Below are 56861 nucleotides of genomic sequence, written 5' to 3' on the forward strand. Positions count from 1 at the left end.
ACAAAAAGCGGGTATTCCGGCGACAGACTGCGCGCAGGCAGTGGCCGGACCAGGGGATGTTGTTATGAAGGGCGCACACTCTGAAGCACAGACCGACAGAAGTCAAAAGCGTCTGCGCCGCGGCCCTTTGTAGGAAATAGACGAAAGTCGCAGGATTTAATTGAACGTTTGAATAAAGAAAAATCCGAGCACGCCGACACAGTCGGCAGCATCAAACCTATTACAAGGGATTTTCCCCATGCCTTTGCTGCGACAACTCTCCATCCAATGGAAGATCACCCTGCTGGCGGGCCTGTGCCTGGCGGCCATCGTCACCCTCCTCGTCGGCCTTTCGCTGTACCGCATGGACCACAGTTCGGACCTGGTCAAAGCCAGCAGCATGCGCATGCTCTCCGACTCGGCACAGTCGCGCATCGAGTCCCAGGGCGAAGTCCAGGCCCTGAACATCCGCCGTCAGTTCATGGACGCCTACCAGTACGGCGCCGGTTTCGCCCGTCAGGTGTTGTTCCTGCGCGAACAGGCCGAAAAACGCTTCCTCGACGCCTACGACCTGCGCCAGGACATGACCGCCCAGGTGCGTGCCGCGCTGCAGGCCAACCCCGACCTGCTCGGTCTGTCGCTGGTGTTCGAACCGGGCGCGCTGGATGGCAAGGACAAGCTGTTCGCCGGCCAGAGCGAACTGGGTAGCAACGAGACCGGGCGCTTCGCCCTGTACTGGTCGCAGCCGCGGGTCGGCCAGCTGACCTCGATGGCGCTGCCCGAACACGACATGGCCAACACCGAGATCGGCCCCAGTGGCCAGCCGGCCAACACCTGGTGGGTGTGCCCGCGCAGCACCGGCACAGTGTGCGTGGTCGAGCCGTACTTCTATGACATCGACGGCCAGCGCGTGCTGATGACCAGCATCGTCTTCCCGCTCAAGGCCGGCGACAAGGTCATCGCCACCCTGTCCATCGACATCAACCTCAATAGCCTGCAGGCGTTGAGCCAGACCGCCAGCCGCAGCCTCTACGAGGGCCAGACCACGGTCGGCATCCTCAGCCCCGTGGGCCTGCTGGCCGGCTACAGCGCCGATGCCGGCAAGCTGGCCCAGCGCTTCGACCAGGTCGACCGGACCCAGGGCGCGGAACTGGTGCGCAAGCTCGCCGAAGGCAAACTGCAGATCCTCCACGATCAGCAGCGCCTGAAAGTGCTGGCTGCGTTCGAACCGATCCCAGGCGGCAAGCCCTGGGGCGTGCTGCTGGACGTGCCGGAAAGTGCCCTGACCGGGCCGGCCGAGGCGCTCAAGGTAGAACTCGACGCCCTCAACACCAGCGGCACCCTGCTCGAACTGGGCCTGGGCCTGGCCGCCGCCATCGCCGGCCTGCTGCTGGTGTGGCTGATGGCCCGCGGCGTGACCCGGCCGATTCTTGGCGTGGCCGCCATGCTCAAGGACATCGCCAGCGGCGAAGGCGACCTGACCCGCCGCCTGCAATACGACAAGCAGGACGAGCTAGGCGAGTTGGCCGGCTGGTTCAACCGCTTCCTCGACAAGCTGCAGCCGACCATCGCCGAGGTCAAGCGCTCGGTCCAGGCCGCCCGCGGCACCGCCGACCAGTCTGCGGCCATCGCCGCCGAAACCAGCGCCGGCATGGAGCAGCAATACCGCCAGGTCGACCAGGTGGCCACCGCCTCCCACGAGATGAGCGCCACCGCCCAGGATGTCGCCCGCAGCGCGGCCCAGGCCGCCCAGGCCGCGCGTGAAGCCGACCAGGCCACCCGCGAAGGCCTGGCGGTGATCGACCGCACCACCACCAGCATTGACACCCTGGCCGCCGACATGAGCGGCGCCATGGCCCAGGTCGAGGGCCTGGCGCGCAACAGCGAGAAGATCGGTTCGGTGCTCGAGGTAATCCGCTCGATCGCCGAGCAGACCAACCTGCTGGCGCTCAACGCCGCGATCGAGGCGGCCCGTGCCGGCGAGGCTGGCCGCGGCTTCGCCGTGGTCGCCGACGAAGTGCGCAACCTGGCGCGCCGCACCCAGGAGTCGGTGGAGGAAACCCGCCAGGTGATCGAGGCCCTGCAGGCCGGCACCCAGGAAGTGGTCGGCGCCATGGACAGCAGCCATCGCCAGGCCCAGGGCGGCGTTGAACAGGTCGGCCAGGCCGTTACCGCGCTGCAGCGCATCGGCCAGGCGGTGACCGTGATCACCGACATGAACCTGCAGATCGCCAGCGCCGCCGAGGAACAGAGCGCGGTGGCCGAGGAGATCAACAGCAACGTCGCCACCATCCGTGACGTGACCGAGTCGCTGAGCGGCCAGGCCAACGAATCGGCGCGGGTCAGCCAGTCGCTCAACAGCCTGGCCAACCAGCAGCAGGGGTTGATGGATCAGTTCCGCGTTTAACTGCCAAGCGCCGGGGCCGCCTGCAGGTGGTCTCGGCTGAAAAGCCTCGTCGTCTACACTTTTGCCGGAACCCACGGACCGGCACCGACGAGGCCCCGATGAAGAAAGTTCCTACCCTGCTGGCCAGCCTGCTCCTTGCCTTCGGCCTGGCCAGCACCGACTCCGCCGCTGCGGCCGAGCAACCCATCCACTTCGGCGCCATCGGCTGGGAAAGCGGCGCACTGACCACCGAGATCCTGCGCCTGATCGTCGAACATGGCTACGGCTACCCCACCGACACCCTGCCCGGCAGCACCGTGAGCATGGAAGTGGCCCTGGCGCGCAACGACCTGCAAGTGATCGCCGAGGAATGGGCCGGGCGCAGCCCCGCCTGGGTCAAGGCCGAGCAGGCCGGCCAGGTGTTTGCCCTGGGCGACACGGTAAAGAACGCGGAGGAAGGCTGGTGGGTACCGGCCTACGTCATCAAGGGCGACCCGGCACGCCACCTCGGACCCCTTGCGCCGGACCTGCGCAGCGTCGACGACCTCAAGCGCTACCCCCAGGTATTCGACGACCCCGAGGCGCCCGGCAAGGGCCGCTTCCTCAACAGCCCCAGCGGCTGGACTTCCGAGACCGTCAACAGCCAGAAGCTCAAGGCCTATGGCCTGAACGAGCTGTACAACAACTTCCGCAGCGGCACCGGCGCGGCCCTCGACGCCGAGATCGCCGCCAAGATCAAGCTCGGCAAGCCCGTGCTGTTCTACTACTGGAGCCCTACCCCGCTGATGGGCCGCTACGACCTGGTACGCCTTGAAGAACCCCCGTTCGATGCTGCGGCCTGGGCCACCCTCACAGATCCCGCCAATCCCGCTCCCAAAGGCAGCCGTTCGTTGCCGGCCAAGCTCTCGATCGGGGTGTCGAAAGCGTTTCGTGACGCCCACCCGGAACTGGTCGCCGTATTCGAGAAAGTCGACCTGCCCATCGACACCCTGAACAAGACACTCGCCCACATGAGCGAAACCCGGCAGAAACCCCGCGACGCGGCGATCGCCTTCCTGCGTGACAACCCTGCGGTGTGGAAGGCCTGGCTGCCCGCCGAAAACGCCGCCAAGGTCGAGGCCGGCCTGTGAGTGGTGGTTTTCCCGAAGCCCTGCAATTCTCATTCGCCGCTTGGGTCAACCGCTTGGTCGACTGGCTGGTCCTGCACTATGGCGATCATCTGCGCACCGTCTCCGACCAGTTGCTGCAACTGCTGCTAGGCCTGGAAAATCTGCTGCGGCTGCTGCCCTGGTGGCTGCTGCTGGTGCTGGTCGGCCTGCTGGCCTGGCATGCCAGCCGCAGTCTGGCCCGGGCGTTGATGCTGCCACTGCTGCTGGCCCTGATCGGCATGCTCGGGCTGTGGGACAAGCTGCTGCAGACCCTCGCTCTGGTGCTGGTCAGCACCGGCCTGTGCGTGCTGATCGGGGTGCCGCTGGGCATCCTGCTGGCCACCCGCCCGCTGGCCCGGCGCCTGATCCTGCCGGTACTCGACGTGATGCAGACCCTGCCGGCCTTCGTCTACCTGATTCCGGTGCTGATGCTGTTCGGCCTGGGCAAGGTGCCGGCGGTGTTCGCCACGCTGATCTACGCCCTGCCGCCGCTGGTGCGCCTGACCGAGCTGGGCCTGGCGCAGATCGACCCGTCGCTGCTGCAGGCCGCCCACGGCCTGGGCGCCAGCCGCTGGCAACGGCTGCGGCGCATCGCCCTGCCGCTGGCCCTGCCGAGCATCATGGCCGGGCTCAACCAGTCGGTGATGATGGCCCTGTCGATGGTGGTGGTCGCGTCGATGATCGGCGCCCGCGGGCTGGGCGAGGACGTGCTGGCCGGTATCCAGACCCTGAACGTTGGCCAGGGAGTCGAGGCGGGCCTGGCGATCGTCGCGCTGGCGATGGTGATCGACCGCATCAGCCAGGCATACGGACGCCCCGGGCGTTGAGACGCGCATTCGCGTATCGTACCCAGGCCCTTGCGCCCTAGCCTGCCACGTCATGAACTGGAGCCCCGCGTGTCCCTCAAAGCCCTGCGCACCTTGGTCACCATCGCCCGCCATGGCACCTTCGCCCGCGCCGCCGACCTGCTGAGCCTGACCCCTTCGGCGGTGAGCCTGCACATCAAGACCTTGGAAGACGAGCTGCAGGTCGCCCTGTTCGACCGCAGCCGCCGCCAGGTGATGCTGACCGAGGCCGGGCAGCTGGCGGTGGCCCGCGCCGAAGGCATCCTGGCTGCCTACGACGAACTGGCCGACACCCTGGCCAGCGGCCCGAGCCTGCGCGGTCGCCTGCGTATCGGGGCGATCCACACCGTGCTCGCCCGGCGCCTGCCCAGGGCACTGGTGTGGATCAAGGCGCACCACCCCGAGCTGCATGTCAGCGTGGTGTCGGGCATGTCTGCGGAACTCGCCCGGCGGGTCGAAGATGGCGAGCTGGACGCGGCGATCACCACCGAACCGGTCAGCCCCTACCCGCAAAGCCTGCAGTACACGCCGCTGTTCGAGGACCGCTTCTGGGCCATCGCCAGCCCGGATCTGGCGGGCCAGAGCTTGCCGGCGCTGCTCGCCAGCCAGCCGTTCCTGCGCTTCGACAAACGCGCCTGGGCCGGCCGCCAGATCGAACAGGAACTGCGCCGTCAGCGCCTGCAGGTCAACGAGCAGATGGAGCTGGACAGCCAGGAAGCCCTGGCGCGCATGGCGGCCATGGGGCTCGGGGTGGCGGTGATCCCCATGAGCGACGACGACCTCGAACGGCTGCCAGCCGCCACCGTGATGCCGTTCGGTGAACCGCAGCTGACCCGGCGCATGGTGCTGCTGGAACATGAAAAGAGCCAGCGGCGGCACCTGAGTGCGGTATTGAAGACCGCACTCGAGGCATGAACGCAGGCGAAAGCGTTGCGCAGCAGCCCTGGACAATGCATTTTTTCTCAACAGTCACTCAAGAAAACACCGTTTTTTCTGCTCACTCAACTCCGCTAGTCTGTGCCCGTACCCGGCCACGGACCACCCGCCATGCTCCATCTGCTGCTCACTACTCTCGTCCCGATCATCCTGCTCATCGCCCTGGGCACCTGGCTGCGGGTCCGTGGCTTTGTCGCCGAAACCTTCTGGCCCGGCGCCGAACGCCTGAGCTATTACGTGCTGCTGCCTTCGTTGTTCCTGCACGGCCTGGCCACCGCCAACCTCGACGGCGTGCCGGTGCTGGGCATGGTCGGCGTGCTGATGCTCTCGACCCTGCTCGGCGCCCTGCTGCTGGTGCTCTACCAGGGCGTCGCCAGCCATGACGGCGGCGACTTCACCTCGGTGTTCCAGGGTGGCGTGCGCTTCAACAACTATATCGGCGCCACCCTGGCCGCCGGCCTCTACGGCACTGCCGGCATCGCCCTCGCGGCGGTGGCCAACGCCGCTATCGTGCCGCTGGTCAATCTGCTCTGCGTACTGGTGTTCGCCCGCTTCAGCGCACGCCACAGCTCACCGACCACAGTGCTCAAGGCGATCTTCGCCAACCCGTTGATCATCGGCTGCGCGGCGGGCCTGTTGCTGCGGGTAACCGGCCTCGGCCTGCCGGCCGGCTTGGAGCCCACGGTCAAGGCCCTGGGCCAGGCGGCGCTGCCGCTGGGCCTGCTGTGCGTCGGCGCGGCGCTCGGCGGGGCTCGGCTGGGGCAGCAGGTCAGGCCGGTGCTGGCCGCGTCGCTGTTCAAGTTCCTGGTCATGCCGGTGACCACCTGGGGCCTGTGCCGGTTGCTCGGGCTGGGCGGCCAGGCCGCAGTGGTGGCGGTGCTGTTCCAGGCCCTGCCCACCGCGTCGTCGTCCTATGTGATGGCCCGGCAGATGGGCGGCAACGCCCCGTTGATGGCCACCATCATCGCCCTGCAGACCATCGCCGCCGCCGCGACCCTGCCCCTGGTGCTGAGCCTGACACTGAATTGAAACCGAACGGCTAGACTGTGGACAGCCCTCTCGCGGAGTCTCGATCATGCGCCTTGCGTGGATGCTGTTCGGTCTGTCCCTGACCCTGCTTGCAGGCCCCCTCCCCGCCGCCGACAGCCAGCAGGCCGCGGTTGCCGAAGACAAGGCGCAAGTGCTCGAGGAGAAGGTGGCCGAGGATGCCCCACCGCCCAAAAAACAGGAAACCCTGACCCCCGGTGAAGTCCAGGCCGTCGACCCGGCAGGCCAGGCGCCGATGGACGACAGCATCACCTGCCTGGCCCGCACCATCTACTGGGAAGCCAAGGGCGCCGACGCCGAGGACATGAGCGCGGTGGCCAGCGTGGTGCTCAATCGCCTTGGCCACGAAGGCTTCCCCGACAGCATCTGCGGCGTGGTCAAGCAGGGGGTAGAGAGCAAGAGTTGCCAGTTCTCCTGGTGGTGCGACGGGCGCTCCGACCAGGTGGAAGAAGCGGAGCGTTACGCGGTGGCCAAGGAAATCGCCCGCAAGGCACTCAATCAGCAGCTCAAGGACCCCACCGGCGGCGCCCTGTATTTCCATGACCGCAGCGTCCGCCCCGACTGGGCCAAGGCCTATCGCAAGACGGCCCAGACCACGCATTTCCTGTTCTACAAGCCGAACCAGGCCCTGGCACGATAAGCCGAGATCAAAAACCGACCGTCGCCGATACCAGCCAGGTCCGCCCAGGCGTCGCTGGAGCCAGCCGTATCAACCTCAATGCACTGGCCAATAGTATCGGCCCTGACGGGGCATGCAGTTGTGTTCGTCGTAGATCAGCGCCATTTCACCGGCTGCCTACCCCGCTCTACATCAATCGAATTCAATAGGAGGTTGACAGTTACCGGCAGAAGTTCGAGCAGTGCCGTCCGGGCATACGCCCGATCCAATGTCGCCGATGAAGGCGGCGGCAACCTGCAGCGTCTTTTCCGCACTGCTGCTTTGGAAGAACGGTGAAGCGTCCTTGGCAGAGCTCGCCGGCTCATTGCCATAGGCAATCTGGGTCAAGCTTGCAGATGCCAGCAACGCGGCCAGTACAACCTTTTTCATACAGTGTCCTTTCAGTGATTCCTGGTTTCATTTGCGCAGGCAAAGCGTTTTCTCCTGCAGCCCGACAGACTCTATCCGTCATCCATGCCAGGCAACGTTAGGAAAAGACCGCTTCGCCACCTAGAAGCGCTCCTTTGACTTGTAGGAAGTCGTGCTTGAGGACGTGATGGCGCCAAGGTACGGGGCCAGCAGCCGTGAGGCGAAGCACCACGGGGGCTGCGCTCGGCCTCATGGGTACTGCACCTCTACCGCCCGCCCCCCAGCATCCCGCGCTCGACAATGAAATCGATCACTGCCTGCAGCCCCTCGCCCTTCTTCAGGTTGCTGAAGGTCCACGGTCGCTCCGGGCGCATGCGCCGGGTGTCACGTTCCATCACCTCCAGCGACGCCCCCACATAGGGCGCGAGGTCGGTCTTGTTGATCACCAGGAAGTCCGACTTGGTGATGCCCGGCCCACCCTTGCGCGGGATCTTCTCGCCCTCGGCGACATCGATCACATAGATGGTGAGGTCGGCCAGCTCCGGGCTGAAGGTGGCGCTGAGGTTGTCACCGCCGCTCTCGACGAAGATCACCTCGAGGTTACCGAACTGGCGCGCCAGCGCTTCGACGGCGGCCAGGTTCATCGAGGCGTCCTCGCGGATCGCCGTGTGCGGGCAGCCGCCGGTCTCGACGCCAACGATACGCTCTGGCTCCAAGGCCCCCGCTTCGGTGAGGATGCGCTGGTCTTCCTTGGTGTAGATGTCGTTGGTCACCACGGCGATCTGGTAGTGATCACGCATGGCCTTGCACAGGGCTTCGAGCAGCGCGGTCTTGCCGGAGCCGACCGGGCCGCCGACGCCGACACGCAGGGGTTGCTGGTAGTTTTGCATCGTGGCAGTCCTCAGGAACGGAACAAACGGGTGTATTGGGTTTCATGGCGCGACGAAGCGATGGCCAGCAGTGGCAGGCCACCGCCGAGTTGTTCGTCGTTCAGGGCCAGGGCATCATCGAGCACGACAGGCAGTTCCTCGCCCAGGTCGCGCAGCAGGGTCTGGGCGGCCTGCTGGCCGAACGGCACCAGTTTCACCCCCGCCATCACCGCGCCTTCGAGCCAGGCGAAGCCATGGCCCAGGGCGAGCTGGCGCAGCGGGATCGACCAGTGCGCCCCGAGCCAGGCCATGCCGCCCAGCTGGCTGAGCTCGAGGCTGGCGCGCCAGGCCGGCTCCTGCCCCAGTTGCCAGCCATCGAGCAGGCGCGCCAGGGCGCTGCCGCGCTGGCGTTCTTCAAGGCGCAGTTCGGCGGTCTCGCGGTTGGCTAAAAGAAACTGGCTCCAGTGCGCGAAGGCGTCGGCATCGTCTGCCTGGCAGGCCTTGTACAGGCGCGCCAGCAACGGCCAGTCGAGGTGGCCGAGGGTGTCGTGCAACTGCTCGCGCTGCCAGGCGGCGAAGCCGTTGGCATCCTTCACCCAACCGGCTTCCACGGCCCATTCCAGGCCTTGCGAGTAGGTAAATCCGCCCACCGGCAAACCCGGGCTGGCCAACTGCAGCAAGCGCAGCAGCGCCAGATCAGTGTGCATCAGCCGGCCAGCACCAGCGCAGCGCCCGCCAGCAGGCCGCCGCCGAAAGCCTTCTGCAGGCCGGCATGGCGCCGCAGCAGGCAACCGACGCCGAAGCCCGCCGCCAGCAGCAAGCCGCTGACCGTGACGAAACCGGCACTGAACTGCCAGAACGCGCTGGGGGTGGCTTCCACGCCATGGGCCCAACCGTGGAACAGAGCGAACACCGGCATGATCAGCGACAACAGCAACTGACGGCTCGGCAGCAGCATGGCGGCCGCGGCCACCAGTAGCGAGCCGAGGATCATCTGCTCCATGCCGAGCACATCGCCGAACAGATGGCCGCACACCGCGCCGCCGAACATCGCCGCCAAGGTCGCCAATGGCAAGGTCAGGTTGCGTCGCGTGAGGGCGGCGAGTACACCGGTGCCAAGCAGCATCAGCAAGTGATCGAGGCCGGTCAGCGGGTGCAGCAGGCCATCCTGCAACGGGTTGCTGTCGTGACCGGGATGGGCGAAGGCCGGCAAGGCCACCATCAGCAGTACCAGGGCGAAGGTCTTTTTCATTGTGGGCTCCAGGGTGAGGTCAGGAATGGGCTGGCAGGCGCACGAACGGGTGGTCGTGGCCGTGGGAATGGCTGTGAGGTGTGCTCTGGTAGGCACCGGCCTCGGGCTCGAACGGCGCCTGTTCGGCAACCACCTCCAGCCCCAGGCCACGCAGCATGTCGTCGAGCACATGGTCGTGCTGGAAGCGCAACAGGCCCGGCTCGATCTGCAACGGCACATGGCGGTTGCCCAGATGGTAGGCGGCGCGGGCCAGCAGGTGCGGGTCGGCGCAGCGCACGGTCGAGACCGCTTCGGGCGCGGCGAGCACGCGAATGACCTGTTGGCCATCGGCATCGGCCAGCAGTTCGCCGCCACGCAGCAGATGGCCGCGCTCGAGCATCAGCCCGGCTTCGCGGCCGTCGTCGAGGGTGACGCGCAGACGGCTCTTGATGCGGCTGTCGACATTCAGGGTGACGCTGCCGGTGATGGCTTCGGCTGCAGTGACTCGGCGTGTGAGGACAATCATGTTCGCTCCTTCAGAACAGGAAATAACGCTGCGCCAGCGGCAATTCGTGCGCCGGCTCGCACACCAGCAGCTCGCCATCGGCACGTACCTGGTAGGTCTGCGCGTCGACTTCGATCAGCGGTTGCAGGGAGTTGTGGAGCATGTCGGCCTTGCGTACCCGCCGACAGCCATGGGCCACGCCGATCAGGCTCTGCAGTTTCAGCTCCTCGGGCAGGCCACGATCCAGGGCGGCCTGGGGCAGGAAGGTCATGCGCGTGGCATGCCGCGCCGCGCCCAGGGCGCCGAACATCGGCCGGTAGTGCACCGGTTGCGGGGTCGGGATCGAGCCGTTGATATCGCCCATCGGCGCCGTGGCGATCATCCCACCCTTGAGCACCAGCGCCGGCTTGACCGCGAAGAACGCCGGCGCCCACAGCACCAGGTCGGCCAGCTTGCCAACCTCCACCGAGCCGACCTCGTGGGCGATGCCGTGGGTCAGCGCCGGGTTGATGGTGTACTTGGCGATGTAGCGCTTGACCCGGAAGTTGTCGCTGTAGCTGCTGTCCGGGGCCAGCGGACCACGACGCAGCTTCATCTGGTGCGCCACCTGCCAGGTGCGCAGCACCACCTCGCCGACCCTGCCCATGGCCTGGGAGTCGGACGAGGTCATGGCGAAGGCGCCCATGTCGTGGAGAATGTCCTCGGCGGCGATGGTCTCGCGGCGGATGCGCGACTCGGCGAAGGCGACGTCCTCGGCGATGCTCGGGTCCAGGTGGTGGCAGACCATGAGCATGTCGAGGTGCTCGTCCACCGTGTTCACGGTGTAGGGCAGCGTCGGGTTGGTCGAGGACGGCAGCACGTTGGCCTGGCCCGCCGCGCGGATGATGTCCGGCGCGTGGCCGCCGCCCGCCCCTTCGGTGTGGAAGGTGTGGATGGTGCGCTCGCCGATGGCGGCCAGGGTGTCCTCGATGCAGCCCGACTCGTTGAGGGTGTCGGTATGGATCGCCACCTGGATGTCCATCTCCTCCGCCACGCCCAGGCAGCAGTCGATGGCGGCCGGCGTCGAGCCCCAGTCCTCGTGCAGCTTGAGGCCCACGGCGCCAGCGGCGATCTGCTCGCGCAGTGCCTCGGGCCGCGAGGCATTGCCCTTGCCCAGCAGGCCGATATTGATCGGCAGGCAGTCGGCGGCCTGGAGCATGCGCGCCAGGTACCAGGGCCCCGGGGTGCAGGTGGTGGCGTTGGTGCCGGTGGCCGGCCCGGTGCCGCCGCCGATGAAGGTGGTCACGCCGCTGGTCAGCGCCTCTTCCACCTGCTGCGGGCAGATGAAGTGGATATGCGAGTCGATGCCGCCGGCGGTGACGATCTTGCCTTCGGCGGCGATCACCTCGGTGCCCGGCCCTACCGGTACCGTGACGCCGGGCTGTACATCGGGGTTGCCGGCCTTGCCAATGGCGGCGATACGGCCATGCTTGACGCCGATATCGGCCTTGACGATGCCCCAGTGGTCGATGATCAGCGCATTGGTCAGCACCAGGTCCATGGCCTCAGCCGCGAGCATCTGGCCCTGGCCCATGCCATCGCGGATCACCTTGCCGCCGCCGAACTTGACCTCCTCGCCGTAGATCGTGAAGTCCTTTTCCACCTCCACCCACAACGCGGTGTCGGCCAGGCGCACGCGGTCACCGACGGTAGGCCCGAACATGTCGGCGTAGGCCTGGCGGGAAATGCGGCTCATGCCCTGCCCTCCAGCGCGCCCATCACCTTGCCCTGAAAGCCGTACACCTCGCGCTTGCCGGCGTAGGCCACCAGTTGCACGGTGCGCGCCTGTCCCGGCTCGAAGCGCACCGCGGTGCCGGCCGGGATGTCCAGGCGAAAGCCCCGGGTCGGCTCGCGCTCGAACACCAGGGCGTCGTTGACTTCGTAGAAGTGGTAGTGCGAGCCCACTTGCACCGGGCGATCACCATGGTTGGCCACGCTGACGCTGACGCTCTGGCGGCCGACATTGAGCTCGATGTCGCCTGCGGCGACCTGGACTTCTCCGGGGATCATGCCGGGCTCCTCAAACGATGGGTTCATGCACGGTCACCAGCTTTGTACCGTCGGGGAAGGTCGCCTCGACCTGGACGTCGTGCAGCATTTCCGGCACACCGGCCATCACTTGCTCGCGCGCCAGCACCTCGCGACCCAAGCTCATCAGCTCGGCCACCGTACGGCCATCGCGGGCGCCTTCGAGCACTGCGGCGCTGATCAGCGCCACCGCCTCCGGGTAGTTCAGTTTCAGGCCACGGGCCAGGCGCCGCTCGGCCAGCAAGGCGGCGGTGAACAGCAGCAGTTTGTCTTTCTCTCGCGGGGTCAGCTCCATGGCGGCTCTCTCAGGTGGCCCAGATGCGCGGCGGGCACGGCGCCAGGCCAAGCACGGCCGGGCGCAGCAGGTGCCAGAGGCGCTGCAGGTTACGTTGCAGGTGTTGGTTGTCGTGGTCGAGCAGGCGGATCACCAGCAGTGGGCCGAGCAGCGTCGCACCGGCTGGGGTGTCGAGTTCGTCGAGGATCTGGCGCACTCGCTCCAGCACCGCCGAGTCGGCGGGTACTGCGCAGAAGGTGGCGAGCAACGGGTGCCCGGCGACCTTGTCCAGCAGCCCGCCCTCGATGCGCAGGCGCTCGTACAGGCCCGGTTCGCCGGGCAGTTCGATGCGCAGGCGGCTGTCCAGCGCGCCCTCCTCGAAGCGCTCGTTCATCACCGGACGGCCCAGGCACAGCGTCTCCCAGGCCAGCAGGCGCGCGCCGGGCTCAAGGCTGAAACGGCTGTCGAGGCAGGCGCGGGCGCCGTTGAAAAAGATGCTGTCCTGCGGCAGCCATTCCAGAGTGCTGCCGGCGGCGAGGTGAAAGCGCTGGGCGAGCCGCGCGGTGGGGCCGATGCTGCGGTAGAACTTGCTCGCGCCGGGCATGGTCAGCAAGGCATGGCTGCCGGGCTCGAGGTGGACATCAAGTTCGAGGCGGTCGCCGGCGACGATGCCCCCTGGCGGGTGCAGCACATAGACATGGCATGGCGCACCCTCCGGATAGAACGGCCGCTGCACCAAAAGAGGTCCGACATGACGCCGCGCACCAAGGCGGGTCACACCCTCGCGCTGGACGAAGCGCAACTGCAGGTGGGCACTCCAGCCCGGGTCTGCCTGCGGTGGGTCGATCTGCTGCGCCAACGACATCCTCAAACCCCTGAAATCCATGGCCTCACGGCCGGATGAGGGCCCTGCGCCGGGCGCTTGCAGGCGCGCCGGGCTGACCACTCGATCAATATTCGCTGGAGGGATATAGCAGGGAGCGGGCCAACTGCGCAGATGAACGATGATGAAACTTTCGGACCGTCAGTCATGCCGCAAGGCTGCGGGCCAGAGCGGCTGCGCCCGAACGCGCAATTCAAGTGCCTGCCGGCGTGGCGAAGTAGGCTAAAGTGACCACCCTGCCCCTTTTCAAGCCAAGGACGCCCCCATGCAATTCGCCCCCGCCATTCCGATCCTGCGGATCTTCTCGGTCGACAAGGCCCGGGAGTTCTACCTCGATTTCCTGGGTTTCCAGCTCGACTGGGAACACCGCTTCGCCCCGGACCTGCCGCTATACATGCAGATCCACCGCGACGGGTTGATCCTGCACCTGTCCGAGCACCACGGCGACGCCACGCCGGGCTCGGCCGTGTTTGCCCGGGTCGAGGACCTCAAGGCGCTGGAGCGCGAACTGCTGGCCAAGCGCTACGGCTACGCCCGCCCGCAGGCCGAGGCGGTCGACTGGGGCCTGGAAATGCAGGTGGCCGACCCGTTCGGCAACCGCCTGCGCTTCTGCCAGCAGATCGACAACGTCTGATGGCCAGCGGCAAGCGCGCCCTGGCGCGCCTGGAGCGGGAGATGGTCGCCTGCCTGACCGAAGCCTGCGCCACTGCCCAGGGCGAGATCGTCGGTTTCGCCTGGCTCACCCACCAGGTGGACCTCGACGACTTCCCCGCCAGCCTGCGCATCACCTGGGTGTTCACCGACGACACCGACAAGGCCCGCGCGCTGGCCGGCGCGGACAAGGCGCGGATGATCGCGCTGACGGCCCGGGCACTGAGTGATGCAGGCATCGCGCTGGACCATGTGGCCTGGCATGTGCGCTTCGACAGCGAGGAGGCATGCTGGCGCGATCATGGCGGGGACTGGAACCGGCGCTTGCGCTGAGGCCGATCCTCGAGCGGGTCAAAATTACAGAAAAATCCCACAACCAATTCGGAAGAACGGAGCTTCGTTCAACTGCAAAAACCTTTCACTGTCAGGCCCTGGGAAACACGCCCCAGCAACGAAAGGGAAGTCACAGTGCAATTCGAGAAAACCTATCAAGTCATCGCCAACCGCGGCATCGTGCTTGATGTTCATGAACTGACTATTCACCCAGCAGACCGCGCACGACTTGCGACGCTTGATTTCACGAGCGCTCGGCAGGCCAGCTACCGAGTGACGGAGACCTTGATTCAGGTCTATGACCGTATGCAGGCGAAGGGCCGTCCCTGCCAGATTCGGGTATCGATCTCAAAAGCGCTCACCAGAGAACAAGCCGATGCACTAAATGACCAACGCGGGTACGTCGGTGCGCTAATCAGCACAGCTATTGGGGTACCCGTCGGCTTGGTCGCGCCAATAACCGGCGCCGCGCTGGGGGTGAGCATCGGCCCACTGGTTAGCAGCAGGTTACCGACTTATCACATGGGCGATAGGATGGTGTACATAGAGGCGACTGTCAGCGGAGGCATCGGGCCGCAACGGTCAAGCCAATCGCTGATTATCCAGGCCCGCCCATGAATACCTTCATCGCCGCGGCGCTGCTCACCCTTGCAGCAGCCGTGCTCCACCACAACCTTCGCGCTGCAACGGTACGCAAATGGGCCGGGCTGTCTCTGTTTGTCGCAGGCGTGCTGGTTTGGTGGTTCCTTCCTCAACGCCTGTACCTGGGCGTGGAGTGGTTCATGTGGGTAACATTTCTGCTCTGCACAGGTTCAGGCCTGTTCGTTCATCGTAATCGTCATCACGACAGCGACTGACCCTAACGTACACGCCCGGCGGATTGTGTGACTGGCCGTTCCCGATCCGCGCCGGATGTATTAAGGTGGCGGGGTGCGCATATAAAAGCAGCCCGCCGTGTTCGGGCAAGAGCAATGAGGGTGTCATGAGTAACGAAAGCATTAACTGGGACAAGCTGGGTTTCGACTACATCAAGACCGACAAACGTTACCTGTCCGTATGGCGTAACGGCGAGTGGGACAAGGGCACCCTGACCGAAGACAACGTGCTGCACATCAGTGAAGGCTCCACCGCCCTGCACTATGGCCAGCAGTGCTTCGAAGGCCTGAAGGCCTACCGCTGCAAGGATGGCTCGATCAACCTGTTCCGCCCGGACCAGAACGCCGCGCGCATGCAGCGCAGCTGCGACCGCCTGCTGATGCCACGGGTATCGACCGAACAGTTCATCGAAGCCTGCAAGCAGGTGGTCAAGGCCAACGAAAAGTTCGTTCCGCCGCACGGCAAGGGTGCCCTGTACCTGCGTCCGTTCGTGATCGGCACCGGCGACAACATCGGCGTGCGCACCGCTCCCGAGTTCATCTTCTCGGTCTTCGCCATCCCGGTCGGCTCGTACTTCAAGGGCGGCATGACCCCGCACAAATTCCTCATCTCCGACTTCGACCGTGCCGCCCCGCAAGGTACCGGCGCGGCCAAGGTCGGCGGCAACTATGCGGCCAGCCTGCAGCCGGGCTATGAAGCCAAGAAAGCCGGCTTCGCCGACTGCATCTACCTCGACCCGCTGACCCACAAGAAAATCGAGGAAGTCGGCTCGGCCAACTTCTTCGGCATCACCGCCAACAACGAATTCGTCACGCCGAAGTCGGTCTCGGTACTGCCAGGCATCACCCGCCTGTCGCTGATGGAGCTGGCCGAATCGCGCCTGGGCCTGAAGGTCATCGAAGGCGACGTGGAAATCGACAAGCTCGACCGCTTTGTCGAAGCCGGTGCCTGTGGTACTGCCGCGGTGATCACGCCGATCGGCGGCATCCAGTACAACGGCAAGCTGCACGTATTCCACAGCGAAACCGAAGTCGGCCCTGTAACGCAGAAGCTGTACGCCGAGCTGACCGGCATCCAGAGCGGTGACGTCGAGGCGCCAGCGGGCTGGATCGTCAAGGTCGTCTAAGCCTGTGCCGTCATGAGAAAGGGGCGTGCCAGCAATGGCACGCCCCTTTTCTTTTCCGATACGCCATCGCCCAGTCAGCCACGGCGGTGTTGCGTAGATGAATTTTTCTTAAATCGCCGGTTGTCTATTCTTTGGCACAATCAAGTCTCCACTCGCCGCCCAGGAACCAGCATGCCACGCGTACTGACCATCGAAGACGACGCAGTCACCGCCCAGGAAATCGTCGCCGAACTGTCCAGCCACGGTCTGGAAGTCGACTGGGCCGACAATGGCCGTGAAGGCCTGGCCAAGGCCATCGCCGGCGGATACGACCTGATCACCCTGGACCGCATGCTGCCCGAGGTCGACGGCCTGACCATCGTCACCACCCTGCGCAACCTGAAGATCGCCACGCCGATCCTGATGATCAGCGCGCTGTCGGACGTCGACGAGCGTGTGCGCGGCCTGCGCGCCGGCGGTGACGACTACCTGACCAAACCGTTCGCCTCCGACGAGATGGCCGCCCGGGTCGAGGTGCTGCTGCGCCGCAACAGCGTGCCGATGACCCAGACCCGTCTGCAGGTCGCCGACCTCGAGCTGGACCTGATCAGCCACGAAGCCCGCCGCGGCGAACAGGCGCTGAACCTGCTGCCCACCGAATACAAGCTGCTTGAGTACCTGATGCGCCACTCCGGCCAGGTGATCACCCGGATGATGATCTTCGAGGAGGTCTGGGGCTACCACTTCGACCCCGGCACCAACCTGATCGACGTGCACATCGGCCGCCTGCGCAAGAAGATCGACTCGCCCGGCCAGAACCCGCTGATTCGCACCGTGCGGGGCTCCGGCTATGCCATTGCCGAACCCGTCTAAGGGCTGGAGCTCATCCACCAGCCGTCTGCTGGCGCTGTACAGTTTCCTGTTCGTGGCCTGGAGCAGCATCCTGATGGGGGTGCTGTACTTCGAGGTCACCAGCTACCTGAACAAGCTCACCCGCCACTCGATGCTGCAACGCCAGCACCTGTTCGCCCACATGAGCGGCAAGCAGCTGGACGACGCATTGGTGGCAAGCCAGGCCTTCGAGGAACGCAGCTTCGACGCCTACGGCCTGTTCGACGCCCAGCTCAACCCGATCGGCGGGCGCATCCGGGCGATACCCTCGGAGCTGGGCCTGGACGGCAAGGTCCACGAGCTCAAGCGATGCCTGGACGCCGACGACCCCCACCTGCCCCGCGACAGCTGCGATGCCGTGGCGATCAAGGTGCAGGACGGTCGCTGGCTGGTGCTGGTGCGCGACAACGGCTCGCTGTTCGTGGTGACGAGAATCATCCTCGACGCCCTGCTCTGGGGTATCTCGCTGACCTTGATCCCTGGTTTCGCCGGCTGGTACCTGCTGCGACGCAGGCCACTCAAGCGCATCCGCGCGATCCAGGCCCAGGCCGAGCTGATCGTCGCCGGCGACCTCACCCACCGCCTGCCCCTGTCGGCCCGGCGCGATGAACTGGACATGCTCGCCGCCATCGTCAACGCCATGCTCGACCGCATCGAGCGGCTGATGCACGAGGTCAAGGGCGTCTGTGACAACATCGCCCACGACCTGCGCACCCCGCTGACACGCCTGCGTGCCCAGCTCTACCGCATCCGCCAGCAAAGCGGCAGCGACTCCGCCGAAGGCGCGGCGCTGGACCAGGCGATCGGCGAGACCGACACGCTGATGGCACGCTTTCGCGGCCTGCTGCGCATCAGCGAACTGGAAGACCGCCAGCGCCGCGCCGGCTTCGTCCGGCTCGACCCGCAGGCGTTGCTGGTGGAGCTGCATGACTTCTATCTGCCGCTGGCCGAGGATGGCGGCATTCGCCTGCACCTGGAGCAGCCTGCGCAGCTGGCCGCGCTGCATGGCGACCGGGAGTTGCTGTTCGAGGCACTGGCCAACCTGGTGGGCAACGCGATCAAGTTCACCCCCGAGGGCGGACAGGTGCGTATCGTCGCCAGCGAGGACGAGGCCGGCGTGCATATTGCAGTCGAGGACAGTGGACCGGGGATTCCGGCGGATGAGCGCGAGGCAGTGTTGAAGCGCTTCTACCGCAGCGAGGAAGGCCATCGTCATGCGGGGTTCGGGTTGGGGCTGTCGATCGTCGCGGCGATCGTCGACCTGCATGGGTTCGGGCTGGAGGTGGGGGCCAGCGAACTGGGTGGGGCGAGATTGGTGCTGCACTGCCCATTGGTTGGGGCTGTTCAATAAAGAGGGGGGCCGCTTTGCGGCCCTTTCGCCGGCAAGCCGGCTCCCACAGGGACGGCGCATGGCCTGAGTGTGGGAGCCGGCTTGTCGTGGCGATGAACCGCGGCGAAAGGGCTGCGCAGCAGCCCCTCTGGCGCCGATCAGTCAGCCAGGCGCCAGGTAGTGGTGCCCTTGCTGTCTTCCAGCACCACACCCATGGCGGCCAGCTGGTCGCGGATGCGGTCGGATTCGGCCCAGTTCTTGTCGCTGCGCGCCTGCAGACGCGCCTGGATCAGCGCCTCCACTTCAGCGGCATCGACCTTGCCCTCGGCGCCGGCGCGCAGGAAGTCATCGGCTTCCAGCTGCAGCACACCCAGCACATCCCCCAACTCGCGCAGACGACCCGCCAGGCCGGCGGCGGCCTCAGGATCACTGTCACGCAGGCGGTTGATCTCGCGCACCAGGTCGAACAGCACGGCGCAGGCCTCAGGCGTGCCGAAGTCGTCGTTCATCGCCACGGTGAAGCGCTCGACGAACGCCTCGCCACCCTGGGCAGCCACGCGCGGCAGGCCACGCAGCGCATGGTAGAAGCGCTCGAGCGCGCCCTTGGCGTCGCGCAGGCTGTCTTCGGAGTAGTTGATCGCGCTGCGGTAGTGGCTGGCCACCAGCAGGTAACGCACCACTTCCGGGTGGTACTTCTCGAGCACGTCGCGGATGGTGAAGAAGTTGTTCAAGGACTTGGACATCTTCTCGCCGTTGATGCGGATCATGCCGCAATGCATCCAGGCGTTGGCGTACGGCTTGCCGGTTGCCGCCTCGCTCTGGGCGATCTCGTTCTCGTGGTGCGGGAACTCCAGGTCGCTGCCGCCACCGTGGATGTCGAAGCTCTCGCCCAGGCAGCAGGTGGACATTACCGAGCACTCGATGTGCCAGCCCGGACGGCCCGGGCCCCACGGCGAATCCCAGTAGGGCTCGCCGGGCTTGACGCCCTTCCACAGCACAAAGTCCAGCGGGTCCTGCTTGGCCTCGTCGACTTCGATACGCGCGCCGATGCGCAGGTCTTCGATCTTCTTGCGCGACAGCTTGCCGTAGCCGACGAACTTGCCGACCCGGTAGTACACGTCGCCATTACCCGGCGCGTAGGCGTAGCCCTTGTCGATCAGGGTCTGGATCATCGCGTGCATGCCGGGGATATGGTCGGTGGCACGCGGCTCCAGGTCCGGTTTGAGGATGCTCAGGCGGCGCTCGTCCTCGTGCATCGCGTCGATCATGCGGGCGGTCAGCGCGTCGAACGGCTCACCGTTCTCCTTGGCCCGGTTGATGATCTTGTCTTCGATGTCGGTGATGTTGCGCACATAGGTCAGTTCATAGCCGCTCTTGCGCAGCCAGCGGGTGACCAGGTCGAATGCCACCATGCTGCGGCCGTGGCCCAGGTGGCAGTAGTCGTACACGGTCATGCCGCACACGTACATGCGCACCTTGTTGCCGTCCAGCGGCTTGAAAACTTCCTTGGTCTTGCTCAGCGTGTTGTAGATGGTAAGCACGAAGGTTCCTCAGCTGCCCCACGAATCGCGCAGGGTCACGGTGCGGTTGAACACCGGGCGACCCGGCTGGGAGTCTTTCAGGTCGGCGCAGAAGTAGCCTTCGCGCTCGAACTGGAAGCGGTCTTCCGGTTGGGCCTGGCCCAGGGAAGGTTCCGCGCGACAACCACTGAGCACCTGCAGCGAATCGGGATTGATGTTGTCGAGGAACGTGCCGCCGTCTTCGGTCTTCTCCGGGTTGGCGGAGCGGAACAGGCGGTCGTACAGGCGCACTTCGCACTCGATGCTGCCCTCGGCCGGCACCCAGTGGATCACGCCCTTGACCTTGCGGCCTTCGGGGTTCTTGCCCAGGGTGTCCGGGTCGTACGAGCAGCGCAGCTCGACGATGTTGCCGTCAGCGTCTTTGATCGCCTCGTCGGCGCGGATCACGTAGCTGCCGCGCAGGCGCACTTCACCGGCCGGCTCCAGGCGCTTGTAGCCCTTGGGCGGCTCTTCCATGAAGTCGTCGCGATCGATGTACAGTTCGCGGGCGAACGGCAGCACGCGCACGCCCATGTCTTCCTTCGGATGGCGCGGCAGTTCGAGCTGCTCGACCTGGCCCTCGGGGTAGTTGGTGATGACCACCTTCAGCGGGCGCAGCACGCACATGGCGCGCGGCGCGGTGCGATCCAGGTCGTCACGGATGCTGAACTCGAGCATCGCCATGTCGACCACGCCGTCGGAACGGTTGGTGCCGATCATCTCGCAGAAGTTGCGGATCGAGGCCGGGGTGTAGCCGCGGCGGCGGTAGCCCGACAGGGTCGACATGCGCGGATCATCCCAGGCCTCGACGTGGCCTTCGTCCACCAGTTGCTTGAGCTTGCGCTTGGAGGTGATGGTGTAGTTCAGGTTCAGGCGGCTGAACTCGTACTGGCGCGGATGCGCCGGCACCGGCAGCTTGTCGAGGAACCAGTCGTACAGCGGACGGTGGCTTTCGAACTCCAGGGTGCAGATCGAGTGGGTGATGCCTTCGATGGCGTCCGACTGACCGTGGGTGAAGTCATAGTTGGGGTAGATGCACCACTTGTCACCGGTCTGGTGGTGGTGGGCATGGCGGATGCGGTACAGGATCGGGTCGCGCAGGTTCATGTTCGGCGAGGCCATGTCGATCTTGGCGCGCAGCACGCGCTCGCCGTCCTTGAACTCGCCGGCCTTCATGCGGGCGAACAGGTCCAGGTTGTCCTCGACGCTGCGCTCGCGGAACGGGCTGTTCTTGCCTGGCTCGGTCAGGCTGCCGCGGTATTCCTTGGCCTGCTCGGGGGTCAGGTCGCAGACGTAGGCGTTGCCCGACTTGATCAGCTCCACGGCCCAGGCGTGCAACTGGTCGAAGTAGTCCGAGGCGTAGCGCACCGGGCCTGCCCATTCGAAGCCCAGCCACTTGACGTCACGCTGGATGGAGTCGATGTACTCCTGGTCTTCCTTGGCCGGGTTGGTGTCATCGAAACGCAAGTGGCAGACGCCGCCGAATTCCTTGGCCAGGCCGAAGTTGACGCAGATCGACTTGGCGTGGCCGATGTGCAGGTAGCCGTTGGGCTCCGGCGGGAAACGGGTGACGATGCTCTGGTGCTTGCCCGCGTCCAGGTCAGCCTGGACGATCGGCCGCAGGAAGTTCACAGGGACGGCGGGGGCGCCTTTGGCAGCGGCGTTTGGCGCGTTGTCGGCAGTGGGCTTGCTCATAGTGTCCTTGAATGCAGGTAGCCGGCCGGGTAGGCCGATTGAATCAAAGGGCCTATCATAGCCGAAGCAGTCAAGCTGCTGACAGCCGGAGCACCGACAAAGTGGCGCGTTTTGTCGCCGCAGCGGTCTACAATCCGGCACAATGGCGCCCCAGTGGCGTGTGCCGCGGCTGCCTGATCCTGCGTCAGGTTGTCCGAGCGCAGCGCGCACCCTATTTCCCGAATGCCTTGAAAGAGCGAATTTCAGCATGTCCAAAGTCAAACTGAGCACCAACCACGGCGATATCATCCTGCAACTGAACGCCGAGAAAGCCCCGCTGACCACCGAGAACTTCGTTCAGTACGTCAAGGAAGGCCACTACGACGGCACCGTGTTCCACCGCGTGATCAAGGGCTTCATGATCCAGGGTGGCGGTTTCGAGGCTGGCATGAGCCAGAAGAAAACCCGCGCCAGCATCCAGAACGAAGCCGACAACGGCCTGAAGAACACCAAGTACAGCATCGCCATGGCCCGTACCATGGAGCCGCACTCGGCCTCCGCGCAGTTCTTCATCAACGCCTCCGACAACGACTTCCTCAACCACAGCGGCAAGAACGTCCAGGGCTGGGGCTATGCGGTGTTCGGTGAAGTGATCGAAGGCCAGGAAATCGTCGACGCCATCGAGAAGGTCGCCACCGGTTCCAAGGCTGGCCACCAGGACGTACCGAAGGACGACGTGATCATCGAGAAAGCCGAGATCATTGAGTGATACTGCTGATCTCCGATCTGCACCTGCAAGAAGAACGCCCGGACATTACCCGGGCGTTTCTTGATCTGCTCGACGGCCGCGCCCGCCACGCCAAGGCGCTGTACATCCTCGGCGATTTTTTCGAGGCCTGGATCGGCGACGATGCCATGACGCCCTTCCAGCAGTCGATCTGCCAGGCCCTGCGCCGGTTGAGCGACAGCGGCACGGCCGTGTACCTGATGCACGGCAACCGTGACTTCCTCATTGGCCAGGCGTTCTGCGACGCCGCCGGCTGCACCCTGCTGGCCGACCCCAGCGTGGTCGAGCTCGGTGGCGAGGCGGTGCTGCTGATGCATGGCGACACCCTGTGCACCCGTGACGTGGCCTACATGAAGCTGCGCCGCTACCTGCGCAACCCGCTGACCCTGTGGATCCTGAGGCACCTGCCGCTGGGCACACGGCACAAGCTGGCGCGCAAGCTGCGCAGCGAAAGCAGCGCGCAGACACGCATGAAGAGCACCGAGATCGTCGATGTCACCCCCGAGGAAGTGCCCAAGGTGATGGCCGCCCACGGCGTGCGCACCCTGGTCCACGGCCACACCCATCGACCGGCGCTGCACAAGCTGGTGGTCGACGGCCAGCCGGCACGGCGTATCGTGCTGGGCGACTGGGACCGGCGTGGCTGGGCGTTGCAGGTGGATGAACAGGGTTTCCAGCTGGCCCCGTTCGACTTCTCCTGAAACAGCGCGGGGCAAGCCCGCTCCTACAACTCTCGTAGGAGCGGGCTTGCCCCGCGCTGCCATCAACGGTGCTATTTGGCGCTGACTACCTGTCCCTTGTCCCGCTCGCTGATCACATACTGCCGATACTGCGGATCAGCCTTGATCTGCGCCTCGGTGAACGGTATCGGCGCCAGTTGCTTGGCCGCGAAGGCTCGTGTCTGGTCGGCGGCATGCGCCGACGCCCGCTCGCTCGACAGCGAGAATGCCAGCAACCCTTGGGCCTGTGGCCCCTGCTCGGTGAAGCTGACCACCTGCAGATAGCTCGAACCACTGACCACCAGACGCTTGCCCGGCCCCACCGGCACACTGACCATCGCGTTATAGACGCCCAACGCCTGCGGACCGCCGGGCACCGGCGTGCCATCGGCGGCCTGCTGGATCTGCCCCCACCGCTGGTCGGCGGCGATACCGGCCTCGTTCACCTGCGCAAGCGAGCCCAACGCCGCCTCGCGCAGCAGCTTGCGCACCGCGGCCTGCTCCACCGCCAGACCACGAGGCGTGTGCAACGGATCGGCCGGGTCGAACGGCACGCGCCAGCTTTGCGGATGCTCGGCCAACGCGCCGGCGATATTGATGAAATGAACCAGGCCGATGCCGCTGTCCTGATCGGCCTTGCCGGTCCACGCCTGCAGGCTGGCACACACTGCCTGAATGTCCGCCTCCACGCCCTTGCACCATTGCAACAAGTCCGGCATCAGCAGGCTGGCCTGGTACACCTCGTCATCGAACACCATGTGCTGCAGCTCGGCGCTGCCCAGCTTGCCCTTGCCTTGCAGGCGCTGCAGGGCAAAGCGGCTGCGAAGGCCCAGGGGCTGGTCGGCACGGCTGACCAAGGGCGAGAAGCCGGTCAACGGCTGGGCCGGGTTGGCCATCCACGCCGAATCGTTGGCGTGCTGTACATAATCGCGCCGCTCCAGGCTCGGTAGCAGGTTGGCCGGGAAGATCCCCGGTTGGGCCGCCTGCGCATCCACCTTCCACTGGCAGGCACTGCGCGAGCCGTCGAGCACCACTAGCGGGCCCGACGCGCCCGGATTGCTGCACTGCTCCAGCATCCCCTGGTCGACATAGGGCACCACCGACTGATTGAGGTACAAGGCCTGGCCAGCAGCGTCCACTGCCAAGGTGTTGACCCAGGGGATGCCCTGCAGCTCGCCCACCGACGCCTTCAGCGCCTGCAGGCTGTCGGCACGGTTGATCCGGTACCACTGCTGCAATACCCGGGTGTTGTCCAGGTTTGCATCGCGCAGGCTGTAGGCGGCGTGATTGTCCCAATCCAGACGGCCGGGCCATTGCACCACAGGGCCGAACTTCGACAGGTGAATCGTGCGTTCGACCTGGCTGAGCGTACCGTCCTCCCCCTTCACCGTGACCTTCAGCAGCTTGCGCTCCAGCGGCAGCGACTGGCCGTCATACAGGTAGCGGGTGGCGTCCTTAGGGTCCAGTTGCAGGCGGTAGAGGGTGAAGTGCTTGGAGGTGTCGACCGTGTGGGTCCAGGCCAGGTGCCGGTTGAACCCGATATTGACCACCGGCAGGCCCGGCAACGCCGCCCCCATCACATCCAGTTGTCCGGGGATGGTCAACTGCATCTGGTAAAAACGCATCCCGCCAATCCACGGGAAATGCGGGTTGGCCAGCAGCAGCCCACGGCCATTGGCCGAACGCTCGGCGCCCACGGCCACGGCATTGCTGCCACGCTCGGCGGCGAACTGCGCCTGCCGCGCCAGGGCCACGCTGTAGTCGACCGCCGGGCGTTGCGCCGCCAGCTTGGGGGGCGTCGCGGCGACCACGGCCTCGACGAATTGCCCTACGCCGCCCTCGGCCAGCAAGCGCCGGGTCAGCTTGACCAGGTCACGGCTGGTGATCGGTCGTAGCCACTCCCCTGCCCCGCACTCGGCCGGCAGCCCCTCGGCCCGTCGCTCACCCAGGGCACGGTTGTAGCCGTTGGCGTAACCATCAAGCAGATCGCGCACCGCCACCGGCTGCGCCTTGAGGAAACTGTCTACCGCAGCCGGCTCGTTGAGCCAGGTAAAGAACAGGTCACTGGAGAGGTTGTCACGCTGCTCGACCGTCTTGCCGTCGGCACCAAAGTAACGGGAGCGCTCGCCATTGACGGTCAGTACTTCGCCAGCCAGCAGGCACAGGTTGTCCTGGGCATAGGCGTAGCCGATGCCGTAGCCCAGGCCGCGCTCGTCCTTGGCCAGGATGTGCGGCACGCCGAAACTGGTGCGACGGATCTGCGCGGAGGCCTCGCCATCGATCTCGCGCGCCTGCAGGGTCAGGCTGGAAGCGACCAGGGCGGCGGCAAGGCCCAGGCGAAACAGGGGAAGAGGGATCACAGGCACTCCTCGTGCTTATCGGGGTCATCCCGAACAGACGAATGGCCAGATGAAAATTTTACGTTCGACGCGGCGCTGCAACGTTCTCAACAGAACGTGTCAGATTTTTTTCACCGGGGGTTGCAGTTTTGTCGAGCTCAAACGTCTTTAGATGTGAGGCACCCATGATTTCGGGACAGTCCACGAAAAGGAGCATTCACATGTACAACCCGCAACAATCGCTAGCGGCGCAGCCTGCACCTAGCCAGACCGCCGCCCCCCAGGAGGAACGCGTGGGCAACGAACAGATCCGCGAGCTGCTGCGCGCCTACGGCCTGCGCACCAGCCTGATCCGCCTGAAGGTCATCGATGCCCTGCACACCGCCGGCCGCAATGGCCGCAGCATTGGCGTGCGTGGCGTGCATGCGCAACTCGAGCAGCTGGATATCCCGCTGTCGTTCCTGAGCGTGCGCGAGGTGCTCAAGCGCCTGTGCAGCGAAGGCGTGATCAACCTGGGCAGCGACAAATGCTACAGCCTGAACCCTCAGGCCCGGGCCGTGCTCGAGCAACCCGCCTCGCGCTGAGCGCATGGCCGGCAAGGATATGCCGGCCCGCCTGCTTCAGGGTTTCACCTTGCGCCGCAGGATCCCGTTGATCACCACCACGACCACCGCAATGGCGATGGCGACGTACTGGAATGTCTGCTCGCTGATAGTGCCCTGCTTCTGCAGGTAACTTAGGCCAAGCATGATCCCCAGGACCACCAGGATGATCAGGATCGAATATTTCAGGCGCTGCACGTGTGTCATCGGAGGTTCCTTGCGACATCGGGGACATGAGGCTCCAGCGGAGCCGACGCCATGATACCTCGGCCGCTTTCCCCTCGCTGCAGTTCCTGCCGACTCCTCACGCAGCAACCCCCTCTTTCCTGCCCCTGCCCCACGGCAGCGTCGAGATGCGCCCGTAGGTGCATGTCTAGGTAAGCTACCCACTACGCCATCATGGAACCCTTTCTCTAGATGGTTTGGGGCCTGCAGCGCAGGGGTGAAGGCATTTCCTACCTCAAGGCGTCCAGTTGCCCGCAAACAACAGACAAGGACGACTACAAGCCCCGGTCCGCTTCGCGCCTAGCGACCCTTTCCGTCGCTGTTCGAAAATCTGGCCACGCCACGCGGACCTCCCCGTGGCAACCCACGCCGCAGCCCATCGGGACCTCGGCGCGGGCCAAACCCAATGACGGAAGGAACCATTTCGTGGAAATGCCAGACCTGAGCAACATCGACCTCACCCAACTGCCTCAGTCGCTGCAGGCACTGATCGAATGCATCGGTCTGGACAACGCCTACCGGCTGACCCATGCCTTTGGCGGACGCCCCAAGTACATCCCCAAGCATCGCCAACGCACCAAACTGGCCGATGTGCTGCCGCCCGAGGCGCTCGATGCGCTGATCCAGCGCTTCGCCGGCCTTGCCCTGGAGATCCCCAAGTCCGACCACTTCCAGCGCCAGCTGCGCAACCAGCAGATCCAGCGGGAGAGCGCCAGCGGGCTGTCACGCAGCCTGCTCGCCGACAAGTATGGATTGAGCCTGCGACAGATCGGCAACATCCGTAGACAGGCGTAGCAACGGCGACCTCGAACTACTTTTCGCCGTCCTCGAGCGGTGTGCTCCACAGCACCAGCTCGAGCGCCGCGGCAATCTGGATACGGTGGTCGGCAAATGGAATGGGCAGCAGGTCCTGGGCGCGCTCCAGGCGCCGCAGCAAGGTATTGCGATGGGTACCCAGTACTTCGGCGGTCTGGGTGATATTGCAGCCATGGGCCAGGAATGCCCGCAACGAATGCTGCAGCACCATCGGCTCCGAGGCCAGGCGCCCCAAGGTACTCAAGACAAACTGCCTGGCCGCCCGGGCATCCTGTGTCATCAACGACACCATCCTCACCTGATCGATACTGGCCACAGGCGGCGCGCCGGCCAGGCGCCCCATCAACCGCTGGGTGGTCAAGGCTTCCAGGTGGGAGCGACGGAAACCGTTGAGCCCCGCCGCCGGGGCGCCGAGTGCCGCACGAACGCCTGGGTACTGACGAACCACGTCTTGCAGCGCATTGAGGTCCAGAGGCCTTGTCGCAGCACTCCAGCCCCATAAGGTCGCAGGCCCGGCGAACACCACCAGCGGCGCCCCCGCCCCCGTGAGGCTTGCCAGCGCGCGCGCCATGTCCTCCAGCGGACGAATGTGCGCTTCGGGCGTCTCGCTCCACACCAGAAAGGCCTGGTGCTTCTGCGCAAGGCTGTAGCCCAGGCGCCTGGCGAACTGCTCGGCATCGACATCGCGGCCGTCGAGCAAGCGGCTGACCAGGCTGCGCTTGTCCACGTGATCGTCATGGGCCTGGGCGTGCTTTTCTTCCAGGATGATCCGGGTGATCACACGCATGTTGCTGTCGATGAACTCCGAGATCGAACGCGAGGACACATCGAGGAATTCCTCGAGTACCACAGGATCTTGGGTCAGGCCAAACGCCATCTTCATCCACAGTTCCCAGGCAGTGTTCTGTGTCGACCTTGCGACATTCATCAACATTTCGGACAGTCCCCGGTGCGCGAGCTCCCTCGCCGTATCCACCATGTCGGCCGACACATAGGGTTCCACCGGCTCTCCCGGGCGCTGCATGTTGGCGTTGGCCCAGTGCAGCAGCTCTGCCCTGTTGGCGCGCCGAAACGCAGCCAGGATGACCGGATCTTCCAGCAACTTCGCATCTTGCGCTGAAGTGAAAAGCGCCTGGTTCAGCCGCTCGACCCACTCCGGCGGCAGCGCCTGAGCACGCTCGGCGCCCTTGCGAATGAGCTCACGCACGGCTTCCGAAGGGCGTGGCCAGGGGGAGAAAGAACCGGTCATATAGGGTGCATATCGCGCAGAACTCCGTTGGGAAATGGTGGTGCTCGTACCTGCGGGTCGACCCCGGGCTTCTCCTGTTCAGCATGCTCATGGCAACCGTCACTCCTGACGGGGCACGACACCGCGACGTGAAAACAGGATAGGCGCCCCTTCGGCATCGAGCAGCACCGCCGTCAGCGACAAGCCATCCGCCGACTGCTTTTCCTGGAAATGGCGCCCGCCATCGTCGCTCAGCATCATCAGCCCATCCAGCCCGACCACCAGCACCCGGGAACCCGCTACCGCCATGGCGGTGACAGAGCCTTTGCCGTGGGTAGGCAACCTGCGCAAGTCCTTCCCTTCCTTGGCACCCTGCAGCAACGTGCCTCGCTGACCGCCAAGCAACAGGCTGCCGTCATTCAGCACGGCCCCGGACCACAAGGTGCCTGTATAGCCGGTATCCAGGTAACCCCAGCTTTTGCCATGGTCCCCGGAGTGCAACAGCTGCCCATGCTCGGCGGTGGCGTACAGCGTGCCGTGGCTGTCGGCAAACAGCCCCATCAGGTTGAGGTCGGCCTTCCTGGCACCCGGCGGCGGCGGCAACAATTGTTCGGTCCAGGTCTTGCCACCATCCTCGGTGGTCAGCAGCAACGACCACAGCCCCACGGCAACACCCTGTTGGGCGTTGAAGAAATGTACGGCGAACAGCGGCCGATCTTCGTCGCTGGACAAGCGCTGGATCTGCCACGACTCGCCACCGTCGGTGGTGGCCAGGATCGCACCCCAATGGCCAACCGCCCAGCCGTGCTCGGCGTCGACGAACGACACACCTGTCAGTTGAGTCGACACCGGCACCGAACGCGCCTGGCGAAAACCCTTGCCCTGATCGTCCGACAGCAAGACCACGCCGTGGTCGCCGACCGCGACCACGCGCTCCCCGGCCCAGACGGCATCCAGCATGGTCGCTTGCGTGGCATTACTCGCCTGCACGGCAGGCACTGCCTGCAAGGGCTCGGCCCGGGCAGACAGCAACGGCAGTGTCACAGCGAGCACCGCCGCGATCAATGAACCCCTGAATCGCATGTTTCTCTCCTCAGTGCAGCAGCGCGCCGATCATGCGCACAGGGCGCTTGCGCGGGAATACCCGCTCCAGCCAGACCGCGAACGCCGGTAGTACGGTCATGGCCATGACCATGTTGACGATGAACATGAAGGCCAGCAGCTTGCCCATGTCCGCCTGGAACTTCAGGTCGGAGAAGGCCCAGGTGGCCACGCCCACCGCCAGGGTGATCGCGGTGAAGATGGTGGCCACGCCCACTTCGAGCAACGCGTGCTCGACCGCCTTGGTGATCGACTGGCCATGGGCCAGGTGCAGCTGCAGGCGGTTGTAGATGTAGAAGGCGTAGTCGACGCCGATGCCCACGGCCAGCACCATCACCGGCAAGGTGGCGATGGTCAAGCCGATCTGCAGCTCCTTCATGAACCAGTAGCCAATGAACGTACCGATGGTCAACGGCAGGCAGCACACCAGCACCGCGCGCAGGTCGCGGTAGACCGCGAACACCAGCAACGCGATCGCGGCATAGACATACAGCAGCATGGGCGTCTCGCTCTTCTCCACCTCCTCGTTGATCGCCGCCAGGACACCGGCGTTACCCGAGGCAAGGCGGATCGCCAGGTCCGGTTGCGGATACTCGCTACGGAACGCCTTGACCGCCGCCACCACCCGGTTGATCGTCGTCGCCTTGTGGTCGGCCAGGTACAGGTGCACCGCGGACATGCTGCAGTCGGTACGCACCAGTCCAGGAGTGCGCGCCACCTCGGTGGCCAGCGCCGCGTAGTTCATCGGGTCGATGGGCACCACGGCCATCTTCGGATTGCCTTCGTTGTAGCCTTCGTTGAACTGGCGCAGATTGCTGGAGAACGACGCCACCGACAGCACCCCGGGCACGCCCTGCATGGCCCAGACGAAACGGTCCTGGTACTGGCCCGCCGCGACATCCTCGCACGCCGCCGGCACGCCTTCGCCAGCCTCCCCCGGCCTGGCTTCGAACACCACGCTGAGCCAGTCCAGGCCAATGTCATAGTTGTTGGCGATGGACACGGCGTCGCGGTTGAAGCGCGAGTCCTCGCGCAACTCCGGGGCCCCGGCCTGCAACGAACCGACGACACGGTCATGGCTTTGCCAGATCGCCACCAGAAAGATCACCAGCGCCACGCCCAGTACCCACTGCGCGTTGCGCCACTCGGCCAGCCGCGACAGGCCACGCAACCAGCGGCTGCGGCGCTGCCGGGACACCTCCTGGGCCGCCGCGTACCTGTCGTCGACCCGCAGCATGGACGCCAGCAAGGGCAGCATCAGCAGGTTGGTGATGATCTTGTAGGCCACCCCGAGCGAGGCGGTGATCGCCAGTTCCCGCACCATCGGGATCGGGATCAGCAGCAACGTCACGAAAGACACCAGGGCGGTTACCAGCGCCAGCGTTCCGGGGATCAGCAAGCCGCTGAAGCTCGAGCGTGCTGCCGCTTCGGCACTCTTGCCGATGGCGATCTCGCGAACGATGAAGTTGATCTGCTGCACGCCATGGGAAACCCCGATGGCGAACACCAGAAACGGCACCAGCACCGCCAGCGGGTCGAGCCCGTAGCCGAGCAGACGCAAGCTGCCGAATTGCCAGACCAGCGAGGCCAGCGAACAGACCAGCGCCAGCAGGGTGAAGCGCAGCGAATGGCAATACCAGTACACCGCCGCCGCGGTCAGCAGCAGCGCCAGCAAGCAGAACTCCAGCACCGCCGAAGCGCCGTCGGCGATGTCGCCGATCTGCTTGGCGAAGCCGATGATCTGCACTTCGAAATCGCCATCTTCGAACTGCTGGCGTAGCTCTTTTTCCAGGCGGTGATTGAACGCGACATAGTCCAGGTGCGTCCCGTCGGCCTCGTACTCGTTGAGCTCCGCGGTGATCATCGCGCTGCTCTGGTCACGCGACACCAGGGTGCCGATGAAGCCCCCTTGCGCGGTGGAGTTGGCGATCGAGGCGATGACCTGGTCGTTCAGGTGCTCGGGCGAAACCGTGCCCGGCACCAGCGGATCGGCGCGAAAGCCTTCTTCGGTAATCTCGTTGACGAAGGCATTGGGCGTCCACAACGAGCGCACGCTACTGCGCGAGATACCGGGCAGGAAGCTGATAGCCTGGGTCACGTCATACAACCGCTTCAGCCCAGGGGCGCTCCAGATATCACCTTTGCGTGCCTTGACCACGATGGTCAGGCGGTTGGCGCCCATCAGGTCGTTGCGGTACGTCTCGAAGGTCTGGATGTATTCATGGCCGACCGGCAACTGTTTTTCGAAGCCGGCGTCCATGCGCAACTGCACCGCGAACCAGGCCATGATCAGGGTAAACACGGCCAGGCCCGCCAGCACCAGCCGACGATGTCCGAACAAGACCCGCTCGACGCGTGGCAACACGCCACGCGCCTGGACCACTGTCAGTTTTACGGAACCGTTCACAGGAGGCCTCACAAGGTACGGGAGATCGCGATGCCGACATAATCGCGGTCACGATACAGCTGGTCGTAAGGGGTATCGCCGCCCATGAACTTGGCGTAGTTCAGGGACACCTGCCAACTGGCCGGGTTGCGCACGAAGTTCAGGTAGAAGTTCATGCTGCTCGCGTCCTTGGTGAAGGTGGCCGTGAGGTTCGGTGTGCGTCCGCTCAGCGAGCGTGCATAGAACACCCCCGGGGTGACCTGCCAGCCCGGCAGCAAGGTGCCGTCGTAAGTCATGCTGAAGTCCAGGTTGATGCCCGACGAGGTCTTGTCGCCACGGGACTTCGGCGCGGTCGCAGGGTCCAGCTGCCAGGCATTGAGGCCGGCGGCGAGCGGCTCGCCGTTGACCTGGTCATGCAGCCCCGGGTACTTGATGACCACAAGTTCCGTGAGCAAGGTACCGGTGCTGGCGCCAGTCAAATCCAGCAGCGTCGGCGAGTTGGACGGCGTGAAGCTGTACAGGCCGGTCAGGTGCCACTGGAACTTCTTCTCGTCCTTCCAGCATTTGCCGCCATTGCTCGAACACAGGTCGACGACCGGGTTGAGCATCACCGAATCCTTTGGCCGGTAGGACAGCTCGGTACCGACGGCCCAGTCGCCGATCGGCATGTTGGCGCTGACGCCGTACATCATCCGGTCTTCCTGGTAGCGCCAGCTCGGTGCGGCGGCAAAGGTGTCCGGGTCGAGAATATCCACGCGCAACGACGGCGTCTTGTCGTGGTAGCGCATCACGTAGAAGCCATAGTTGACGTCGCTGTCCTCCGGTTGCCAGCGCAGCGAAAGGCCCCACTGGCCGCTGTCCCGGGCTTTGTTCTCGGAGAATCCGTACTCGCCCCTGCCCTCGCCGAGCGCGTTGGTGGTGGACCAGTAGCTGCCCACCGGCGGCAGCTCGCTCTTGTTCCAGCGGAATTGATAGTAGGCCTCGACGTTGACCCCCGAGCCCAGGCCGGAGGCGACACTGAGCATCGGCGCCGGCAGCACGGCCTCCTTGAGCTGCACCCCCGGACGGGCCAGGGCTTGATAGTCGTAGGCGTTGGTATTGTTGATACCCCCGGCCACGAACAGGCTCTCGCCCCAGTTGATCACCTGGTTACCCAGGCGCGCTCGGACACGCTGCCCGCCCACGTCGAAGCCTTTGCTCACCCACAGATCGAGCAGGCGAGCCTTGAAAGCGAGATCGTCGCGAGCATCTTTGCCAAGGCCGCTGCTGCCGATGCTTTCAGGGGTGTTGAACGAGCGCGTGCCGGTGGTATCGGTGGCCGCGAAGTCGCGGATCCAGGTACCGCGCGCCATGAAGGTGACGTCCTCAGGCATCTTCAGCAACAGCTCGTGGGTACCCTTGAGGTAATTGGTGAACATGTCGCCGCGGTCATAGTTCAGGTCGCCCTGGTCCGCCACGCCCGAGCTCTGCGCCAGGCAGCCGGACGGCACATTGTGCCCGGTCGGCCCCTGGTTGATCAGGTTGCAGCCGCGCGATTCCGTACGTACGCCCATGCCGGCGGTGATGGTGGAGTCAAACGAACCATTGAGGGTTTCGGTTTCGAAAGTGAACCCCATTGCCAGTGGGGTGGTGCACACGATGACAAGGCCTGATGCTTTGCTAATTATTCTTTTCATGCTGGCTCTCGATCTGACGTCGTTCTTTAGCGTTCGCTGATGGCTCGCAGGTTATCGGAGGTGAAGAAATCGCGTTTCAGGCGCGGGCTGCTGCCATCCTCGGTGAGCCAGCGGATATCGTTCTTTCCAACGCCGACCGACGTCATGTCGAACAGGTAGCGGCCATCGACCAGGTTGTACTGAACCTGGGCCTGAACATCGCAGGTACCGGTCTCGTAGACGGGGATCGAGAAGCCTTCACGCACCTTCCAGATCTGCCCTTGCTTGTCGTAATCAACGGCCAGCAGCGGGTTCCAGCTGTCCTCGTCGATGTAGAACATGCGTTTTGGCGCCTGGTGGCGCATGCCCTGGCGGACATTGGCTTCGACCACCCAGACCCGATGCAGCTCGTAGCGACGCGCCTGCGGCGCGATCGAATCGTTGCCGGCGAACGCCTCCACCTTGGCGGCGGTGTCATAGGCACCGAAGGCGTTGTACGGCACCAGCAGTTCCTGCTTGCCAACCAGTTTCCAGTCAAAGCGATCCATGGTGCCGAAGAAGACATTCGCCTCATCGACGGTGTACTGGTTGTCCAGGCCGATCTGCGGCGCGTCGTAGGAGTACGACGGCATGCGCCGTACGCGACGTTGGCCGGGGAAGTAGTAGAAGGTCGTGGCCTGCTCGCCGGCCACGGCCGTCTGCACCGCGGACTGGCCAGCCAGGGCGGCAGGCTCCAGGTAATTGAAGAAGGTGGCGTTTTCCAGACGGCCGACGGAGGAGAACAGGTTGTCGCCTTTCTTGCCCCAGGGGGTGAAGAAGAAGGTGTCGGTGGACTGACGCAGCCACTCCCCGCCTTTGCGCGGCGAGATGCCCGAAATGCTTTTCGGGATTTCGACCCCCACGCCGCGGTAACGCATCTTCATGTTCCACATCACCTCGGCGCCGTTGCTCGGCATCGGGAACGGGGCACCCGGCAAGTGGGCTTCCTCGAGGGCGACCCCGGTGGCGTCGAGCTTGGCGAAGCCCACGTTCTTGCGCGTGTTCTCAGCCACGAAGGCCGGTACATCGCAGGTCCGACGGGTCGGGTAGACCTCCATGCGGTAGCCCGGAATCTTCTTGAACAATTCCAGCTGGGCGGGAGCAAGCTTGCTCGCGTACTGCGCCACATTGCTCGCATCGATGCTGTACAGGGGCTTGTCGCCCTTGAACTTCCAGTGCTCCCCGCGTACCTGGCCGTAGCTCCAACCTGCCCCTTGCGGTCCCGCGGCGTTCCAGGCCGGAATATCGCCGTTTGAGCTGGCGGCGACTTCACCACCCAGCGGCGTCAGCTTCGAGCCCAGCGCCTCGGCCCCCTGGGGCGCGGCCTGCACCGAACAGATCGCGGTCGACGCCGCCAGGGTAACCAGCAGCTGCCTGAAAATACGCCGGGCGGACAGTTCACCTTCCAGCCGTGCAGTGACTTCTTTCATGGGGGGGGATCCTCAAACAAATGGCTTTGACCGGCTGTTCGATCTTCCGGGTGGGGAAATCGGTGCCTGACGCATCTCGGTCACCCGACATGATCAATTGACCATGTCATGTGATCAACACGCAAACCATATGCCAAAACGCCTGACAGGCGGTTTACATCAGATAAATCAGCTAGTTGGAATTGTTTATCGCTTTATAGGTGCCAAGCGTCTGCACTCTGATGGGAAGTAAGGAAACATGTGTTACTAAAAGATGCTTGTTCTTGGTGCGCTGTATAAACACTTCGCCCCCGACGAAGCTGACACCACCGGACCGCTTTATACTTTCCGCTTATCCAGCCTCATTCTTGACGCGAATACATCACCCATAAAAAAACCGCCCCGAGGGGCGGCAAAGAAGCAGGCACTCGGCCCGCCATGGAGTAGATGCCAGATATAACATCTTGAAAAAGGATGAAGCGCGTAGATACTGTTGCGTCAATGCGAGTGCAGCATGGCCTGCGCGCAAACTTTTCGGGAGCGCTGAAGTGCACCATAGGCATAGAACAACTGCGCCATCGAATAGGACCAGGTCACGAAGGCACAGGTCATGAATATCATCTTCGTGTCATCCCCGGGGATCGGGAAAAAGTCATACCTTAGTGCAATCGTCAAGCCCGCTGCCGCCCCCAGGAATGTGGCCAACGCGTGCAGAATCTCGCCCGCACGCGCCAGTCGCCACGTGAAGTAGAGTAGGTACACCGTGGCGATCGACCACATCAGCACATAGAAATAAGGGAGCCATGGCTTGAACGCCGACGAGAGAAAGTAAATAGCCGCGGCAATGAAAGACAGCAAAAACAATATGAAATCTTTCGCCGGTGTCGGCTTGTAATTATGCGTCACGGCCATCAACCCGAGCGTTACAATAATCGGTACGCCGACACCGCGGGAAAATGCGTCGAGAAAAATGGCAATGCTGTAGTTGGTCTGCCAGCCGGTGGCGATGAACGTCGTGAAGTTCGTTGCCGATATACCCACGATCAGAAATTCGACACCAAGCAGATAATTTTTTTGCCTGATGAATGCCGCGCCATAACCTAAACCACATACCACCAGCAGCACGCATGCGACCAGCGCGAACATATCTATTAGTTCCACGATAACAGCCTCTTCAATAGGATCTCGGCGTTGTCCCGCAGCCTGCTTCACAGGACAACGCCATCAACTGTAATCAGCCTTTGCTGGCATTGTGTGTGCGCACTTTTCTATCGGTCCAGTCATCCAGTAACTTGGCCGCCGCGAACGCGGAATGGATGGCGCACCATTGCAAGGGCTCAGGCAGCATGGACGGTGTCTTGTGCTGCATGGCAGTCAGCAGTTCTGGTGTCTTACCGTTGATTTGCGCGGCAAACAGCGACCCGACATATGACTGGGTGCCCAGCCCGTGCCCCGAGCAGCCGGTGGTGTAAAGAATGTTCTGCTGTTCGCCCATGGCACCGATCACCGGCAGGAAGTCATACGCACCGCTGACATAGCCACTCCAGCAATGCTGGATGCCCAGGCCGTGCATGGCTGGATGGCGTTCGCGCAGTACCTGCGCCAGTGCCGCATAGGCACCTTGATCCGGGATATTGGGCGTCTTCGATCCGTACGCATAACCCAGCTTCTTGACGGTCAACACCATGGTGCCGTGTGCCGTCAGACGATGGCTTTCCATGGTGTAATGCGGCGTGATGATGCCTTCACGCCCCTGCCAGCCCACGGCAGCGAGCTGCTGCGGCGAGAGCGGTTGCGTTTCGATCGCCGACACCCGAATCGCCGCGACCTTGTTGCGCAACACCCCCAACTGCGGGGTATAGGCATTGGTGGCCAGTACCATTACTGGCGCGGTCGCGCTGCCGTGGGCAGTCTTGCAGGTAATGACCGGCCCCTCGCTGAAGGAGAGCAACGGCGTGCGCTCATAGAGTTTCACGCCCGCCTCGATGGCCGCGCGGCGCAGGCCGGCGACGTATTTCCCCGGGTTCAGGGTACCGCCACACTGCTCGGCCGCGAACAGAAAGGCCGGCGGGATTCCCCGCGCGCGCATCTCGGCGCCGTCCACGAACCGGGTCACGGCCCCCAGCTTTTGCCCCAGCGCCATGTTTTCCCGCAAGCGCTTTTCCTGGCTGGCATGAACACCTGCCCGCAGCACGCCGGAGGGGTTGTAGTCACAGTCGATGCCCAACGCCTTCATTCGGCCTTCCACATAGGGCACGGCCTCGTCGTAGAACCTGACGAACTGCGTCGCCTGCTCGACCCCCAAACGCTTGACGAACATGTCGTACTCGATACCCATGCTGCCCAGCAGGTAACCGGCATTGCGGCCACTGGCGCCGAAGCCGGCGAACTCCTGCTCCAGCAGGATCACCTGCGCGCCCAGCGCCCTCAGCTCCAGCGCGGTCGACAGCCCGGCAAAACCGGCGCCGACCACGATGACATCGGCCTTCACCTGCCCTTCGAGCGACGGCTGCAGATCGGCGGGTCGTTCCACCCATCCACCCAGGCTGCGAAACTTCAACGGTGCAGCGTCACCAGGGGCTGCTTTGTTCACTGCATTCATCTAAATGACTCCCAGAATACCGGCCATTGCTTGCATCCGAAGCGGCCCAGGACGGTTCGGAACTGTCAGAACCCTTTCCCAGGCTCAGAGAATGCCGGCATGTTCAGGAGCTCTTGCGGGTCGCGCATCTGGCCATCGATTTCCACCCAGCCCAGCAACGTGGAGCTGGCGCTCCACCCCAACAGACGTTGCATTTCTGCGGGGAGCTGGCGAACGCGCTCGATGGGAATGGACAGGAAGTGGTTCTCTTCCAGGCGCAGGAAGGCCAGGTCATAGGCCATGGTCAGGCCGGTGCGCGGGGCTGCGGACGTATTGGCGCCACCGCCGTGGTAAACCGAGCCCATCCACAGCAATGCGGAACCTGCCGGCATTTGCGCGGCGACGGTTTCTTTCTGGGTCGGCATGCGCTCGTCATCCCACAGATGGCTGCCGGGTATGACACGGGTCGCTCCGTTCTCTTCGGTGAAATCGGAAATCGCCAGCATCATTTGCAGCCGCGCCTCACGCCCGTACTGGGGGTGACGCCACAACGAAGTGGCATCGTCACGGTGCAGGGGTTGCAGGCCTTGGCCCGGGCCGATTTGAATGGCCTGGGTGATGCTCAGCTGAATATCGGGCGCCATCTCGATGCGGTCACTGCCTACCCAGACGTGGGTAGGGGTTTGCAGGATCTGCCTGGCCACGCCGAGGAACAGCGGGTTCATCGCTACTTCGACAGCCGTGTCGCTGCGCCCGATGATCCGCGCGACACGCCGGGTCTGGGTGCCCGCGAAATAGGGGTCGACGCCGCAAGGGGTGACATTCAGGTAGCTGTCCAGTTCGTCGCGCAGGGCGTTCAGCGTGGCCGGCGAGACCAGGTCGGAAATGATGACCCCACCGTCACGCCGAATGATCTCCACCACCTGCTCGACCGATGCATCGCTGCCGAGCGTCGAGAGCGTTCGTGTATCCATCTGCTTTGTACCTGTCTGGTTTTGTCATTGTTCTGATCCAGCGAAGCTGGGCAACGTGGCTCAACTCGCCAGTGCCGACCACGGCCTCCCCCTCTCCTGCCGTACTTGCGCAGTGCGGTGGTGCCTGGGTGTGAAAATCATCATTACCGAACATGGTCAATTGATCAAGTCGTTTGATTTAACTATTTTTCATGCTGTTTCATGTTCCTTGGCGCAGGAGTGCTTCGACGCATGGATCGAGGCCCCACCTTGCGATAGCATTCGTCACCGTCGACGCCGGACCAACAGGCCGGCGACAACATCGAAAAGGAGAACGCTCTATGGCTCGAATTGGCGCAGAAGAGCGCAGGCAGGATTTCATCGAGGCCACCGTGAAGGTGATCGCGGAACATGGGGTGGCCAACGCCACGACGCGGCGTATCGCAGCGGCGGCAGACTCTCCGCTGGCTTCGTTGCACTATGTCTTCCACACCAAGGACGAGTTGTTCTATGCCGTCTACGAGTCCTTGATCAACCTGCCGCAGCAATCGCTGCAGCACGTGCCGGCGGGTGCCACGGCAGCTGAATCGGTGGGCGAAATGTTGCGCCAGCTGGTCAACTGGTTCACCGCCCACCCGGAAATGGCCACCACGCAGTTCGAACTGTTTTGCTGGAACCTGCGCAACAACCCGGAGATGGCAGCCAAGATCTACGCCGTGTCCATCGACGCGGCCCAGCAGGCCATCGCCAAAGTCACCGGTTCGGCGCTGGACCAGGCCGCAGTGGCCACCGTCAGCCGCTTGCTGATCAACCTGTTCGACGGCCTGATGCTGGCCTGGTCCGCCCACGGCGACCGTGCACGCCTCGAAAGCGAAACCGAGACCGCCTGCCAGGCGGTCAAGCTGCTGGTGGCCAGTTACTGAGACGCCTTTAGGATTGCCGGGCTGCGCCGCCGCACGGCAATCCGCATTTCCCAGGTGGTCGCACCTCGCCCACTCCTCCCCGCCGCCCTGAGCTTGTCCGTCAACCGGTGTACTGACCGGCGGATCGTGAAGGTGCAAATCATCCCAAAACGATGACGAGCCGGTGCATTTTGCACCTTGCCCCGCGTAATCGGCCGCCCTATTCTGGTCAAATGATCAAGTCAAAAGATCAGTCTCTATAACACTACAATAGGAGGCGACATGTCCTCGCACACTGCTCTTCCGGTTGAGCCGCTCGACATTTTGATCATGGGAGCCGGTGTGTCTGGCATCGGCGCGGCGGCCTACCTGCGACGCCATCAACCCGACAAGACCTTCGCGATTCTCGAGTCCCGCGAACGCATGGGCGGCACCTGGGATTTGTTCCGTTATCCCGGCATCCGCTCCGACTCGGACCTCTACACCTTCGGTTTCGACTTCAAGCCCTGGACCAAGGCGAAATCCCTGGCGGATGCCGCGGATATCCTCGAGTACCTGCGCGAAGCCATCGACGAGTACCAGCTGGAACCGTTCATCCAGTACCAGCAGAAAGTCGTCTCGGCCAACTGGCAAAGCGACAGGGGCCTGTGGGCAGTGCGCATCGAGGAGGGCCAGACGGCCCAGGTGCGTACGCTCGAATGCCGCTGGCTGTTCAGTGCGGGTGGCTACTATCGCTATGACCAGGGCTTCACCCCCCGCTTCGAGGGCACCGAGCAGTTCAAAGGACAGATCGTTCACCCGCAACACTGGCCGGAGAACCTCGACTATGCGGGCAAGCGGGTGGTCGTCATCGGCAGTGGCGCGACCGCGGTGACGCTGATTCCGGCCATGGCGGACAAGGTCGCCAGCATCACCATGCTGCAGCGCACGCCTTCCTACATCATCAATCAGCCGGCCAATGACGGGGTTGCCGCGTTCCTGCGCAAGGTGCTGCCGGCGCAAACCGCCTACTCCCTGACGCGCTACAAGAACGCCAAGATCACCCTGGCGTTCTGGGGCTTCTGCCAGCGCTTCCCCAAGCTTTCGAAAAAACTGCTGCTGTGGCTGACCCGCAAGGAGTTGCCGAAAGACTACCCGGTCGACGTGCACTTCAATCCACCCTACAACCCGTGGGACCAGCGTCTGTGCTCGGTGCCCGAGGGCGACCTGTTCAAAGCCATCGGTGCCGGCAAGGCCGACATCGTCACCGACCATATCGAGCGCTTCACCGAGTCCGGCGTATTGCTCAAATCGGGCAGGACGCTGGAGGCCGACATCATCGTCACGGCCACCGGGCTCAACGTACAAATGTTCGGTGGCATCACCCTGCACAAGGACGGCAAGCCGGTGGTGCTCAGCGAGACCCTGTCCTACAAAGGCATGATGCTCTCCGGCGTGCCCAACTTCGCTTTCGCGGTGGGCTACACCAACTCGTCCTGGACCTTGAAGGTCTGCCTGCTGTGCGACCACTTCTGCCGCCTGCTCGGTTTCATGGCGCGCGAAGGCTACAACGTCTGCGAGCCAAAGGCGCCGGCCGGGATCGAGACCCGCCCTCTGCTGGACTTTGGTGCCGGCTATGTGCAGCGCGCGCTCGACAGCATGCCGCGCCAGGGGCCGTGTGAACCCTGGGTGATGTCGATGGACTACTTCCGCGATATCAAACTGCTGCGCCGCGGCACAGTGGCGGAAAAGTGCCTCAGCTTCAGCAGCGTGCCGAACGTGCCGGTGCATGCCGGCGTCGAACTGCAGCAGCCAGGTAGCCGCCGATGAGCCGTGATCGCTTCTGCGAGCTACCGGGCAAAGGCAAGCTCTGCTACCGCAGCTACGGTGTCGAGGGTGCCCCGGCAGTCCTGCTCATCGTCGGCCTCGGGCTGCAACTGACCTACTGGCCGCAAGCGCTCATCGCCGGGCTGGTCGCGCAAGGGCTGCGGGTCATCACGCTGGACAACCGTGACTCGGGCAGATCGTTCTTCACCGACGTGGCGCCCCCCACGACGCTGCAGCAGTTCCTGCGCAAGCGCACCGCAGGCTATGACCTGGGCGACATGGCCAACGACGTCATCGGCTTGATGGACGACTTGCAGCTGGAAGCGGCGCATGTCGTGGGGATGTCTATGGGCGGCATGATCGCCCAGACCCTCGCCGCGCGTTACCCGCAGCGGGTCAGGACCCTCACGTCGATCTTTTCCACCACAGGGTCCCTGCGCGTCGGCCAGCCGGCGCTCAAGGCCCTTCTGCAACTGCTGCGCCGCCCGCCGCGCAGCGAGAAGGAAAGCGTTCGTGACTACGTGGACATCATGCGTCTGATCGGCTCGACCCTCGAGTGGAACGAGCCCGTCTTGCGTGAGTATGCCCAGCTGGCTTGGCAGCGAGGTGGTGGCGAGGCCAGCAACCTCGGTACCGCCAGGCAGATCGGCGCGATCATCAACTCCGCCGACCGCACCGAGGAGTTGCAGCGAATTCGATGCCGCACCCTGGTCATCCATGGGGAAAAAGACCTCATGGTCGCCACCAGCGGTGGCTACGCCACGGCGGCGGCGATCCCTGGCTCCAGCCTGGTGTTGCTGCCCGGGATGGGGCATGACTTTCCGGCTTGCCTGTCCACCACGCTGCTGTCCCTGCTGACGGGGCACCTGCGTTAACAACAATTTCCTTTAGGGGCGTGCAGCTTGGCCGCCCCTCTTTTTATTCCACTGGAGACCTTTAGCGGCACGTTGCAACACAACCCAAAACAACAACATACCGGCTTGCGCCAAAGCGCCAGGCCACACATCACACGCCTGAGCGGCCGACCGCGACCAGGCGCGGGTGCTCCTCCACTGCCCTTTCGACAATGACAACAATTGAGCAAGAGGTACGTATGGAATTCAAGTTCTTACTCCCCAGCAAGATCGTGATGGAACCTGGCCTGCGCGAGCGCACCGGTGAACATCTCCAGGGCCTCGGCCTGGCACGGGTGCTGATCGTGACCGATGCCGGGGTCAAGGCCGCCGGCCTGCTGGACAGCGTCTATGCCAGCCTGGACAAGGCAGGTATCGCCTACGAGGAAGTCGCGGACATCAAGGCCAACCCGCGCAGCGAAGACATCAACCGCACCGCGCAGCAGTATCGTGGCAAAGGCATCGACGGCCTGCTGGCCGTGGGCGGCGGCAGCGCGATGGACGCGGCCAAGGCCATCAGCCTGCTGCTCACCCACGAGGGTCGGATAGAGGACTACGAAGGGTCGTTCACCCTCACCCACGCCATACCGCCGATCGTCGCCATCCCGACCACCGCAGGCACCGGCAGCGAAGTGACCTGCTTCTCGGTGATCACCGACACCGCCCGTCATTTCAAGATGAACGTGCTGGATTATCGAATTGGCCCGGTACTGGCACTGCTCGACTCGCACATCACCGACACACTGCCCGCGTCGATCGCCGCCGCCACCGGCATGGATGCCCTGACCCATGCCATCGAGGCCTACACCTGCCGCGTGGCGAACCCGATCAGCGACGGCCTGGCGCTGCATGCCATCCGCCTGATCAGCCAGCACCTCAAGGCGGCGGTGCAGAAGCCGGACAATCAGCAGGCCCGGGAGCAGATGCTGGTGGCCAGCCTGATCGCCGGCATGGCATTCGGCAACGCCGACGTCGGCAGCGTGCACTGCATCTCCGAAGCGATCGGCGGCATGTACGACACGCCGCACGGCGTCGGCAACGCGATCTTCCTGCCCTTCGTCTTCGGCCACAACCGCGATGCCGACATCCTCCGCCACGCCCAGGTGGCCTACGCGCTGGGGATCGACCCGACGCTGGCGCCGGTGGACGCTGCCGAGGCCGCCGTGGGCCATCTGTTCCAGATGAGCAAGGACCTGGGCATTCCCTGCTTCGCCGAGGTCAAGGGCGTGCGCAAGGAAGACTTCCAGGCCATCGCCGAAAAATCCAAGCAGAACTTCTCGGACGCCAGCAATGCCAAGGCGATGTCCGTCGAGGCCTATCACGACATCATCACCACCGCTTACCACTTCGTCGCGTAGGAGGGCTGTGTCATGAGTCATTCAACCTCCAGCGCCTCGTTGCGGCGCACCTTGGGGCCGTTCTCGGTGCTGCTGTTCGGCCTGGCGTTCCTGGCCCCGCTGATCGTCTTCGGCACCTACGGCGTGATCACCCAGGCCAGCGGCAACACCACGGCGATGGCCTACCTGATCGCGGCGACCGGCGTGGTGTTCACGGCGTTGAGCTACGGGCGGCTGGTCAGGGTATTCCCGGTAGCCGGCTCGGCCTACACCTATACCCGCAAGATGCTCAATGCCAATCTCGGGTTCATGGTGGGCTGGGCTGCCCTGCTCGATTACTTCTTCATCCCGATGCTGATCTGGCTGCTCGGCGCCAGCTACCTCAACATGGCCTTTGCAGACGTTCCGCAGTGGGTGTGGATCAGCGGTTTCATCGTCACCACTTCAGTGCTCAATGTCCTCGGCATCCAGGTCGCCAATCGCTTCAACGTGCTGTTGATGGTCGCGCAACTGGCGATCATCGTCGTGTTCCTTGGCCTGTGCGTGCACTACATCGTGGCGGCCAACGGCCCTGGCGGGCTGCTGTCGGCCAAGCCGTTCTTCAACCAGGACGTGCCCTTCGCCACCAGCATGGCCGGCGCCGCCATCGCCGCCTACTCGTTCCTGGGCTTCGACGCGCTGTCCACGCTGAGCGAGGAAACCCGCGACCCGGGTCGAACGCTGCCACGCGCCATCCTGCTGGTCGCGTTGATCGGCGGTTCGGTCTACGTGGGCTCCTCGTACTTCATGTACCTGGCACACCCCTCCCCCAGCTTCGAGCAGGTGGACGGGGCCGCCTTCGAGATCGCCCGGATGATCGGCGGCGATGTGTTCTTCGCCGTGGTGCTGGCGGGGATCATCATCGCTCACTTCGCCGCGGGCATGTCGTTCCAGGCCAGCGTGGGGCGGCTGCTCTACGCCCTCGGCCGGGACAACCAGCTGCCGCGCAAGGTGTTCGGTGTCCTGCATCCGCGCTTCAAGACCCCGGCCTTCAACATCCTGCTCTGCGGCGTTTTCGGCACGGCCGGTTTTGCCTTGACGATCGCCACCGCGACGTCGCTGGTCAACTTCGGCGCGTTTGTCGCCTTCACCGCCGTCAACCTGTGTGCATTGCGGCTCACCTTCGATGCCCGGGTCAAGGATGGCGCCGGCCTGCTGCGTGGCGTGCTGTTCCCGCTCATCGGCCTGGTCACGGCCGGGTGGATGCTGATCAGCCTGGATAAAGACGCGCTGATCATGGGCAGTTGCTGGCTCGGCCTGGGGCTGGTCTACCTGGCCTGCCGCACCAGCTTCTTCCGCAGCCCCGTCCCTGAGGCATTGGTATAGCGACCCCGTTTCAATCGAATGCTCTGACGACAATCACAAGGCCGGCCTTTGGCCGCGCCGTTAAATGGCGAGAATCGACATGCAAAGCAAACTTCTGATCAATGGTGCCCTGGTAGCCGGCGAAGGCGACGAGCTGGCCGTGTACAACCCCTCCCTGGGCAGCGTCCTGGTGCAAACCACCGAGGCCAGCCAAGCCCAGGTCGAGGCCGCGGTGCAAGGCGCCGATGCGGCCTTCGAAGCCTGGTCGCAAACCCCGCCCAAGGACCGCGCGGCGCTGCTGCTCAAGCTCGCCGACAGCATCGATGCCCAGGCAGCGGTGTTCGCGCGCCTGGAAGCCGACAACTGCGGCAAGCCCTACACCGCCGTGCTGCAGGACGAGCTGCCAGCGGTGTCGGACGTGTTCCGCTTCTTCGCCGGCGCTGTGCGCTGCCTGCAAGGCTCGGCCGGGGGCGAGTACATCCCGGGGCACACCTCGATGATTCGTCGCGATGCGGTCGGCGTGGTCGCCTCCATCGCGCCGTGGAACTACCCCTTGCTGATGGCGGCCTGGAAACTCGGTCCGGCCTTGGCAGGTGGCAACACCGTGGTGCTGAAACCCTCGGAACACACGCCGATGACCACTTTGAAACTCGGCGAACTGCTGGCCGAGATCTTCCCTGCCGGCGTGGTCAACATCATCCATGGTCGGGGGGCCACGGTTGGTGAGCCGCTGACCAGCCACGCCAAGGTGCGCATGGTGTCGCTGACCGGCTCCGTGCGCACCGGCAGCCGGATCATCGAGGGCACCGCCGACAGCGTCAAACGCATGCACATGGAACTGGGCGGCAAAGCCCCCGTGCTGATCTTCGACGATGCCGATATCGACGCGGCCGTCGAAGGCATTCGTGCCTTTGGCTTCTACAACGCAGGCCAGGACTGTACCGCCGCCTGCCGTCTGTATGTGCAGCAGTCGGTCTACCCCGAGTTCGTGCGCAAGCTCGGCGAGGCCGTGGCCAGCATCAAGTGCGGGCTGCAGGATGATCCCTCGACCGAGATGGGGCCGCTGATCACCGAAGAGCACCTGGGCCGCGTCGAGGGCTTCGTCAAGCGTGCCCGGGAAGTGCCTCATATCGAAGTCGTCACCGGTGGCAAGCGCGCCGCCGGTGGCGGGTTCTTCTTCGAGCCGACGGTCCTGGCCGGTGCCCGCCAGGACGACGAGGTGGTCTGCCGGGAGATCTTCGGCCCGGTGGTGACGGTCTCGTCGTTCGAGGACGAGGCCCAGGCGCTGGCCTGGGCCAATGACTCCGACTACGGCCTGGCCTCTTCGGTGTGGACCGCCGATGTCGGTCGCGCCCATCGCCTGGCCGCACGCCTGCAATACGGCTGCACCTGGGTCAATACCCATTTCATGCTGGTGAGCGAGATGCCTCATGGCGGCGTGAAGCTGTCCGGCTATGGCAAGGACCTGTCCATGTATGGCCTGGAAGACTACACCGTGGTGCGCCACGTGATGTTCAAGCACTGATAGCGCCAAGCAAACGTTGCCCGATCACTTCAAGAGGTTATGCATGAACAACATCGAGACATTCGAACGGCTCGAGTCCAACGTGCGGATGTATTGCCGCGACCTGCCGCTGGTCTTCGATAGCGCCCAGGGCAGCAAGATCCGCGGCGAGGATGGCCGCGAGTACCTGGACTTCTTTGCCGGCGCAGGTGCCCTGAACTACGGCCACAACGACCCGCGCATGCGCGATGCGCTGATCGCGTACCTGTCGGCCAACGGCGTGACCCATGCCCTGGACCTGCACACCACCACCAAGCGCCAGTTCCTCGAGGCGCTGGAACGCGACCTGCTCAAGCCGCGCGGCTGGGACTACAAGGTGCAGTTCACCGGCCCGACTGGCGCCGATGCCGTCGAGGCAGCATTGAAACTGGCGCGCAAAGCGACCGGGCGGAGCAAGATCGTGTCGTTCTATGGTGCCTACCACGGCATGACGGCCGGTGCGCTAGCCGTTACCGGCAACCGCACCCGGCGCGGCCCGGGGCTGTCCACCGACGTGGTGTTCGTGCCCTACGAAGACAGCCCTTACGGTGAGTTCGACAGCATCGGCTTCCTCGAGCGCCTGGCCAACGACCAGGGCAGCGGCTCGGAATTGCCGGCGGCGGTGATCGTCGAATCCGTGCAGATCCAGGCTGGCGTGTACGTGGCCTCAAACCAATGGTTGCAGCGCCTGCGCCAGTGGACCCGGGCGCACGGGGTATTGCTGATCTGCGACGAGATCCAGGCTGGCTGCGGCCGCACCGGTGACTTCTTCGGTTTCGAGCGCTCCGGAGTGGTCCCTGACCTGATCACCTGCGCCAAATCGATCGGTGGCTATGGCCTGCCCATGGCCATCGTGTTGATCGGCGCTGGGCTGGATGTCTGGGAGCCGGGCGATCATATCGGCACCTTCCGCGGCAACCAGTTGGCGTTCCTCACCGCCCAGATCGCCCTCGGCTATTGGCGCGACGAGCAGTTCCTGAAGTTGCTGGCCGCCAACTGCGCGGCCATGGAACGCGCGGTCGCCGGCTACGCCGAGATTCCAGGGGTCGCCTCCGCGCGCTGTCGCGGCATGATCGCCGGCATCGATTTCGGTCGCGGCAACGTGGCCTTGGCCAAGGATGCCCAGCAGCGCGTGCTGCAGGCGGGCGTGCTGGTCGACCGCTGCGGGCCGAACGGCGAAATCATCAAGCTGATGCCACCGGTGAACACCCCGACCGAGCAGCTCGAACAGGGTCTCAAGGCGTTCGGCGAAGCGGTCGCGGCAGCGCTTGGTCAGTAACCGCAGGATCCTGCCGTGCGCCCCGTGGCGATCCACGGGGCGCAGGCAACCTGCTCACTTGCGGGCGATCGGTGCCTGCGACAGGAACATGAACCAATGAACACGCTTACTGCAACCGCGCGCAACGATCTGGCAGCACTCATTCACCCCAACACCAACCTGGCCCAGCATCAGGAAATCGGGCCGTTGGTCATCACCGCAGGCGACGGCGTGCGGGTCTTCGACGAACAGGGCAATGCCTATATCGAAGCCATGTCGGGCCTGTGGAGCGTTGCCCTGGGCTTCAGCGAACAGCGCCTGGTCGACGCCGCCGTCGAGCAGCTCAGGCAACTGCCCTACTACCACAGCTTCAGCCACAAGACCAACGCCCCGGCCGCAGCGCTCGCCGCCAAGCTGGCAGAGCTTGCGCCTGGCGACCTGAACCATGTGTTTTTCACCAACTCAGGGTCCGAGGCCAACGACTCGGTGGTAAAGATGGTCTGGTACGTGAACAACGCACTGGGCAAGCCCGCCAAGAAGAAGTTCATCTCGCGCCAGCAGGCCTATCACGGCGCCACCGTCGCCTGCGCCAGCTTGAGCGGCATTTCGTCGATGCACCGTGATTTCGATCTGCCGGCCATCCCGGTGCATCACCTGACCTGCCCGAACTTCTATCGATTCGCCCGGCCCGGCGAGACCGAGGAAGCCTTTTCGGCGCGCCTGGCGGACGAGCTGGAGCATTACATCCTCGACGAGGGCCCGGAAACCATCGCAGCGTTCATCGGCGAACCGGTGATGGCCGCAGGCGGTGTGATTCCTCCTCCCCAAGGCTACTGGGCAGCGATCCAGGCGGTGTGCAGACGCTACGACATCCTCGTGGTGATCGACGAGATCATCACCGGCTTCGGCAGGCTTGGCACGATGTTCGGCTCCGAGCTGTACGGGATCCAGCCCGATATTATGGTGCTGTCCAAGCAGCTCACCTCGTCCTATCAGCCCCTGGCCGCCGTGCTGGTGTCCGATGCCATCCATGACGTCCTGCTCAGCCAGAGCCAGCGTTTGGGAGCCTTCGCCCATGGCCTGACTTGCACGGGCCATCCCGTCGCGACAGCGGTGGCGCTGGAAAATATCCGCATCATCGAAGAGCGCGACCTGGTGGGCCAGGTCCAGCGCCTGGCCCCTGAATTCCAGCGCCGTCTGCGCGCATTCGCCGACCATCCGCTGGTGGGCGATGTGCGCGGTGTCGGGCTGGTGGGCGCCATCGAACTGGTGGCGAACAAGGCCACCGGCCAACCGTTCGCCCAGCCCGGCACCCTGGGTGGCTATGTGTTCAAACAGGCGCACAAGCACGGGCTGATCATTCGCGCCATCTACGACACGATCGCCTTCTGTCCGCCGTTGATCTGCACTCAGGCCGATATCGAGGCGATCTTCAGCGCCTTCGACCGCACGCTGGCCGACGCGACTGAATGGGCCCGCGCGCAGAACCTGTTGTAGGCGAAACACCGCACCCGCGTCCTGGACACCTAAAACAAAAATCATGAGGGTTGGAATGTGAGCACACAAAATGACCAGCGCTTCGACTTCGATGTATCGGTAGTCGGGCTCGGCGCCATGGGCACGATCGTGGCCCATGCATTTCTCAAGCAAGGCAAACGCGTGGCTATGTGGAACCGATCGCCTGGCAAAGCGGCGGCGCTGGTCGCCGCTGGCGCTCAGCTGTGCGACTCGGCTCACGCCGCGCTCAGCGCAAGCCCGGTCACGGTCTTCGTGCTGCTGGACGACCAGGCGACCCACGGCGTGCTTGGCATGCCGGGGGTGATGGCTGCGCTCGCAGGTCGCACAGTGGTCGATTACACCACCAACGGCCGCGACGAGGGCCTGGCGCTTCAGGCGCTGGTCAACGCCGCTGGCGGCCTGTACGTCAAAGGGATGATCGTGGCCTACCCGCGCAACGTCGGTCATCGCCAGAGCCACACCCTGCATACCGGCGATCGTGAGGGTTTCGAGCAGCATCGGGCGCTGCTCGAAGCGCTGGCCGGTCAAACGATGTTCCTGCCTTGGGACGAAGCACTGGCCTTTGCCACTGTGCTCCACGCCCAGGCATTCGCCACGATGGTGGCGTTCTTCGAGGCCGTGGGCGCGAGCGAACGCTTCGGCCTGCCGGTGGCGGAGACGGCCAGGCTGCTGCTCGACACATCACGGTTTTTCATCAGCGATGCGCTCGAGGAAGCGGTACGCCGACTCGAAGCGCAGGATTTCGCAGGCGATCAGGCCAGGCTCGATGTGCATGCAGGCGCCTTCGCTCACATCGCCCAGTCGCTGCACGCGCAAGGGGCCTGGACGCCGGTCTTCGACGCCGTATGCGGGGTCGTGCAGCGTGCCGAAGCCATGGGCTACGGCGATCAGGACATCGTGGCGGCCACCCAGGTGTTCGCAGCGGCCAACCCTCCCGAAACGGCCGCACAAAGGCCCATTTAATGGCGCGCTTTATCAGGCTTTAGCCAACGCCACGGACCAGACTCGACGGTAATTACAAAAACAAAGCTGGAGGTTCCCATGCGTCTTTTTGCCTTACTAGTTGCCAGCGTGACACTTGCCCTGTTCTTGACGGCGGTCTACACCCCGCGGTCTGCCATGGCCAATCGATCAGGTGCGCACGCGGCGCACCCGATCGCGAGCATCGGCGATATCTTCCGAGGTTACTAGGGCAGCCTGCCGAACGTTGCGCCCCCGTCACAGGCAAGCCGGCTCTCACAGGAATGTGAAAGCCGGCTTGTCGTGGCGACGAACCGCGGCGATGGGGCGCAAAGCGGCCCCTGTCACCAGCCGATCTGACGCCAGGTGTACAGTGCCTACCTGTAGTTCGGCGGCGACTGGGAAGGCTCTCCTCTAGTCGATGCAGCAGACTCGACCGGGCCGGCGGCCGCCTGGCGAGCCCATTCGCGCAGGACGAATTTCTGGATCTTGCCAGTGGCCGTCTTCGGCAACGCCACCAACGACACATGCCGCGGCGCCTTGAAGTGCGCCAGGCGCTCGCGACACCAGCGGATCAACTCTTCGCCGGTGATGCCCGCCTGGGCCTCGGCACTCAGGGTGACGAAGGCATGCGGGGTTTCGCCCCAGCGCGAATCGGGCCGCGCCACCACGGCGGCCTCGAGCACCTCGGGATGCTGGTAGAGCACCTCCTCGATCTCCAGCGAACTGATGTTCTCGCCGCCGGAAATGATGATGTCCTTGGCCCGGTCCTTGATCTCCACATAGCCATCGGGGTGCAGCACAGCAAGATCGCCCGTGTGCAGCCAGCCGCCAGCCAGGGCGCTGCGGGTGGCTTCGGGGTTGTGCAGGTAGCCTTTCATCACCGTGTTGCCGCGCACCACCAGCTCGCCCAGGGTCGCGCCGTCGGCGGGCACTGGCTGGCCGGTTTCGCTATCCAGGACCGTGGCGTCCTCAAGCATCGGATGGGCCACGCCCTGGCGGCTCATGAACCGCGCGCGAGCCTCCAGCGGCAGCTCGTCGACGCCTGGCTGCCACAGGCACAAGGTACTGGGGCCATAGCTTTCGGTCATGCCATAGGCATGGGTGATGCTGAAGCCACGCGCCTCCATGGCGGCGATCACCGCGCTGGGCGGTGCGGCGCCACCGGTGATCACCGACACCGCCTGGGACGGCGCGGTGCCTGCCGGAGCATGGATCAGCATCGACATCACCACCGGCGCGGCGCTCAGGTGGGTCACGCCATACGCGGCGATGGCGGCGTGAATCGCCTCGGGCTGCACCTTGCGCAGGCACACATGACAGCCGCCCGACAGGGTCACTGCCCAGGTATGGCTCCAGCCGTTGCAGTGGAACATCGGCAGGGTCCACAGGTAGACGCTGCGCGGGCCGAGCTGGAAGATCAGCGCCCCGGCGCAGGCATTGAGGTAGGCGCCACGGTGATGCAGCACCACGCCCTTGGGATCGCCGGTGGTGCCGGAGGTGTAGTTGATGGCGATCGACTGCCATTCGTTGTGCGGCGCGCTCAACGGCCGGTTGCCATCGCCCTGGGCCAGGAAGCTTTCGTAGTCCAGGTCCGGCGCCAGGTCGGCGCTCTCGGCCTGGGCATCATCGATGCCAACCAGCAGCGGCGGCGTGTCCAGCATCGCCAGCGCCTGGTGGACCACCGCGCCGAATTCGCGATCGCACAACAGTACCCTGGCCGCGCAATGGCGCAGGATGAAGGCGATGCTGCGCGCCTCCAGGCGGATATTGATGCACACCAGCACGGCCCCGGCGCCGGGCACGCCATAGTGCGCCTCGAGCATCTCGGGGATGTTCGGCGCCAGGATCGCCACGCGCTCGCCCGGCTGCACGCCGACCCGCTCCAGGGCGCTGGCCAGGGCCCGGCTGCGCTGGTGCAACTGCTGGTAGGTGTAGCGACGGTCGCCGTACACCACCGCGTCGCGCTGCGGATAGACCTGCGCGGCGCGCTTGAGGAACGACAGTGGCGACAGCGGCACATGGTTGGCCGCATTCGGGGCCAGTTCGTGTTCCAGGGTCGGGTTTATCATGACGGGTCCCTCGTCCATGGGCAGTTCAACGGTTGCACGCACATAACTACCTCTGTTTCTTGTTGTTCTTGACCGGCACGGCCGGTGCCATTCATCGCGGGGTTTGCAAGGCTGGGCGGTGTGTCTACAGGCTGCTGCACAGATGGCCGCCATCGACCACGATCTCACTGCCGCTCATGCCGCGGCCGGCGTCACTGGCGAGCAGCAGCAAGGCGCCATCCAGGTCCGCCGGCTGGCTGAAGCGCCGGCTCGGAATACGCGCGCGCAACTTCTGCCCCGCGTCGCTGGCCAGGAACGCCTCGTTCAGGTCGGTCATCACGTACCCCGGCGCCAGGGCGTTCACGCGGATGCCATGGCGGGCCAACTCCAGGGCCATGGCCCGGGTCAGGTGCGCCAGGCCGGCCTTGGCCGCCAGATAAGGGCCGACGGCGCCGGCCACCCGGCTGGCGAGGATCGAGGTGACGTTGATCAGGCTGCCGCCCTGCCCTGCGGCGACCATGCGCCGCGCGCTTTCCTGGGCCACCGTCCAGGCGCCCTTGAGGTTGGTGTCGAGCACGCGGTCCCAACTGTCATCGTCGCAGTCGAGCAGCGCCTGGCTGTCGCTCACCCCGGCATTGTTGACCAGCACATCCAGCGGGCCGGCGGCATCGAGCACCCGGCAGACATCGTCGCGGCTGGTCACATCGAGGGCAAAGGCGCGGGCACGGCCGCCGCTGGTCTGGATGGTCTCGACCAGGGCCTGCAACGGCGCCTCGCGCCGGGCGGTGACCAGCACCTCGGCGCCGGCGGCCGCCAGGGTCTGGGCAAAGTGCCGGCCCAGGCCACTGGAGGCGCCGGTCACCAGGGCGCGACGGCCATCGAGAGAGAACAGTCGAGCAAGCTGCGGCTGCATCAGTGACCTCCCGGGCGCTGGTCGAGAAGCTTCTTCGCCAGGCTCATGCGGTGCACTTCGCTCGGACCGTCATAGATGCGAAACGGTCGGATATCGCGGAAGATCCGCTCCACCACCGTGTCCCCGGTCACCCCGCGCCCGCCCAGCACCTGCATCGAGCGATCGACCACCCGCCACAGCGCCTCGGAGCTGATCACCTTGGCCATGCTCGAGTCGACATTGCCCCGCTCGCCCTGGTCGAGTACCCAGGCGCAGTGCCATACCGCCAGGCGCACCACATGCAGGTCCATCTGGTTGTCGGCGAGCATGAAGCCGACACCCTGGTGCTCGCCCAGCGATTTGCCGAAGGCGTCGCGGGTGCGCGCATGGTCGCAGGCGATGTCGTGGGCACGACGCGCGGCGCCGAGCCAGCGCATGCAGTGGGTCAACCGTGCCGGCGCCAGACGCACCTGGGCATAGCGGAAGCCCTTGCCGATCTCGCCGAGCACATCGCTCGCCGGGATCCGCAGGTTGTCGAAACGCAGTTGCCCGTGGCCACCGGTGAAGCAGCTGTCCAGCGAGTCCAGCTGCCGTTCGTGGACGATGCCCTCACGCCGCATGTCGCTCAGGAACATGGTCGCCGTGCCGTCTTCCATGCGCGCCATGATGATCGCGAAATCGGCGCCGTCAGCGCCGGTGATCAACCACTTGCGGCCGTTGATCAGGTAATCATCGCCATCGCGGGTGGCGGTGGTGCGCAGCATCGACGGATCCGAGCCCGAGCCCGGCGCAGGCTCGGTCATGGCGAAGCACGAGCGCGCCCGGCCCTGGACCAGCGGGCGCAGCCAGCGGTCCTTCTGCGCCTCGGTGGCGACCACGTCCATCAAGTGGATATTGCCTTCGTCGGGTGCGTGGATGTTCAGCGCCACCGGCCCCAAGGGCGAATAGCCGGCCTCTTCGAAGACGATCGCCTTGGCCACATGGCTCAGGCCCATGCCGCCCATCTCGGGGCTGGCATGCGGGGTCAGCAGCCCGGCGATGCGGGCTTTTTCCAGCAGGTCCTGACGCAAGTCGTCGCTGGGGCCGTGACGGTCCTGACGCGGGTCTTTCTCGAACGGAATCACGTGATTGGCGATGAAGTCTCGCGTTTTTGCCTGCAAGGTCAGCAGGTCGTCCGACAGGGTGAAGTTCATGGTTGTCCTTCTATGGGTTTTCAGTCTTGGAAATCGGGCAGTGGCTACCGGCGTTCAAGGCATGGCCTTGGGGTTGCTGATAGACAGGCGGGCAAGCGTCGTCTGGCGTAGCGCCTCGACCAGGGTGCGGCGTGCCTGCGGCGCGTCGTGGCGACCTTCGCGGATGGCCTGGGCCAGCTGCTGTCGGGTGTCGGCCAGGGTCGCCGGCGGCGCCTCGAGCAAGGCGCCGAGACGGGCGTGCTCCTGGGCGCCCAGCTCGCCTTGCAGGCGGCTTTCACGCGCGGCGATGGCCATGGCGTTGGCGATCATCAGCGCCGGGTAGCGCAGCTCGCCGGACAGCGCGGGCAACACCTGCTCCAGCAAGGTCTGGCGGGCGATGTCGAGCAGTTGCGCGGCATTGGGTTGGGTCATGGCGCCTCGGCTCCGGTCATGTTCAGGATGTCGAGCTCCAGCTCCGGCAGCAGGCGCGCGGTCAGAGCCAGTTCGAGGGAGGGTTCTTCGCCGGACAGGTGGCGTTGCCCTTGTTGCAGGGCGATCACCGCCCAGCGCAGGGTGGCCATGACCTGCCAGTAGTGCAGTTGGCTGGGTTCGATGGCCAGGGTGGACACTTCGTGATAACCGCGCAGGAAGTCCGCGAGCAGGCCGATGCCGCCCGCTTCCAGGTCGGGGCGGGTGAAACGCCAGCAACGGGCGCTGAACCAGCCAAGGTCCTCGCAAGGGTCGCCCCAGCCACTGAATTCCCAATCGAGCACCGCCTCCAGCCCCTGTTCGCTGGCCAGGTAGTTGCCGGTGCGGTAGTCGCGGTGCAGCAGGCACAGGGCCTGACTGCGCGGCGCATGCAGCTCGCACCAGCGCAGGCCCCACTCCAGGGCCGGGTAGGCCTGGTCGAGGGTGTCGAGGTAGCGCCGGTAGGCCCTGAGGGTGGCCAGGGCGGGTGAGCCCTGAGGTATCGGCAAAAAATCCAGCGCCGCGCACGGGGGGCGCACCTGATGCAGGCGCGCCAGGTTGGCGCCCAACTGCGCCGCCAGCCCGCCCTGCCCTTGCGCACCGGCCTGGGCGCTGAGCAGGCGCCCGGCGGCGATGCCCGGCACGTACTCCATGAGGAAGAACACCCGCCCATGCACCCGCGTGTCACGGCATAGCCAGAGCGGTCGCGGTACCTTGACCCCGGCCTGGTAGACCACCTGCAGCACGGCGAACTCCTGTTCGCGGCCGAGGCTGGCCGGCAGCGCCGACAGTGCGTCACTGCGCAGGACCCAGCGCCGGTTACCGGCCCAGGGACCACCCTCGATCAACAGGTCGAGCTGCCAGTTTTCCTGGATGGCACCACCGCTCAAGCGCTTGCGCGCGGTGATGAGCACCCGCTCGGCGGCGGCGCGTTCGCGAATGAAGTCGACCAACTGCTGGTCGTTGCCACTGGCCGCGATCGGATCGCTGGCCAGGGACGTCGTGGAGGAACTGCTCATGGGTCGATGGGCCCTGCCTTCGCTGTTGAATTGGCAACAGGGCCAGAGCAAAGCCTGGGCCAAGTGTCGACCATCCACCTGCGAGTCCCATGACGCCTGGGTTTGGGCATGTACTGGCAGTGCCCGGCTGGACAATCTTCATTTCACTTGTGCAAGGCATTCATTCACTATTGAAACATTGCAACCATGAACAGGGCCCGCCATGCACTCCTCCGCCTCCAAGGTCGTCGTGCTGATCAGCCACCTGCAACGCCCTCGGCAGCGCAGCCGTCTCGCCCAGGTCGTGAGCGGACTCACGGCGGATTACCCCGACACCCGTATCGAGGTGCTCGACACCTCGGTAGCCGAAGCGCTGCAGACCGCCCGCGAGCTGGAGCAGCGCGGTGAAGTGGATGTGTTCGTCTGTGCAGGGGCCACCGCCGCCTACCTGCGCAAGCACCTGGCCCGGCCAGTACTGGCAATGCGCGTCGGCGGCGGCGACTTGCTGCGCGCCTTGGGGCAGGCCAAGGCCCACGGCACGCAAGTGGCCGTGCTCAGCTACGACCACATCAACCAGGACCTGCAGGCATTGGCAGCGCTGTTCACCGTGCAGGTGCACCAGGCCGCCTACACCTCGCTGGAGCAAGCTCGCCAGGCCGTCGATCACGCCGCCCGGCTGGGCTGTGGCAGCATCATCGGCTCGTCTACTGTGGTGGAGCTGGCCGAACAAGCCGGCCTGCAGGGCGTGCTGTCGCTGAGCGAGGACACCGTGCGCAAGGCGCTCGAAGAGGCCCTGGGCATCCTCGACAGCCAGCGCATCGAAATTGCCAAGCGCCGCCACCTCGATGCCGTGCTGCAACATATCCCCACCGGGGTCGCGGCCGTCGACAACCAAGGCCTGGTGCAGTCGCTCAACCCGGCCCTGGCACAGTTGCTGGGTTTGCCGGCCAGCGCGGCGCTCGGCCGCCCGTTGCAGGCCCTGTGCCCCGAGCTGGACCTGCAGCAGGCCTTGCAGGACGGCACGGGCGAGGACAACCGCGTTATCCGCCTGGGCGCGCAAGCCGTGGTCAGCAACCTGCTGCCGATCCTCGAGAACGGCGAGCGCACCGGCCTGGTGCTGACCTGCCAGGACATCAGCGCGGTGCAGCGGGCCGACCAGCGCATCCGCGCCAGCCGTCGCCCCGGCGCCTTCACCGCGCGCTACCGGCTGGAACAACTGAGCGGCAACAGCAGGGCCAACCGCGAGATGCTGCAGTTGGCCGA

General features: G+C 64.8%; 53 protein-coding genes (1 of these 53 cut by a window edge). 27 read left to right on the forward strand and 26 right to left on the reverse strand.

Annotated elements, in window-relative coordinates:
* The first annotated feature begins 238 nt into the window (after positions 1-238).
* The 6 genes from AAHK21_RS00960 (at position 239) to AAHK21_RS00985 (ending at position 6981) form a co-directional block, all read left to right on the forward strand.
* Positions 239-2386, forward strand: coding sequence for a methyl-accepting chemotaxis protein (locus tag AAHK21_RS00960; protein ID WP_367856066.1), 2148 nt, complete (start codon positions 239-241; stop codon positions 2384-2386).
* 98 nt (positions 2387-2484) lie between these two features.
* A complete protein-coding gene (locus AAHK21_RS00965) occupies positions 2485-3495 on the forward strand; it encodes an ABC transporter substrate-binding protein (RefSeq protein ID WP_367856067.1) in 1011 nt (336 codons plus the stop codon).
* Positions 3492-4340 (forward strand): proline/glycine betaine ABC transporter permease, encoded by an 849-nt coding sequence (locus AAHK21_RS00970; RefSeq protein ID WP_046855806.1) that lies wholly within the window; start codon positions 3492-3494, stop codon positions 4338-4340. The genes AAHK21_RS00965 and AAHK21_RS00970 overlap by 4 nt, the downstream gene beginning before the upstream one ends.
* Before the next feature lie 69 nt (positions 4341-4409).
* Complete coding sequence (locus AAHK21_RS00975; RefSeq protein WP_367856068.1) at positions 4410-5273, forward strand: LysR family transcriptional regulator; 864 nt, start codon at positions 4410-4412, stop codon at positions 5271-5273.
* A gap of 132 nt (positions 5274-5405) precedes the next feature.
* The gene (locus AAHK21_RS00980) at positions 5406-6323 is read left to right on the forward strand and encodes an AEC family transporter (RefSeq protein WP_367856069.1); all 918 of its coding nucleotides are present in this window, start codon (positions 5406-5408) and stop codon (positions 6321-6323) included.
* A gap of 46 nt (positions 6324-6369) precedes the next feature.
* Positions 6370-6981: a cell wall hydrolase gene (locus AAHK21_RS00985; RefSeq protein WP_367856070.1), complete on the forward strand. Its 612-nt coding sequence runs from the start codon at positions 6370-6372 to the stop codon at positions 6979-6981.
* 171 nt (positions 6982-7152) lie between these two features.
* Here the strand turns inward: AAHK21_RS00985 and AAHK21_RS00990 are convergent, their stop codons facing one another.
* From AAHK21_RS00990 to AAHK21_RS01030, 9 genes are all read right to left on the reverse strand, one after another.
* The gene (locus AAHK21_RS00990; RefSeq protein ID WP_367856071.1) at positions 7153-7389 is read right to left on the reverse strand and encodes a hypothetical protein; all 237 of its coding nucleotides are present in this window, start codon (positions 7387-7389) and stop codon (positions 7153-7155) included.
* 245 nt (positions 7390-7634) lie between these two features.
* Positions 7635-8258 (reverse strand): urease accessory protein UreG, encoded by a 624-nt coding sequence (ureG, locus tag AAHK21_RS00995; protein ID WP_367856072.1) that lies wholly within the window; start codon positions 8256-8258, stop codon positions 7635-7637.
* Positions 8259-8269: 11 nt separating this feature from the next.
* The gene (locus AAHK21_RS01000) at positions 8270-8944 is read right to left on the reverse strand and encodes an urease accessory protein UreF (protein ID WP_367856073.1); all 675 of its coding nucleotides are present in this window, start codon (positions 8942-8944) and stop codon (positions 8270-8272) included.
* On the reverse strand, positions 8944-9489 hold the full coding sequence (locus AAHK21_RS01005; RefSeq protein ID WP_046855815.1) for a HupE/UreJ family protein: 546 nt from the start codon (positions 9487-9489) through the stop codon (positions 8944-8946). Before AAHK21_RS01005 ends, AAHK21_RS01000 begins: the two co-directional genes overlap by 1 nt.
* Before the next feature lie 19 nt (positions 9490-9508).
* A complete protein-coding gene (gene ureE / locus AAHK21_RS01010; RefSeq protein ID WP_367856074.1) occupies positions 9509-9994 on the reverse strand; it encodes an urease accessory protein UreE in 486 nt (161 codons plus the stop codon).
* Between the two features lie 10 nt (positions 9995-10004).
* Positions 10005-11708 carry an urease subunit alpha gene (ureC, locus tag AAHK21_RS01015; RefSeq protein WP_046855817.1) on the reverse strand — a complete coding sequence of 568 codons (1704 nt, stop codon included), beginning with the start codon at positions 11706-11708 and terminating at the stop codon, positions 10005-10007.
* Positions 11705-12022 (reverse strand): urease subunit beta, encoded by a 318-nt coding sequence (locus AAHK21_RS01020; protein WP_050706015.1) that lies wholly within the window; start codon positions 12020-12022, stop codon positions 11705-11707. The genes ureC and AAHK21_RS01020 overlap by 4 nt, the downstream gene beginning before the upstream one ends.
* Positions 12023-12032: 10 nt before the next feature.
* On the reverse strand, positions 12033-12335 hold the full coding sequence (locus tag AAHK21_RS01025) for an urease subunit gamma (protein ID WP_046855819.1): 303 nt from the start codon (positions 12333-12335) through the stop codon (positions 12033-12035).
* 10 nt (positions 12336-12345) lie between these two features.
* Entirely contained in the window at positions 12346-13179 is an 834-nt protein-coding gene (locus AAHK21_RS01030) for an urease accessory protein UreD (RefSeq protein WP_367856075.1), read from the reverse strand.
* 283 nt (positions 13180-13462) lie between these two features.
* On the opposite strand from AAHK21_RS01030, the gene AAHK21_RS01035 reads away from it, so the two are divergent.
* The 7 genes from AAHK21_RS01035 to AAHK21_RS01065 all read left to right on the forward strand — a co-directional run bounded on the left by AAHK21_RS01035 (position 13463) and on the right by AAHK21_RS01065 (position 18404).
* Complete coding sequence (locus tag AAHK21_RS01035) at positions 13463-13831, forward strand: glyoxalase superfamily protein (protein ID WP_046855821.1); 369 nt, start codon at positions 13463-13465, stop codon at positions 13829-13831.
* The gene (locus AAHK21_RS01040) at positions 13828-14181 is read left to right on the forward strand and encodes a hypothetical protein (protein ID WP_367858926.1); all 354 of its coding nucleotides are present in this window, start codon (positions 13828-13830) and stop codon (positions 14179-14181) included. The genes AAHK21_RS01035 and AAHK21_RS01040 overlap by 4 nt, the downstream gene beginning before the upstream one ends.
* Before the next feature lie 135 nt (positions 14182-14316).
* Entirely contained in the window at positions 14317-14799 is a 483-nt protein-coding gene (locus AAHK21_RS01045; protein ID WP_367856076.1) for a hypothetical protein, read from the forward strand.
* A complete protein-coding gene (locus AAHK21_RS01050; protein WP_367856077.1) occupies positions 14796-15038 on the forward strand; it encodes a hypothetical protein in 243 nt (80 codons plus the stop codon). The genes AAHK21_RS01045 and AAHK21_RS01050 overlap by 4 nt, the downstream gene beginning before the upstream one ends.
* Before the next feature lie 125 nt (positions 15039-15163).
* Positions 15164-16183, forward strand: coding sequence for a branched-chain amino acid aminotransferase (locus AAHK21_RS01055; RefSeq protein WP_038706002.1), 1020 nt, complete (start codon positions 15164-15166; stop codon positions 16181-16183).
* 171 nt (positions 16184-16354) lie between these two features.
* Complete coding sequence (locus AAHK21_RS01060) at positions 16355-17035, forward strand: response regulator transcription factor (protein ID WP_038706001.1); 681 nt, start codon at positions 16355-16357, stop codon at positions 17033-17035.
* Positions 17013-18404, forward strand: a complete 1392-nt coding sequence (locus AAHK21_RS01065) for a HAMP domain-containing sensor histidine kinase (RefSeq protein WP_046855824.1) — start codon at positions 17013-17015, stop codon at positions 18402-18404. The genes AAHK21_RS01060 and AAHK21_RS01065 overlap by 23 nt, the downstream gene beginning before the upstream one ends.
* A 137-nt stretch (positions 18405-18541) precedes the next feature.
* Here the strand turns inward: AAHK21_RS01065 and cysS are convergent, their stop codons facing one another.
* Positions 18542-19924 carry a cysteine--tRNA ligase gene (cysS, locus tag AAHK21_RS01070; RefSeq protein ID WP_367856078.1) on the reverse strand — a complete coding sequence of 461 codons (1383 nt, stop codon included), beginning with the start codon at positions 19922-19924 and terminating at the stop codon, positions 18542-18544.
* A 9-nt stretch (positions 19925-19933) separates the two neighbouring features.
* On the reverse strand, positions 19934-21637 hold the full coding sequence (locus tag AAHK21_RS01075) for a glutamine--tRNA ligase/YqeY domain fusion protein (protein WP_104443965.1): 1704 nt from the start codon (positions 21635-21637) through the stop codon (positions 19934-19936).
* Between the two features lie 247 nt (positions 21638-21884).
* Here AAHK21_RS01075 and AAHK21_RS01080 point away from each other — a divergent pair, with 247 nt between their 5' ends.
* Positions 21885-22385 (forward strand): peptidylprolyl isomerase, encoded by a 501-nt coding sequence (locus tag AAHK21_RS01080; protein WP_367856079.1) that lies wholly within the window; start codon positions 21885-21887, stop codon positions 22383-22385.
* Positions 22382-23104 (forward strand): UDP-2,3-diacylglucosamine diphosphatase, encoded by a 723-nt coding sequence (locus AAHK21_RS01085; RefSeq protein WP_367856080.1) that lies wholly within the window; start codon positions 22382-22384, stop codon positions 23102-23104. Before AAHK21_RS01080 ends, AAHK21_RS01085 begins: the two co-directional genes overlap by 4 nt.
* Before the next feature lie 71 nt (positions 23105-23175).
* On the opposite strand, the gene AAHK21_RS01090 is transcribed toward AAHK21_RS01085, so the two are convergent.
* Entirely contained in the window at positions 23176-25467 is a 2292-nt protein-coding gene (locus tag AAHK21_RS01090; protein ID WP_367858927.1) for an acylase, read from the reverse strand.
* Positions 25468-25682: 215 nt separating this feature from the next.
* On the opposite strand from AAHK21_RS01090, the gene AAHK21_RS01095 reads away from it, so the two are divergent.
* Positions 25683-26045 (forward strand): fe2+ zn2+ uptake regulation protein, encoded by a 363-nt coding sequence (locus tag AAHK21_RS01095; protein ID WP_367856081.1) that lies wholly within the window; start codon positions 25683-25685, stop codon positions 26043-26045.
* Positions 26046-26081: 36 nt separating this feature from the next.
* Here AAHK21_RS01095 and AAHK21_RS01100 read toward each other — a convergent pair whose 3' ends face one another.
* Positions 26082-26270 (reverse strand): hypothetical protein, encoded by a 189-nt coding sequence (locus tag AAHK21_RS01100; protein WP_023632313.1) that lies wholly within the window; start codon positions 26268-26270, stop codon positions 26082-26084.
* Between the two features lie 444 nt (positions 26271-26714).
* Between AAHK21_RS01100 and AAHK21_RS01105 the strand changes: the two genes are divergently transcribed.
* The gene (locus AAHK21_RS01105; protein WP_102682324.1) at positions 26715-27083 is read left to right on the forward strand and encodes a Mor transcription activator family protein; all 369 of its coding nucleotides are present in this window, start codon (positions 26715-26717) and stop codon (positions 27081-27083) included.
* Positions 27084-27099: 16 nt separating this feature from the next.
* Here AAHK21_RS01105 and AAHK21_RS01110 read toward each other — a convergent pair whose 3' ends face one another.
* The 8 genes from AAHK21_RS01110 to AAHK21_RS01145 all read right to left on the reverse strand — a co-directional run bounded on the left by AAHK21_RS01110 (position 27100) and on the right by AAHK21_RS01145 (position 38477).
* On the reverse strand, positions 27100-28311 hold the full coding sequence (locus AAHK21_RS01110; RefSeq protein WP_367856082.1) for a PucR family transcriptional regulator: 1212 nt from the start codon (positions 28309-28311) through the stop codon (positions 27100-27102).
* Between the two features lie 141 nt (positions 28312-28452).
* Positions 28453-29415 (reverse strand): WD40/YVTN/BNR-like repeat-containing protein, encoded by a 963-nt coding sequence (locus AAHK21_RS01115; protein WP_367856083.1) that lies wholly within the window; start codon positions 29413-29415, stop codon positions 28453-28455.
* Between the two features lie 10 nt (positions 29416-29425).
* Positions 29426-31840: an RND family transporter gene (locus AAHK21_RS01120; RefSeq protein ID WP_367856084.1), complete on the reverse strand. Its 2415-nt coding sequence runs from the start codon at positions 31838-31840 to the stop codon at positions 29426-29428.
* Between the two features lie 8 nt (positions 31841-31848).
* Entirely contained in the window at positions 31849-33495 is a 1647-nt protein-coding gene (locus tag AAHK21_RS01125) for a DUF1302 domain-containing protein (protein ID WP_367856085.1), read from the reverse strand.
* A 26-nt stretch (positions 33496-33521) separates the two neighbouring features.
* A complete protein-coding gene (locus tag AAHK21_RS01130) occupies positions 33522-34943 on the reverse strand; it encodes a DUF1329 domain-containing protein (protein ID WP_367856086.1) in 1422 nt (473 codons plus the stop codon).
* Positions 34944-35420: 477 nt separating this feature from the next.
* Complete coding sequence (locus tag AAHK21_RS01135) at positions 35421-36068, reverse strand: hypothetical protein (RefSeq protein ID WP_367856087.1); 648 nt, start codon at positions 36066-36068, stop codon at positions 35421-35423.
* Positions 36069-36156: 88 nt separating this feature from the next.
* Complete coding sequence (locus tag AAHK21_RS01140; protein WP_367856088.1) at positions 36157-37524, reverse strand: NAD(P)/FAD-dependent oxidoreductase; 1368 nt, start codon at positions 37522-37524, stop codon at positions 36157-36159.
* Between the two features lie 65 nt (positions 37525-37589).
* The gene (locus AAHK21_RS01145; RefSeq protein ID WP_367856089.1) at positions 37590-38477 is read right to left on the reverse strand and encodes a phytanoyl-CoA dioxygenase family protein; all 888 of its coding nucleotides are present in this window, start codon (positions 38475-38477) and stop codon (positions 37590-37592) included.
* 320 nt (positions 38478-38797) lie between these two features.
* Between AAHK21_RS01145 and AAHK21_RS01150 the strand changes: the two genes are divergently transcribed.
* The 9 genes from AAHK21_RS01150 (at position 38798) to AAHK21_RS01190 (ending at position 50020) form a co-directional block, all read left to right on the forward strand.
* Entirely contained in the window at positions 38798-39379 is a 582-nt protein-coding gene (locus AAHK21_RS01150; RefSeq protein ID WP_217866060.1) for a TetR/AcrR family transcriptional regulator, read from the forward strand.
* Positions 39380-39640: 261 nt separating this feature from the next.
* Positions 39641-41167: a flavin-containing monooxygenase gene (locus tag AAHK21_RS01155; protein WP_367856090.1), complete on the forward strand. Its 1527-nt coding sequence runs from the start codon at positions 39641-39643 to the stop codon at positions 41165-41167.
* Positions 41164-42039, forward strand: a complete 876-nt coding sequence (locus AAHK21_RS01160) for an alpha/beta fold hydrolase (RefSeq protein WP_367856091.1) — start codon at positions 41164-41166, stop codon at positions 42037-42039. The genes AAHK21_RS01155 and AAHK21_RS01160 overlap by 4 nt, the downstream gene beginning before the upstream one ends.
* A 218-nt stretch (positions 42040-42257) precedes the next feature.
* The gene (locus AAHK21_RS01165) at positions 42258-43415 is read left to right on the forward strand and encodes an iron-containing alcohol dehydrogenase (RefSeq protein WP_367856092.1); all 1158 of its coding nucleotides are present in this window, start codon (positions 42258-42260) and stop codon (positions 43413-43415) included.
* Positions 43416-43427: 12 nt separating this feature from the next.
* A complete protein-coding gene (locus AAHK21_RS01170) occupies positions 43428-44759 on the forward strand; it encodes an APC family permease (RefSeq protein WP_367856093.1) in 1332 nt (443 codons plus the stop codon).
* Between the two features lie 79 nt (positions 44760-44838).
* Positions 44839-46263, forward strand: coding sequence for a gamma-aminobutyraldehyde dehydrogenase (locus tag AAHK21_RS01175; protein WP_367856094.1), 1425 nt, complete (start codon positions 44839-44841; stop codon positions 46261-46263).
* A 43-nt stretch (positions 46264-46306) separates the two neighbouring features.
* Entirely contained in the window at positions 46307-47560 is a 1254-nt protein-coding gene (locus AAHK21_RS01180) for an aspartate aminotransferase family protein (protein ID WP_367856095.1), read from the forward strand.
* Positions 47561-47656: 96 nt separating this feature from the next.
* The gene (locus AAHK21_RS01185) at positions 47657-49036 is read left to right on the forward strand and encodes an aspartate aminotransferase family protein (RefSeq protein ID WP_367856096.1); all 1380 of its coding nucleotides are present in this window, start codon (positions 47657-47659) and stop codon (positions 49034-49036) included.
* A gap of 57 nt (positions 49037-49093) precedes the next feature.
* Positions 49094-50020 carry an NAD(P)-dependent oxidoreductase gene (locus tag AAHK21_RS01190; protein WP_367856097.1) on the forward strand — a complete coding sequence of 309 codons (927 nt, stop codon included), beginning with the start codon at positions 49094-49096 and terminating at the stop codon, positions 50018-50020.
* A 374-nt stretch (positions 50021-50394) separates the two neighbouring features.
* Here the strand turns inward: AAHK21_RS01190 and AAHK21_RS01195 are convergent, their stop codons facing one another.
* The 5 genes from AAHK21_RS01195 to AAHK21_RS01215 form a co-directional block, all read right to left on the reverse strand.
* Entirely contained in the window at positions 50395-52089 is a 1695-nt protein-coding gene (locus tag AAHK21_RS01195; RefSeq protein ID WP_367856098.1) for an acyl-CoA synthetase, read from the reverse strand.
* 124 nt (positions 52090-52213) lie between these two features.
* Positions 52214-52981: an SDR family NAD(P)-dependent oxidoreductase gene (locus tag AAHK21_RS01200; protein WP_367856099.1), complete on the reverse strand. Its 768-nt coding sequence runs from the start codon at positions 52979-52981 to the stop codon at positions 52214-52216.
* Positions 52981-54153: an acyl-CoA dehydrogenase family protein gene (locus AAHK21_RS01205; protein ID WP_038705988.1), complete on the reverse strand. Its 1173-nt coding sequence runs from the start codon at positions 54151-54153 to the stop codon at positions 52981-52983. The genes AAHK21_RS01200 and AAHK21_RS01205 overlap by 1 nt, the downstream gene beginning before the upstream one ends.
* A gap of 54 nt (positions 54154-54207) precedes the next feature.
* Positions 54208-54564 (reverse strand): DUF6285 domain-containing protein, encoded by a 357-nt coding sequence (locus AAHK21_RS01210; protein ID WP_367856100.1) that lies wholly within the window; start codon positions 54562-54564, stop codon positions 54208-54210.
* A complete protein-coding gene (locus AAHK21_RS01215) occupies positions 54561-55619 on the reverse strand; it encodes a phosphotransferase family protein (protein ID WP_367856101.1) in 1059 nt (352 codons plus the stop codon). The genes AAHK21_RS01210 and AAHK21_RS01215 overlap by 4 nt, the downstream gene beginning before the upstream one ends.
* Before the next feature lie 202 nt (positions 55620-55821).
* Here AAHK21_RS01215 and prpR point away from each other — a divergent pair, with 202 nt between their 5' ends.
* A protein-coding gene (prpR, locus tag AAHK21_RS01220) for a propionate catabolism operon regulatory protein PrpR (protein ID WP_367856102.1) crosses the window boundary here: on the forward strand, positions 55822-56861 show its 5' portion. 910 nt of this gene lie beyond the right edge of the window; 1040 of the gene's 1950 nt are visible here — the first part of the coding sequence; it begins with the start codon at positions 55822-55824; the stop codon falls past the right edge of the window.

Source organism: Pseudomonas sp. TE50-2, assembly GCF_040813665.1.
GTDB classification, from domain to species: domain Bacteria; phylum Pseudomonadota; class Gammaproteobacteria; order Pseudomonadales; family Pseudomonadaceae; genus Aquipseudomonas; species Aquipseudomonas soli.

What these genes read in the sequence shown, in the direction of transcription:
- AAHK21_RS01175 (WP_367856094.1), top strand. Translation starts at nt 44,839, where the DNA reads ATGCAAAGCAAACTTCTGATCAATGGTGCCCTGGTAGCCGGCGAAGGC.
- AAHK21_RS01145 (WP_367856089.1), bottom strand. Translation starts at nt 38,477, where the DNA reads ATGGATACACGAACGCTCTCGACGCTCGGCAGCGATGCATCGGTCGAG.
- ureG (WP_367856072.1), bottom strand. Translation starts at nt 8,258, where the DNA reads ATGCAAAACTACCAGCAACCCCTGCGTGTCGGCGTCGGCGGCCCGGTC.
- AAHK21_RS01075 (WP_104443965.1), bottom strand. Translation starts at nt 21,637, where the DNA reads ATGAGCAAGCCCACTGCCGACAACGCGCCAAACGCCGCTGCCAAAGGC.
- AAHK21_RS01055 (WP_038706002.1), top strand. Translation starts at nt 15,164, where the DNA reads ATGAGTAACGAAAGCATTAACTGGGACAAGCTGGGTTTCGACTACATC.
- AAHK21_RS01185 (WP_367856096.1), top strand. Translation starts at nt 47,657, where the DNA reads ATGAACACGCTTACTGCAACCGCGCGCAACGATCTGGCAGCACTCATT.
- AAHK21_RS00960 (WP_367856066.1), top strand. Translation starts at nt 239, where the DNA reads ATGCCTTTGCTGCGACAACTCTCCATCCAATGGAAGATCACCCTGCTG.
- ureC (WP_046855817.1), bottom strand. Translation starts at nt 11,708, where the DNA reads ATGAGCCGCATTTCCCGCCAGGCCTACGCCGACATGTTCGGGCCTACC.
- AAHK21_RS01200 (WP_367856099.1), bottom strand. Translation starts at nt 52,981, where the DNA reads ATGCAGCCGCAGCTTGCTCGACTGTTCTCTCTCGATGGCCGTCGCGCC.
- AAHK21_RS01020 (WP_050706015.1), bottom strand. Translation starts at nt 12,022, where the DNA reads ATGATCCCCGGAGAAGTCCAGGTCGCCGCAGGCGACATCGAGCTCAAT.
- AAHK21_RS01210 (WP_367856100.1), bottom strand. Translation starts at nt 54,564, where the DNA reads ATGACCCAACCCAATGCCGCGCAACTGCTCGACATCGCCCGCCAGACC.
- AAHK21_RS01050 (WP_367856077.1), top strand. Translation starts at nt 14,796, where the DNA reads ATGAATACCTTCATCGCCGCGGCGCTGCTCACCCTTGCAGCAGCCGTG.
- AAHK21_RS01060 (WP_038706001.1), top strand. Translation starts at nt 16,355, where the DNA reads ATGCCACGCGTACTGACCATCGAAGACGACGCAGTCACCGCCCAGGAA.
- AAHK21_RS00990 (WP_367856071.1), bottom strand. Translation starts at nt 7,389, where the DNA reads ATGAAAAAGGTTGTACTGGCCGCGTTGCTGGCATCTGCAAGCTTGACC.
- AAHK21_RS01135 (WP_367856087.1), bottom strand. Translation starts at nt 36,068, where the DNA reads ATGTTCGCGCTGGTCGCATGCGTGCTGCTGGTGGTATGTGGTTTAGGT.
- AAHK21_RS00965 (WP_367856067.1), top strand. Translation starts at nt 2,485, where the DNA reads ATGAAGAAAGTTCCTACCCTGCTGGCCAGCCTGCTCCTTGCCTTCGGC.
- AAHK21_RS01160 (WP_367856091.1), top strand. Translation starts at nt 41,164, where the DNA reads ATGAGCCGTGATCGCTTCTGCGAGCTACCGGGCAAAGGCAAGCTCTGC.
- AAHK21_RS01140 (WP_367856088.1), bottom strand. Translation starts at nt 37,524, where the DNA reads ATGAATGCAGTGAACAAAGCAGCCCCTGGTGACGCTGCACCGTTGAAG.
- AAHK21_RS01180 (WP_367856095.1), top strand. Translation starts at nt 46,307, where the DNA reads ATGAACAACATCGAGACATTCGAACGGCTCGAGTCCAACGTGCGGATG.
- AAHK21_RS01125 (WP_367856085.1), bottom strand. Translation starts at nt 33,495, where the DNA reads ATGAAAAGAATAATTAGCAAAGCATCAGGCCTTGTCATCGTGTGCACC.
- AAHK21_RS01035 (WP_046855821.1), top strand. Translation starts at nt 13,463, where the DNA reads ATGCAATTCGCCCCCGCCATTCCGATCCTGCGGATCTTCTCGGTCGAC.
- AAHK21_RS01100 (WP_023632313.1), bottom strand. Translation starts at nt 26,270, where the DNA reads ATGACACACGTGCAGCGCCTGAAATATTCGATCCTGATCATCCTGGTG.
- AAHK21_RS01005 (WP_046855815.1), bottom strand. Translation starts at nt 9,489, where the DNA reads ATGAAAAAGACCTTCGCCCTGGTACTGCTGATGGTGGCCTTGCCGGCC.
- AAHK21_RS01065 (WP_046855824.1), top strand. Translation starts at nt 17,013, where the DNA reads ATGCCATTGCCGAACCCGTCTAAGGGCTGGAGCTCATCCACCAGCCGT.
- ureE (WP_367856074.1), bottom strand. Translation starts at nt 9,994, where the DNA reads ATGATTGTCCTCACACGCCGAGTCACTGCAGCCGAAGCCATCACCGGC.
- AAHK21_RS01115 (WP_367856083.1), bottom strand. Translation starts at nt 29,415, where the DNA reads ATGCGATTCAGGGGTTCATTGATCGCGGCGGTGCTCGCTGTGACACTG.
- AAHK21_RS01150 (WP_217866060.1), top strand. Translation starts at nt 38,798, where the DNA reads ATGGCTCGAATTGGCGCAGAAGAGCGCAGGCAGGATTTCATCGAGGCC.
- AAHK21_RS01205 (WP_038705988.1), bottom strand. Translation starts at nt 54,153, where the DNA reads ATGAACTTCACCCTGTCGGACGACCTGCTGACCTTGCAGGCAAAAACG.
- AAHK21_RS01030 (WP_367856075.1), bottom strand. Translation starts at nt 13,179, where the DNA reads ATGTCGTTGGCGCAGCAGATCGACCCACCGCAGGCAGACCCGGGCTGG.
- AAHK21_RS01025 (WP_046855819.1), bottom strand. Translation starts at nt 12,335, where the DNA reads ATGGAGCTGACCCCGCGAGAGAAAGACAAACTGCTGCTGTTCACCGCC.
- AAHK21_RS00985 (WP_367856070.1), top strand. Translation starts at nt 6,370, where the DNA reads ATGCGCCTTGCGTGGATGCTGTTCGGTCTGTCCCTGACCCTGCTTGCA.
- AAHK21_RS01155 (WP_367856090.1), top strand. Translation starts at nt 39,641, where the DNA reads ATGTCCTCGCACACTGCTCTTCCGGTTGAGCCGCTCGACATTTTGATC.
- AAHK21_RS01165 (WP_367856092.1), top strand. Translation starts at nt 42,258, where the DNA reads ATGGAATTCAAGTTCTTACTCCCCAGCAAGATCGTGATGGAACCTGGC.
- AAHK21_RS01170 (WP_367856093.1), top strand. Translation starts at nt 43,428, where the DNA reads ATGAGTCATTCAACCTCCAGCGCCTCGTTGCGGCGCACCTTGGGGCCG.
- AAHK21_RS01000 (WP_367856073.1), bottom strand. Translation starts at nt 8,944, where the DNA reads ATGCACACTGATCTGGCGCTGCTGCGCTTGCTGCAGTTGGCCAGCCCG.
- AAHK21_RS00980 (WP_367856069.1), top strand. Translation starts at nt 5,406, where the DNA reads ATGCTCCATCTGCTGCTCACTACTCTCGTCCCGATCATCCTGCTCATC.
- AAHK21_RS01080 (WP_367856079.1), top strand. Translation starts at nt 21,885, where the DNA reads ATGTCCAAAGTCAAACTGAGCACCAACCACGGCGATATCATCCTGCAA.
- AAHK21_RS01130 (WP_367856086.1), bottom strand. Translation starts at nt 34,943, where the DNA reads ATGAAAGAAGTCACTGCACGGCTGGAAGGTGAACTGTCCGCCCGGCGT.
- AAHK21_RS01215 (WP_367856101.1), bottom strand. Translation starts at nt 55,619, where the DNA reads ATGAGCAGTTCCTCCACGACGTCCCTGGCCAGCGATCCGATCGCGGCC.
- AAHK21_RS01095 (WP_367856081.1), top strand. Translation starts at nt 25,683, where the DNA reads ATGTACAACCCGCAACAATCGCTAGCGGCGCAGCCTGCACCTAGCCAG.
- AAHK21_RS01195 (WP_367856098.1), bottom strand. Translation starts at nt 52,089, where the DNA reads ATGATAAACCCGACCCTGGAACACGAACTGGCCCCGAATGCGGCCAAC.